Origin of the sequence: Bacillus sp. UNC125MFCrub1.1 (assembly GCF_000701305.1) — a bacterium.
Taxonomy (GTDB): Bacteria; Bacillota; Bacilli; order Bacillales; family Bacillaceae; genus Bacillus; species Bacillus altitudinis.
In genome coordinates this window covers 230687-288357 of the sequence record NZ_JNIG01000012.1, presented here as the reverse complement: position 1 = coordinate 288357, position 57671 = coordinate 230687, and the positions used below count along the sequence as shown (strand labels likewise).

The window sequence follows — 57671 nt, the reverse complement described above, 5'->3', positions numbered from 1 at the left end:
TCTTGATGTTTTCTACATGCATTTAGTTCTTCTTGAGTTTTTTTTACAATTTGATTAAAATTTGTATCACTTGATATATTTAATCTGAGGGGTAACATATTTACAAAATATCCTGTTGTCATATGGAATTTATTATTACTCCTTCCATATATAGGTGTACCTATTATTAAATCTTCTTGTGAATAATAGCGAGACAAGAATGCAGAGTAAAGCGAAAAGAGAACAGAATTCAAAGAGGCATTTTCTTTTTTTGAGAATTCAAAAATTTTTTCACTTATAAATTTATTGAATTTAAATCCAAATAATCCTCCATTATTTGTTGGTAATGAAGGCCGCATGTAATCAGGATTCATATCTAAAATTGGCAGGCTACCAGACAATTTATCATTCCAAAATTCTTTTGTTGCTTTTGAGTGTTTCTCTATGATCTCATTTTGCCAAGAAACAAATTCCGAATAATCACTTTGAATTAATGGGAGATCAAAACTCTTATTATTTAATAATCCATCATATATTCTTCCTATTTCATCTAGTAATATAGAGAAGGTCCATCCATCAAAGACAATATGATGAAACATTAAAAGAAAAATAAACTTATTATCATCAATTGAAATTAGCCTAAACTTTACAACAGGGCCCTCTTCTAAATTGAAAGGCTTATGTGATTCCTTTGATACGTAATATTTTATTTCATCTTCCGTCCATTTTTCTGCTTCTAAATGAAAAAAGTCCAAATCAGCCCCTTCTTGAATTATTTGCACAAACTCTTTCTCTTCCGTAGTGAATACAGTTCTAAAAGATTCGTGTCGTTGAATAATTTTTTTCAGAGTTGCTTTTAAAATCTCTATATTTACCGGGGAATTAATAAAGAATGCAAAGCGCTCATTATATAACGAACTTTTAGGATTAGATTGATAATGGAAAAAAAATGATTTTTGACCTTCAGATAAAGGAAATTTCTTACTATTTGTACTAGCAGACACTAAAAACAGCTCCTATCATCTAAACTATTAATTTTGAAATATATCTTTAAAAAGATATTTAAACTCTGCCTATCCTATCATTATTTAATTTATGATACTGGTGATTTCTTTATACTTATCATCAATAATGAATACATGATAGCTCTAAAAATACACCCCCAATATTATTAGAAAACCCTCTTCTCCATTTTCTGTACACAGATGATGATCAATATGCATATTCTGCCTATGAAATCATAAATAAATTAACTCCTTCCTCAATTTAACCTCCACTAATGGAATTTCAGTAAAAAGAATAGCTTTTTTCACGTTAAACTACTTTAACTTTTCCATCATTCTAGAATTTTCGAGTGCTAACTTATAGCCAGAGTCAACCTCATATTGGTAAATATGAAAATTACTTACATATCTCCTGCTTTATTCAAGATTTGAATACTGTCTGTAAACCTTATAGTAAAAGAATTTAATGTAACACTCAGACTGATCAAATAATAAATCTTATTAAACATTTGCCCTAATAACTTTCTTTGCCTTTCATTTCTTGGTAAAAATCCAAATACATAAAGAAGCATCATCTTAGAAATAGGCATTGAAAATATTTCAATGCTTTTATAGGATATATTATAAAATCTAATAAAAACATGTATTTTTTAAACACATATCAATATTCTCATCAACATATTAACATTTTTATTACTTTTACGCCATAAAATTACATATTCTTTTCTAAAAATTTCTTTTTTGATTGATCAAATCAAAACTTTCCATAAAGAGGTATTGTCTCAAAAACATGAAATATGCATATATAGTATCTGATGAAAAATATCTATAAAAACACTATAAGGAAAAAGAAGGTACTGTTCACAAAATATAATATGCTCGCTCACTCCTCATCTACAATATTGATACCCATTGTCTCTTTAGCCTATAATGAACTACAATACCTACTAAGAGTGATTTTATACTTAAAATTGCGAAGAAAACACATTCTATACAATTACGATCAAGAAGCGATAGAAACTGTAAAACGAACATTGGTAACTATAATACATGATTTAAGTCCAAATTTAGTAAACAAAAGAAATAACTATAATTGTTCATATATCCCCAAAAATAAAAAGCATTATCTAGCCATTTATCTAAAGTAGATGAATAGCATATCTCGAATCTTTGAAAGTTCTTCAATAGAAGCTGACTTCACAGAACGAAGACCGCCAAATGTTTGCAGAAGTCTTGCGGAAATTTGGAGAACTGATTCCTTTTTTGTGCCTTTCCTAAAAAGGATCGCAACAGACAAACTATTTGGACCATATTTCAAAAATCGTTCTCGCGGCTTTTCATCATGAGGACAATGCTTGAGTGACATGGGGAAATAGCTCATGATGCCTTGAGTACCTAGTAAACTTGCTCTTTACATTTCAAAAGAAAAAGACGCACATTGCATAAAAGCAATTGCGTCTTTTGATTATCTTAAAATACGATTTCTTATATCTGAAATAAAATAAAGAGAGCCAGTCACAAGAATCACCGCTGAAGGATCATCACTTTTTTTCTGAATGAACTCAAGCACTGTACGAGGGTCATCATCATACGACTTTGCGTCTAACTGACTGCATACATAAAGCTTTTCAGCTGATTCGGCTCTTGGAAAATCAAATGAAACAAAATGGATAGAAGAACTGACAGATTCAAGCTTTTGAATCATTTGCTTGTACGTCTTATCTTTTAAAGCACTAAAACATACATGCACCTGTTTATTAGAAAAATGAGCTTGTACAGTTTCAGTTAAACGGTCGATCCCTTCTTCATTATGAGCGCCGTCTAAATACACTGGAGGAAGATCTTTGACTTTTTCAAATCTCCCAGCCCAAACTGCCTGCCGAATGCCCTCATATATTTGCTCTTTTGTCACGCTAATATAGCCTTCTTGCTCCAGCCATTCAATGAGTAAAACAGCAAGGGAAGCATTTTGCCTTTGATGCGTTCCAATTAATCCTGTTTCAAGCTGAGGATACTGCCTTTTTGATGTGCGTAACGTGAAACGTTCACCTGTTTCTGTCGGCTGCTGCTCATCAAAGCTACAAGTATCATGTAATGAAATACATTCAACATTCTTTTCTTTGGCTGTGTTTTGAATGACAGCAAGAGCTTCAGGCTGGTGAACTGCCGTGATCATTGGAATACCCTCTTTGATAATGCCCGCTTTTTCAGCTGCAATTTGTTCAAGTGTGTCGCCTAAAATGGCCATATGATCGTGACCAATCGACGTAATTGCTGTTAAGATGGGCGCTGCCACATTTGTAGAATCAAGTCTTCCGCCAAGCCCTGTTTCCAAGAGGACAAAGTCTACTTGGTGCACATGGGCAAAATAAGCAAACGCACATGCTGTAATAATCTCAAACTCTGTTGCTGCACCAAGCTCTGTATCATCTAATTCATCAACTAAAGGCTTGATGTCGTTCACCAAACTCAGCCATTCTTCGTCCAAAATCGGCTCCCCATTAACACTAATTCGTTCATTGAACGTTAAAATAAATGGCGAGGTGAAGGTTCCAACTGAATAGCCCGCTGACTGTAAAATGGATCGCGTAAATGCAATCGTTGATCCTTTTCCATTTGTTCCAGCCACATGCACCGCTTTTATTTTTTGTTCAGGATGGTCTAGTCTGTCCATCAGCCATTTCATTCGTTCAAGTCCCGGTTTGACACCGAAAGCGAGTCTGCTATGAATCCATTCAATGGCTTCATGATAGGTTGTAAACAATGTCATCTCTCATTTCATACGGAATTTTCAAAAAAGACGACTCCATTCCGTTAGGAGCCGTCTTTTCAACATTATGCTTTCAGCTCTTCAATACGCTTTTGAACAGCTTCGCGTTTTGCGACATAATCACGTTCTTTCGCACGCTCTTCTTCTACGACACTTTCAGGCGCTTTTTTCATAAAGCCTTCATTGCCAAGCTTTTTCTGAACTCGTTCCACTTCTTTTGTCAGTTTATCAAGCTCTTTTTGCAGACGGGCAATTTCTTCGTCTAAGTTTATTAAGCCTTCAAGCGGCAGAATGAGTTCTGCTCCAGAAATAACTGCTGTCATCGCTTTATCACTAGCAGGAACATCCGTGCCAATTTCAAGCACACTTGGATTCGTAAAGCGTTCAATATATGAACGGTTCTTCTCTAAACGTTCCTGTACATCAGATGTGGATGCTTTGATATATAGCTCCACTTGTTTGCTCATTGGTGTGTTGACTTCACTGCGAATGTTACGAACAGAACGAATCAGTTCAACAAGCAGCTTCATGTCAGCAGAAGCCTGTTCATTTGAAAGCTCCGGCTTCACTTCAGGCCATGCCGCTACAGTAATGGACTCACCTTCATGAGGTAGATGTTGCCAGATTTCTTCTGTTAAGAACGGCATAAATGGATGAAGAAGTCTCATCGTTTGATCTAATACATACGCAAGGATCGAACGAGTCGTTTTCTTCGCTGCTTCATCTTCTCCGTAAAGCGGAAGCTTCGCCATCTCAATATACCAATCACAGAAATCATCCCAAATGAAGTTGTATAAATGTCTGCCCACTTCACCGAATTCATACTTGTCAGCAAGCTGTGTGACACTTTCAATTGTTTCATTTAAGCGTGTTAAAATCCATTGATCAGCAACTGATTTTTCTCCTGTCAAATCAAGCTCATCATACGTTAAACCATCCATATTCATGAGAGCAAAACGGGATGCGTTCCAAATTTTGTTCGCAAAGTTCCAAGTGGATTCAACCTTTTCAAAGCTAAAACGTAAATCTTGACCTGGAGAGCTTCCAGTCGCTAAGAAATATCTCAGTGAATCCGCACCGTATTTGTCGATGACCTCCATTGGATCAATTCCGTTGCCAAGTGACTTACTCATTTTACGCCCTTGTTCATCGCGAATAAGACCGTGAATGAGGACGTCTTTAAATGGTTTTTCTCCTGTGAATTCAAGACCTTGGAAGATCATACGAGATACCCAGAAGAAGATGATGTCATAGCCTGTTACAAGCAGATTGGTTGGGTAGTAGCGCTTGAAGTCTTCACTTTCTGCATCTGGCCAGCCCATTGTAGAGAAAGGCCAAAGCGCTGAACTAAACCATGTATCAAGTACATCGTTATCTTGCTCCCAGTTTTCAATATCTTCTGGCGCATCAAGTCCCACGTATACTTCCTTCGTTTCTTTATGATACCAAGCCGGGATGCGGTGGCCCCACCATAGCTGACGAGAAATACACCAGTCACGGATATTTTCCATCCAGTGTAAATACGTCTTTTCAAATCGGTCTGGAACAAATTGAACTTGCTCATCACCTTTTTGCAGATTGATGGCTTCATCTGCGAGCGGCTGCATTTTCACAAACCATTGTGTTGATAAATATGGCTCCACTACAGCGCCACTACGTTCACTATGACCAACTGAATGCATGTGGTCCTCAATTTTGAACAAAATGCCTTCTTCTTGAAGATCTTTCACAAGCTGTTTACGACATTCGAAGCGGTCCATTCCTTTGTAATGAAGTGCGTTTCCATTCATTGTGCCATCTTCATTCATCACAAGAATGCGCTCTAGGTTATGACGGTTTCCAAGCTCGAAGTCATTCGGGTCATGAGCCGGCGTTATTTTTACAGCTCCTGATCCAAATTCCATATCGACATAGTCATCCCCGACGATTGGAATCTCTCGGCCTGTAATTGGTAAAACAACTGTTTTCCCAATCAAATGCTGATAGCGTTCATCTTCAGGATGTACAGCGACTGCCGTATCTCCCAGCATCGTTTCAGGTCTTGTTGTCGCAATTTCAATCGAACCGGATCCATCTGCAAGCGGATATCTCAAGTGATAAAACGCACCTTGCACATCCTTGTAGATGACTTCAATATCAGAAAGGGCCGTTTTTGTTGCTGGGTCCCAGTTAATGATGTATTCTCCGCGATAGATCAATCCTTTTTCATACAATTGAACAAACACTTGACGGACCGCTTTATTCAAGCCTTCATCTAATGTGAAACGCTCACGCGAATAGTCTAGACCTAGCCCCATTTTCGCCCACTGGCTACGAATAAAATCGGCATACTCTTCTTTCCACTTCCACGTTTCTTCTACAAATTTTTCACGTCCGAGATCATAGCGGCTCACACCTTCTTCGCGAAGCTTCGCCTCTACCTTGGCTTGTGTTGCAATACCCGCATGATCCATTCCTGGCAGCCATAAAACATCATAGCCCTGCATCCGTTTCATACGAGTCACGATGTCTTGAAGGGTTGAATCCCAAGCATGCCCTAAGTGTAATTTTCCTGTCACGTTTGGTGGAGGAATGACGACTGTATATGGATCTTTCGTTTTGTCATTTTGTGCTTCGAAGAATTTCCCTTCAAGCCAGTACGTATAGCGGTCTTTTTCAATCGCATTTGGATCGTACTTTGTTGGCATTTCTTGATTATTTGTTTCCATTTGTGTTACCTCCACATTTTTTCGGCTGATGAAACATAAAAAAAGCCTTCTCATCCTTATAAAAGGACGAAAAAGCTTTTTCGCGGTACCACCTTTTTTCACGAAACACTTAGACGTGTCCCGTACTCTCTAAAGGATAACGGGGATCTCCCGAATTTCTCTACTACATGTTTCAAGAAATTAAGCTCACAGGCGACCTTCCAAACAAGTGCATCCTAGAAAACCTTTCAGCTATTGGTTTCCCTCTCTTTAGGGTCTTGCTCGTACTCTTCCTGATCCACGCTTACGATATATCACGTTCATCAGCTTATACTCATCTTTTATTAATATTACTAAATGCCTTTTGTTTTCGTCAATCATCTTTTCCGCTTTTCTTCTTCTTTATACAAATTGGGCAGGCACCCTTTGCCTCTTTGCCCATATGATAATAACAAAATAAAGAAGGAGGGCGTTTTATTTTGAAAAAGATCAATCCTTACACACTCCCCCCATGGCTTAGACAAATTCGGGCAGTTGCCTCCCAAGTCGTTCTCCCGATTGCCATATTTCAAGGCTTTCGCACGATCATTTTTCCCACAACATTTGACGTCCTCATCTTAGGAATTCTTATATTTCTTGCCTGTGCCTTTCACCTTGATTGGTTTTAAGAGAGCTGAAAGCTGCAGGCTCACTCTTATGTATAGGTCCCTCGTTAGACATTTCATAGCGCAACAGCAAACAACCTCGTCACTCTTCTGATGACGAGGCATTTTGTTCTTCTTCAAGGCGTCTAGCCTGCTCAATTTCATGTATTTTCATGACGGTCGGCTCAGAATTTTTCATTTGCCAATACGCCCTTAACAGCTCCTGACAACTTTCCATCTCATCCTGTCCGCCTGCTTCATAGGCTTTCACCGTATCAAACAAACTCTGCGGATAAGCGAGGTAGCTCAAGAACAAATGAATCTCTTCCTCACGAAGTTTATTTCCCTTTTGATACGTATAAAACAAAGATGTGCATTCAGGACAAGGAGTAGGGTAGGTTTTGAATGTACGATAGTAAAAGGTCAAAAGGTCATAAATGGGGGCAGCCTTTTTGGACCGCTCAAAATTGGTGAAATGTCCTGTACCTACATCATTGTACAAAAAGTGATGGATCGACAATTGCCCATGGTTTAACACAATACGTGTCGTCTCTTGGTCTTTCATTTCCTCATGCCAATCCTCTAAACGTTCAAGTGCAAATTCACTTGCAGACATCGCTTCTGAAAAATACATAGCAGCAGCCAGCTCAAATGGCGACATATACCATGTTTGTTCTGCCCGCTCGATAAATCGTTCATACATGTCTTTCTCTGTTTCCCATTTGCTTTTCATTTGGGTGTAGTGAGCCTCTATTTCCTGCTCAGTAATGTCCATCATGACTTCTGTTCGTTTATGAAGTCTTGCAATCTCTTGAAATAAATATTCATGTTTATCGTCTTGCTCTTCTCTCTTTTCATTGGTCAGCCATGGCATGAGATAATACGTGTACTGGCTTTCTCGATGATTAGAGAAAAAGGAACCGCTCTTCGTGCGATAAATCGGCACAAACGAGCGATAGCCTTTTGATTCTAGTTCAAGCATTTGCTCTGTAAACTGCATGTGTCGATGGGGCTTTACCCGCTTTAGTGCAAATACGCCCTGCTTTGTATACACTCTAACGACAGCTGGACTGACAGGTTCGATATATTCAGCCTCAAGCCCGTATTCGTATAGGACAGATTGGATTTCATCCACGTTCTCTCACCACATTTTCTCGGTCCATCATCTCATACTATGCATTGCTTTTTTGATATTCAGGAATATAAAGAATCTGCCCTTCTTCAAGCTCTGCATCCACTGACAATGAATTCGTTCGAAGGAGCTGCTGTACATTCAACTGATATCGCTCACAAATACGATCGACCGTATCTTCTTGCTGAACTATACATATTTTCATGCGAGAAAAATCTTCCTCCTCCTGCTTAGCGAACAGCTTCGTTAAATAAAGAGAATTCTCACTGCCAGACGCTTCTCTCTGGTCATGTTCAAACTCCTCAGCTTCTTGAGCTGATTCATACACCTTTGGTGCTTCACGTTCATATAATCGTTCGAACTGATAGCTGTCATCCCGTTCTTCATGCGTCTGTTCCATCTGATAAGCAGGTGATTCAAAGGCTGGATAAGCTGGCGGCTCTTCTTCTTCCTTGCTCTCTGCTTCAGGGTCTTTCCTCACTTCCACCTCAAAGAACGTCTCATCCCGCTCCTCTTCTTCTAACAGCTTAGGCGGGTCAAAGAATGGCGGCTCTTGTACTTGAGCTTCTGGGAAGGAACGATACCCAAGCGCCACGGCTTCTTCTTCCTCATTTTCCTCCTCTTCTTCTGTTTCTTCCACCATCACCGTCTCGATGTCTATTTCATCCTCTTCTTGTTCAGTTCGCACTTCATGTTGCAAAGCGGCCTGCTGTTCTGCATTTTCTTCATGCTCTTCACGTGGCAGCATTTCATGCTCTTCATATTCAGGCTGCGCCTGATATTCATAGGTGACATCGCCATATTCCTCTTCAGCACGATGGACAAATTCATATGGCTCTTCTACAAGTGGTTCAGGCGTTCCTTCATCTAACAGACCTTCAATGGCCAAATCAGCCTGAATCGTGAGCAAACGGCTTTCTGTCAGCTGGTAATCAAATGCATCAATAAACACAAATACATCATTTAAATGACTAATTTTGTTCTTGGGGATCGTGATATCCACCGGAAATTGATGCAGCAGCTCCGCCGTTCCGTCCTCTCTTACCTTCACCTCATCAGCCTGCCTGTATGATGCATAGGAACTGGATTCACCCATTAGCTCCTCTTGATTTATGTTGTATTCTCCTGTTAGCTCGAGTGAACCTCTAATGGAAACATAATCATTCACTTCTTGAACGAGAATGTCAGGATCGAGAGAAATTGACAGTAGCTCACTGACTTCCTGTCCGTTTTTGAAATAAATGGACTCTTCTACCGAAAACTGTAATCGATTGTTTTGAGACAAGTCGGTGTCCTCCTTTCATCTAATCCTTCAAAATAAAATTAGATGTCAATACAGGTGTATGAAGAAGGCGGTGAAAATATGATTGGTTTTATGCAAAGCAAAAAGCCGATATGTCTCCATATCGGCTCAGCGTGTAGACAAACCCTCGCATTCGGTGTCAGTCCTGCGCGCTGGTGCTCACGAATGTCAAATTCGCTCCGCTCCAGTACTCGTCCTTCCTAGACTGCAAAGGTTTTCTTTCACGCTGAAAAAAAGACAAAGGGCTAAAATAAAGTTCATTTTAACCCTTTGTCAACGATCTAAGCCGATATGTCTCCATATCGGCTTTTGGTTACTGAGCTAATTTTTGAAATACCTTTTCAACTGTCTCAATCGTATACTCGATGTCTTCATCCGTATGAGCAGTTGATAGGAACAGCCCTTCGAATTGTGAAGGTGGAAGGAAGATGCCGTGATCAGCCATTTCCTTGTAGAATTCAGCGAATAAAGCGAGGTCAGCTGTTTTCGCTGTATCGTAATTGACGACTTGTTCGTTTGTAAAGAAGAATCCAATCATGGAACCTGCACGGTTAAATGTTAGTGGAATCCCATGTGCTTTCGCCGCTTTTGAAATGCCTTCTTCCAAACGATCTCCTTTGCGTCTAAACTCTTCATAAGACTCAGGTGTCAGCTGTTTTAATGTTTCAAGACCTGCTGTCATCGCAAGCGGGTTACCGGATAACGTTCCTGCTTGATATATCGGGCCGCTTGGCGCAATTTGTCTCATAATGTCCGCTCTACCGCCATAAGCACCAACTGGCAGGCCGCCTCCGATGACTTTACCAAGACATGTCAGATCAGGCGTAATGCCAAAATAGCCTTGGGCACAATGATAATCCACACGGAAGCCTGTCATGACCTCATCAAAAATGAGTAAAGAGCCATATTGCTCGGTGATGTCTCTCAATCCTTGCAAGAAACCTTCTTGCGGAGGGACAACCCCCATATTTCCTGCAACTGGTTCTACAATGACACCTGCAATGTCGTCTCCAAATTCTTCAAAAGCGACTTTGATGCTTTCTAAATCATTGTATGGAACGGTGATCGTATTGCTTGCTGTACCTTCAGGGACACCAGGGCTATCCGGAAGTCCAAGCGTTGCCACACCCGAACCAGCTTTAATAAGCAAAGAATCACCGTGGCCATGATAACAGCCTTCAAATTTCACAATTTTGTTTCTGCCTGTAAAACCACGTGCTAGACGAAGCGCACTCATCGTCGCCTCTGTTCCAGAGCTGACCATACGAATGACCTCAATAGAAGGAACTCGTTCTGATACAAGCTTAGCTAATTCATTTTCAACTAAAGTAGAAGCACCGAAGCTTGTACCATGTTCAGCTACTCGTTGAATACTTTCAACCACACGGTCATTTGTATGCCCTAAAATAAGCGGTCCCCATGATAAGACGTAATCAATATATTCATTTCCGTCAATATCGTATATTTTTGCGCCTTTGCCTCGTTCCATAAAAATCGGGTCTGTATTGACTGATTTAAATGCGCGCACAGGGCTGTTCACACCACCCGGCATTAACTGCTGCGCTTCTTTAAATGCTTGCTTTGACTTTTCATAGCTACGTCCCATTTCAATGTCCTCCTGTCTATCCGTTCTTTATTCTGAGAGCCATTTTGCTGCATCTTTTGCATGATACGTAATGATTAATTCTGCGCCTGCACGTTTCATGCTAGTCAGCATTTCAAGAACAAGCTCTTTTTCAGAAATCCAGCCATTTTGAGCTGCTGCTTTCACCATTGCATACTCTCCGCTCACATTGTACGCAACAACAGGAAGTGTAAATTCATTTTTCACATCACGCATGATATCTAAGTATGAAAGTGACGGCTTCACGATCAGGAAGTCAGCGCCTTCTTCTACATCAGACTGCGCTTCTCTCAGTGCTTCTAAGCGGTTTGCAGGGTCCATTTGATACGTTTTACGATCTCCAAACTGCGGTGTGCTATGCGCCGCATCACGAAACGGACCGTAAAAAGCACTTGCATATTTCACAGCATATGACATCACAGGCACATGAACAAAGCCGGCCTCATCGAGCGCCTCACGAATTGCGATAACAAAGCCATCCATCATATTTGATGGAGCAATGATATCTGCACCTGCACGAGCCTGACTGACAGCGGTTTTCGCTAAGAGCTGAAGAGATTCATCATTTAAAATTTCTCCATCTTCAACGATTCCGCAATGTCCGTGATCTGTATATTGGCATAAGCAAGTATCAGCAATGACCACAAGCTCTGGGAAATGCTTTTTGATTTCAAGCGTTGCTCTTTGAACAATCCCATGATCGTGATAAGCTTCACTGCCTACATGGTCTTTATGGTCTGGTACCCCAAAAACAATGATAGATTTAATCCCAAGGTCAACAAGCTCTTGGACTTCTTCTTTCACAAGATCAACTGAAATGTGATAGACACCCGGCATTGAAGGGACTTCTTTCCGGACATTCTCTCCCTCTACAAAAAAGATGGGATAAATGAAATCAGAGGGTCTTAAAAATGTTTCTCTCACCAATTCTCTCATTCCTGCGCTTGTACGTAATCTGCGGTGTCTGTTAAATTTCATCATTGGTTCAACTTCCTTTCAGATAAACGGCACATCAAATCAAGCATCCCGTCTATCGTATAAGTATCTGGGGTTTCAGAAGAAATCCCGTATTGAAGCAGTGCCTCTTGTGTAAGAGGACCGATGCTCACAAAACATGTGTCTGATGCAGCTAATCTATCGATATCAGCCTCCATAGCGTGCATAAAAGAATGAACAGTGGAGGAGCTTGTAAATGTAATAAAATCAAATGATTGCTCCATCATTGCCGACTTGAGTGCGATAATTCCGTCCTCATCCTTCACTGTTTCATATATAATCCACTCTTTTACGTCAATGCCAAGCGGAACGAGGGTATTCTTCACCACATCTCGTGACAGGTGACCTTTTGCTACAAAGACACATTCTTCTGGGTGTACATGTTCAATTAAAGCATCTGCCAGTTCTTCTGCTATAAAACGTTCTGGAACCACATCCACTTTTAAGCCGTGCTGCATCAGATAGGCAGATGTTTTTTCACCTACGGCCGCCACTTTCAAGTGGGATAAGCTTTGATGTAATTGATGCCTCTCTATATAACTGAGAAAAAAAGACGCACCATTTACACTCGTAAACACAAGCCAATGGCTTGCTTCTAAGTCTTCTAAAAATGCCTTCGCTTTTTCTTTTGTCAGCGTTGGTTCAAACCTGATAAGAGAGGTTAAAACAGCATGGCCGTTCAGCGCTTCAATTTTCTGCTGAAACGCACCCGCTTGACGTTCATTTCGAGTGACAAGCACCGTCTGTCCGTAAAGCGATTTGGCTATCGTCATTGGGAAGACAGATCCTTTTTCACCTTGTCGATCAAATCTTTTGCTCCCTTATCCGCCATTTGCTTCGCACATGCTGTTCCGATTGCCTCAGGGTCAGTACCTGTTACGGTTTCTCGAATAATCGTATGGCCGTCCGCAGATGCCACAAGACCTGTCAATTCAATTTCATCACGCTCATTCATCGTTGCGTAACCAGCGATCGGCACTTGACAGCTTCCATCCATTTGCTTAAGGAAGGCTCTTTCAGCAAGGACCGTTTTCTTTGTATACTCATTTGTGAATTGAGCTAACAGCTGCAAGAGCTCTTCGTCATCTCCCCGACATTCTATCGACAATGCGCCCTGCCCCACAGCAGGAAGGCAAGTATCAGGAGATAAAAATTCCGACACGACTTCTTGACTCCAGCCCATTCTAGACAATCCGGCAGCCGCTAGAATAATCGCATCATACTCTTCATTTTTCAGTTTTTCGAGTCTCGTATCAATGTTTCCACGGATCCATTTAATCTCAAGATCTGGTCTCTTCTGAAGAAGCTGGGCACTGCGCCGTAAGCTGCTCGTTCCCACAACCGCTCCCTTTGGTAGTTCATGAAGACGGAGATGATCCTTTGAAATCAACGCATCCCGCACATCTTCACGCTCAGGAATACAGCCGATGACTAAACCTTCCGGAAGAGAGGCCGGCATATCTTTCATGCTGTGTACTGCCATATCGATATCATGGTTCAGCATTGCTTGTTCAATCTCTTTAACAAACAGACCTTTTCCGCCAACCTTTGATAAGGTCACATCTAAAATTTGATCACCCTTTGTCACAATCTCTTTAATTTCAAAAGAATAAGAAGGGTTTAGTTCAGACAACTTTTGAATGACCCATTTTGTTTGTGTAATCGCAAGTTTGCTTCGTCTAGAACCTACTTTAATTGTACGCATTACGTCTTCCTCCCGACAATGCCCTTAAGACTCATCATTATTGAAACCAATGAAAGGTTGATAAGCTACCAAGCAGAAAATAATTGATCATCAGCACAAGAAATGAAGCGACATTCCATCGCGCCACGATTTTGCCCTGCATATTTCTCACCAGTCTAATGTATAAGTAAAAGCCGTATAAAAACAGCATAATAAACGAACCGAGCACCTTTGCATCTGTCCAGTACAACGTATCATACGAGATATATGCCCATATAATGCCAAGAATTAAACTAAGCAAGAGCATCGGCACGCCAATAATATTTAAGACATACGCCATGTGATCAAGCTTTGATAAGTCTTCAATTCTCAAAAGCCATTTTCCCCACTTTTTCTTTTTCAGCAAACGATATTGAAATAGATAGAGGAGTGAAAAAGCAAATGAAAGTGAAAAAGCGCCGTATGATAAAATGGCCATCGTAATATGAATGACGAGCAGCTCACTCGTCAGCTTTCCCGTCAGTTCGGCAGAATGAAGATCGGATGGTGTAAAGGTGTGAATCGCCATCATGGAAAAACCAATCACATTTGTAAAAAACACAATAAATTCAACACGTAATACTTTTGTCAAAACAAGTGACAATGTCACAAGCACCCACGTATAAAAATATAACCCCTCTGCTACATTCAACACAGGGAATCGGTCTGTTTCCATCATAATATAAAACATGTAGACTGTTTGCAGCAGCCAGACAATAGAAAGCAACCAGAAAGCCATTTTTCCAGCCTTCCGGTTGTGTTGAAGAAAATCTATGAAATAGAACAAGACACTGAGTGCATAGATCAAGATCGTCGCTTCACCTAGTCTCGCTACAATGGATTCCATCATCGCCTAATCACTCACTGGCAACTGTAGCAAGGCCTTGTGCCATATTTGTTTTAAACAGCTGAAATGCCCCTTGCTCCACCTGCATCGGCTCTGCCTTTTGCTCTTCATCTTCAACCTGTAAATCAAAGATTTCTTTAAAGAGTAAAAGTTTTTCCTCTGCATTCGGCTCCCCGGCAATTTCTTTGGCCTTTAAGATAGGATCTTTCAGCATTTGATTGATGATGCTTTTCGTATGTTTATTTAACAGCTTCATTTCACGATTTGTGAGGTTTGGAAGCTTTCGTTCGATGCTTTGCATCGTATCCGCTTGAATCGAGAGTGCTTTTTCTCTTAAAGCAGAAATCACAGGAACCACTCCGAGCGTATTAAGCCATTGCTTAAATTCCACAATTTCAGCTTCGATGAGAAGCTCCACCTCTTCAGCTACTGCACGTCGCTCTTTCAGGTTGGCTGCCACAATACCCTCAAGATCATCAATGTCATACAAAAAAGCACCTTCTACTTCAGAAATAGCTGGATCTAAATCACGTGGTACTGCAATATCCACCATGAATAGAGGTCTGCCTTTTCTCTGTTTGTTCGCTTTTTCGACCATTTCTTTTGTGATCACAAATTGTTTAGCCCCAGTAGAGCTAATTAAAATATCCGCTTCAGATAAAGTTTTTTCTAATTGATTCAAGCTCTTAGGCTCTCCTGAAAAACGGCCGGCCAGTTCTTTGGCCTTTTCGAACGTTCGATTGATGACTGTTACCTGGCCAATTCCTTGACCTTGAAGGTTTTGAGCCGCCAGCTCGCCCATTTTACCCGCACCAAGAATAAGGACATGTTTATCAGAAAGACGTCCAAAGATTTTTTTGGCAAGTTCCACTGCCGCATAGCTGACAGATACAGCATTAGACGCAATATCTGTTTCCGCATGAGAGCGTTTCGCAACTGTTACCGCCTGCTTAAACAAATAATTGAAAACGGTACCAATGGTCTTCTCCTCTTGAGCGACTTTAAAGCTTGAGCGCACTTGACCGAGTATTTGTGTTTCACCAATGACCATAGAATCAAGTCCACAGGCAACTCGGAATAAATGCTCAACCGCTCCATCATTTTCATAAAACTTCAAATATGGAGAGACATCTTCTTTTTCTAAACCGAACCAATCTGCTAAAAATCTTTTTATATAAAACCGACCAGTATGAAGCTGATCTACAACTGCGTAGATCTCTGTTCGATTACATGTTGAGATGACGATATTCTCTAGAATGCTTTTTTCTTCTTTAAGCTTGGACATCGCTGTTCCGAGCTCGCTCGGTTCAAAGCTCAGCTGTTCCCGTATCTCAACAGGGGCTGTTTTATAATCTAAACCCACAACAAGAATATGCATAACTTCAGCTTGCACCCCCAACGCCCTGTCTAATTTATAATAATTACAATATAGAATTTATTATTTATAATGATTATAACATATATTCATTTTTAACTGGATAAAAATTGTGAACAGATTTCAAAAATGTTGTGATATAGTAGAAAAATGTTCGACATCGAATGCCATATCATCACTTCAAGCAATTTACCAGATTTGGCGCGTGCGGACAAATGATCTGCTTATAAGAAGGTGACATCTTTGAAGAAGAAATCTATTTTGCTGCCGCTCACTTTGCTGGCTGTAGCACTATATGCCATTCTCTCAGGAGATCAATTTGACATTTGGAAAGATCAGGAGAAATGGTATACACTTGTACTGCTTTTTGGCCTTGCTTTCTTATATCAAGGAAAGAAGGAGCAGGAAACCTCTCATGTGTTTATCGGTATGCTCATGACAGGCCTTGCGCTACACTTTATCCTTCAGCCGAAATTAGAACACTGGCCAGATACATTTACGATGATTGTGTTCATCATCGGCCTCGCACTTTTGATGAAATCATCACAGAAAAAGGAATATCGAATAGAAAGTGTTGTTCTCATTGCACTCGGTCTATTCCTTTATTTCTTTCAACAAATTACGAAGCAACTTAGCACACTTTCGATCCCTACTTCCGGTTTTGAATTGTACTGGCCATATGTATTGATTGCCGTCAGTCTCCTCTTATTATTTTTAAAAAGGAAATAACTTATACAATAAAAAGGCATCTGCATATAGCAGATGCCTTTTTTTAGCTGTTAATCTTCGCAAGGATCGCATTCCATGCTTCATCTTTTCCCTTTTTTGTTTCAGAAGAGAAAAGGATTAATTCATCTGATGGGTCGATGTCGAGTGTCTGTTTGACGACTTTCGCATGCTTTTCCCATTTACCTTTCGGAATTTTATCGGCCTTTGTCGCAATAATGATCACAGGAACTCCATAATATTTAAGGAATTCATACATGTTCACATCATCTGCGGATGGCTTATGACGCAGATCCACAATTTGGACGACTGCTTTTAACTCTTCACGCATTGTAATATACGTTTCGATCATTCTCCCCCATGCTTCGCGCTCTGTTTTTGATACTTTTGCAAAGCCATAACCTGGGACGTCCACAAAATGGAGCATATCATTAATAATGTAAAAATTAAGCGTCTGGGTCTTTCCTGGTTTAGAAGACGTACGCGCTAAATTTTTCCGATTAATCAATGAGTTAATGAACGAGGACTTTCCAACATTTGATCGTCCAGCAAGTGCGATCTCAGGCAGCCCCCCGCTCGGGTACTGCTCTGGTTTCACCGCACTAATGACGATATCTGATTTTGTTACTTTCATCTTCCCTCTCCTACTAACGCTTTCTCAAGCACCTCATCTAAATGTGAAACCGGAATAAAAGTTAATCCTTCTCTCACACTTTCAGGAATATCATCAATATCCTTCTCATTGTCCTTTGGAAGAATAATCGTTTTCAGTCCTGCACGATGTGCGCCTAATGCTTTTTCTTTTAATCCGCCAATCGGAAGCACTCTTCCTCTTAACGTAATTTCTCCTGTCATACCAACCTCTTTTGAAACAGGACGTCCTGTGAGTGCTGATACAAGAGCCGTCGCAATGGTAATACCAGCTGATGGCCCGTCCTTTGGAACCGCACCCTCTGGAACATGGATATGAATATCGTGCTTTTCATTAAATTGAGGATCAATGTTCAGTTCATCTGCTTTTGAACGAATATAACTGAATGCCGCCTGCGCAGATTCTCTCATGACATCACCGAGCTTACCTGTTAGCAAAAGCTTGCCTTTACCAGGCGAGAGTGAGACCTCGATGGACAAGGTGTCTCCGCCAACTGTGGTATATGCAAGGCCTGTGACAACGCCGACCTGATCTGTCGTTTCCGCCTGACCATAACGGTAAAGTCTTTTTCCGAGGAATTCAGATAAGTTCTTTTCCGTCACTGTGATGCGTTTGCGGTCTTCAGCCACAATTGCTCTTGCCGCTTTTCGGCAAATCGCCGCAAGCTGACGCTCTAACCCGCGGACTCCTGCTTCTCTCGTGTAATAGCGAATCATATCGTAAATCGCTGCTTCACGAAGCTGCAAGTTCCCTTTCTTTAATCCGTGCTCCTTTAGCTGCTTCGGCAGAAGGTGATCTTTCACAATTTCTGCTTTTTCAACTTCCGTATACCCTGCAATCGTGATAATCTCCATTCTATCACGAAGTGGACCTGGAATGGTTGCTAAATTGTTTGCAGTTGCGATAAATAAGACTTGAGACAAATCAAATGTCTCTTCAATATAATGATCGCTAAAGTTATGATTTTGCTCTGGATCTAACACTTCAAGCATCGCAGAAGACGGATCTCCCCTAAAGTCAGAAGACATTTTATCAATTTCATCTAAAAGAAAGACCGGATTCATTGTGCCCGCCTTGCTCATCCCGCGAATGATACGGCCAGGCATTGCACCTACATAGGTTCTTCGATGACCACGGATCTCAGATTCATCACGTACACCGCCAAGAGAGATACGGATAAACTTTCGATCGAGTGATTTGGCAATGGATTTAGCAAGTGACGTCTTCCCTACCCCAGGAGGTCCTGCCAAGCAAAGAATCGGTCCCTTTAATGAATTTGTTAGTTTTTGAACAGCAAGATATTCGAGTACCCGCTCTTTTACTTTTTCAAGCCCGTGGTGCTCGTCATCTAAAATTTCGCTTGCAAGCTTTAAATCTAGACGATCTTCTGTATAAGTGCCCCACGGCAGATTGATCAGCCAATCAATATAATTGCGAATGACAGAACTCTCAGCAGAGCTTGAAGGGATTTTTTCATAACGGTTCAGTTCTTTTAAAGCCGTTTCACGAACGGAATCTGGCATGCCGGACTCTTCAATTTTAGCCATAAGCGTACTGACTTCGCCTGTTTTCCCCTCTTTGTCTCCAAGCTCTTTTTGAATAGCTTTCATTTGTTCGCGCAAATAATATTCTTTTTGCGTTCGCTCCATTGAACGTTTGACACGCTGGCCAATTTTCTTTTCAATCTCTAGCACTTCTTTTTCATTGTGAATGAGACTGATGACCCGATTCAACCGTTTTTTGACATCGACTGTTTCCAGCACTTCTTGCTTGTCTTTTAATTTCAAAGGAAGGTGGGAAGCGACGATATCCGCCATTCTTCCAGGTTCTTCAATATCCGTCACCGTTGCATATGTTTCAGCTGAGATTTTTTTTGAAATTTTTATGTACTGATCAAAGTGATCTAACAAAGTGCGCATGAGTGCTTCTGCTTCTGCGTCCTTTAATTCTTCTTCTGTCAACTCTTTAATATCGACTGACGTATAGTCTTCTAGCTCCATGTAGGATTCGATCTGCGCTCGATTTAAGCCTTCGACGAGCACACGGATCGTTCCATTTGGCAGCTTCAGCATTTGTTTAATTTTTGTGTAGGTGCCGACTTTGAAAATTTCCTCTTCACCTGGTTCATCTATTGAAATTTCCCGCTGTGTTGCTAGAAAAATCATATGATCGTTCATCATGGCCTGTTCTAATGCTTGAACAGACTTTTCGCGCCCAACGTCCAAATGCAAGACCATTGTTGGATAAACAAGCAAGCCTCGCAGTGGAAGGAGCGGAACATTCTTTTTGATTTCATCTGCCATGTTGATAGACACCTCCGTCACTAGTATGAATCATTATAATATACCTGTTTCAGTCTTGTACAATGTAAAAGACTTGAGAAATGATGATCTTACCGTAGTATACCCTTTCTTTTTATCTTGAAAAAGAAAAAAAGATCTATTTCACTAAAAAATCCCCATATGAGATGGGGATTAAACAGATTTCCTTTTCATTTCTTCTTCTAGTCCATCTTTCTTCTCATCTGGCGGATTGACCAAACACTGATCCAGCACTTCTTGGAAATGCTTCACAGGCACAATCGTCACCCCTTCAATCTCTTTTAAGATCGACTGCTGGTTGTCATAAGGGATGATCACTGTTTTGACACCCGCTTGTTTGGCTGCCTTGATTTTTGGTATGACACCGCCAATCGGCTTCACCTGACCTTGTAATCCAATCTCACCGGTCATCGCCGTTAAATGATCAATCGGGATTTGATGAATGGCTGAGAAAATGGCTGTGGCCATCGCAATTCCAGCAGACGGCCCATCAATCGGGGCACCAGCCGGAAAATTAATGTGGATATCATATTCATTTGTTCGTATGCCTAAGTTTCGAAGCACGGTTAAGACATTTTCAACTGAGCCCTTCGCCATACTTTTCCGTCTGATCGATTTAGACTGATTGCCGATGCTTTCTTCTTCCGCAATACCTGTAATATTGATACTGCCTTTTTCAAGCGCTTTACAAATGTTCACTTCAATTTCAAGCAGAGCCCCGCTGTTCGGTCCATACACGGCAAGACCATTTACTACTCCTACCTTTGGCTTTTCCGGTACTTTTTGTTCATATCTTGGTGTCAGCTGGCTTGAATGAATGACCCATTCTACATCGGCGATCGTAATATCTTTTCGGTTTTCAGTGACAGCCATACCTGCGGCGATCTGTACCATGTTGACCGCTTCACGTCCATTTTTCACATAAGATGTTAACAGGTTCAGTCCTTCGTCACTTAATTCCTTCTGTATTTTCTCGACTGCTTTAGCTGCAACAATTTTCAGCTCATGCTGATCCAAATCCTTGAAGAAAATCTCCAAACATCTTGATCGAATAGCCGGCGGAATTTCGTCTGGTGTTCTTGTCGTGGCGCCAATCAGTCGAAAATCAGCGGGTAACCCATTTTGAAAAATATCATGGATGTGATTCGGGATTTGCGTATTTTCTTCACTGTAATAAGCACTGTCTAAAAACACTTTTCGATCTTCTAGCACTTTGAGCATTTTGTTCATTTGAATCGGATGCAGTTCTCCAATTTCATCGATAAAGAGAACGCCGCCATGAGCATGTGTGACGGCTCCTTGTTTCGGCTGCGGAATGCCTGCCTGTCCCATGGCCCCTGCTCCTTGATAAATGGGATCATGTACGGAACCAATCAAGGGGTCTGCGATGCCTCGTTCATCAAATCTTGCCGTTGTGGCATCAAGCTCAACAAATACTGCATCTTTTTTAAATGGTGAATCAGCGTGACGCTTCGCCTCTTCCATCACTAGACGAGCAGCAGCTGTTTTTCCAACACCAGGCGGCCCGTAGACGATGACATGTTGCGGATTCGGTCCACACAGGGCAGCTTTAAGTGCACGTATACCATCTTCCTGCCCTACAATATCTTGAAACCCCTTTGGCCGGACTCTCTCTGATAAAGGTTCACTCAGTTTAATGGATCGCATCTTTCTGAGTGCTTCCATTTCTTTTTTTGATTCTTTATCGATCGTCACCTTTTGTGTGCGCTGATTTTTCAGTAAGTTCCAAAAGTACAACCCGATGACGATACCAAAGAACAGTTGTATGAATAATACGATTCCTGTCCAGCTCAATCGGTGCTCCCTCCTTCATCTATCGTTATGTATTGGTTTCTGTCTGCTAGTATTTCCTAGAGCTGGACGGAATAAACACAACTTCCACGATAAATAAAAAACTCCTGAATCAAACGATTCAGGAGTCATCAAACGGGCTTATGCCGATGTTTTTGTATCTTTATTCACGACTGTACCGTCTTTTAAGACAAGACGAGGCGGCTCACCATCAGCAACCGTTTCACCAGTAATGACACATTTCTCAATATCATCACGAGATGGAAGATCAAACATCACATCAAGCATGATGCCTTCAATGATGGAGCGAAGACCACGAGCTCCTGTTTTACGCTCAATTGCTTTTTTCGCAATTTCGCTAAGAGCATCTTCTTCAAACTCAAGCTCAACATCATCAAGCTCAAGCATTTTTGTATATTGCTTAACGAGCGCATTTTTAGGCTTCGTCAAGATTTCTACAAGTGCTTTTTCATCTAACGGCTCTAGGCTTGCAATAACCGGAAGACGACCGATGAATTCTGGGATTAAACCGAAGCGAAGTAAGTCTTCTGGCAGAACTTTTGATAGAAGGACTTCTTTTTCAAGATCTTCAATTTTATTTTCCGCACCGAATCCAATGACTTTTTGACCTAGGCGGCGTTTGATGATTTGCTCAATGCCGTCAAAGGCTCCACCACAAATGAAGAGGATATTTGTTGTATCAATTTGAATGAATTCTTGATGAGGATGCTTACGTCCACCTTGAGGCGGTACACTAGCGACTGTTCCTTCAAGAATTTTCAAAAGGGCTTGCTGTACACCTTCCCCAGATACATCACGAGTGATAGAAGGGTTTTCTGATTTTCTTGCTACTTTATCGATCTCATCGATGTAGATAATGCCTTTTTCAGCTTTTTCTACATCATAATCTGCTGCTTGGATCAGCTTTAGTAAAATATTCTCTACGTCTTCCCCAACGTAACCTGCTTCTGTTAAAGACGTCGCATCTGCAATCGCAAATGGAACATTTAAAATACGTGCAAGCGTTTGAGCAAGTAATGTTTTACCGCTTCCTGTAGGTCCAATCATAGAAATGTTACTTTTCGAAAGCTCAACATCATCAATCTTACTGTTGGAATTAATCCGCTTGTAATGGTTATAAACCGCTACAGCTAAGGATTTCTTCGCATTCTCTTGTCCGATGACATATTCATCAAGAATTTCCCGGATTTCATGAGGTTTCGGAACATCCTTGAATTCAACTTCTTCCTCAGTACCGAGCTCTTCTTCAACTATTTCCGTGCAAAGCTCGATACATTCATCACATATATATACGCCAGGTCCTGCGACCAGTTTACGCACTTGATCTTGCGTTTTTCCGCAAAACGAGCATTTTAATTGACCTTTTTCCTCGTTGAATTTAAACATTCTTTCACCCCTTATTCTTCTTCACTTGCCTGTAGCTAACAGTCAGCTACCCTTCTGGGTCCAGTATGTATGCATTTTACCATACTTTCCTAAAAGACGGTAATGATGTGTTTGTAACACTGCACATTGAGATATGTATGACAGAAAGATGCGACTTACACTATCGTTTCCAAAAGAAGCGATGATAAGTCAAAAATTGTACAAAACAAGGCACGAGTCACTCGCGCCCTGTTTTATTATTATGCACCATATTAACGGTTTTCTACAAGAAAATCAATTGCTTTACGAACTTTTAAATCTTCTTTCATTGCTTCAGTAGAACCGATCGCTTGTTTGATATTTTCAACTGGCATGTTGTATGCTTCAGCCATTTTTGAAAGTTCTTCTTCCACTTCTTCATCAGACACTTGTAGGTCTTCTGCAGCAGCAATTGCTTCAAGAGTAAGATTAGATTTTACGCGTTTAGCAGCATCTTCTTTCATTTGCTCTTTTAGCGCATCTTCATCTTGTCCAGAGAACTGGAAGTAAAGCTCAAGGTTCATCCCTTGCATTTGAAGACGTTGTTCGAATTCTTTCATCATGCGGTCTAGCTCAGTGTCAACCATCGCTTGAGGAACGTCAACTTCCGCATTTTCAGAAGCTTTTGCTACTAGTTCTTCACGAAGTTTGCCTTCTGCTTCGTTTTCTTTTGCTTCTTCAAGACGTTTCTTCGTTTTTTCAGTTAATTCAGCAATCGTTTCTACTTCTTCATCAACATCTTTAGCGAACTCATCGTCAAGTGCTGGAAGTTCTTTTGCTTTGATTTCATGAATTTTCACTTTGAATACAGCTGGTTTACCTGCAAGGTCTTCAGCATGATATTCTTCTGGGAATGTCACTTCAACGTCTTTTTCTGCACCTGCTTCAAGACCAACCAATTGCTCTTCGAAACCAGGGATGAATGAACCAGAACCTACTTCAAGAGAGTAGTTCTCAGCTTTTCCGCCTTCGAATGCTTCTCCATCAACGAATCCTTCGAAATCTAGAACAACTGTATCGCCGTTTTCGATTGCGCCTTCTTCTTTGACAACAAGCTCAGCTTGACGGTTTTGCATAGCTTTTAACTCTTCTTGGACATCTTCATCAGATACAGATGTGTCGTCTTTTTCTACGTTAAGACCTTTGTAGTCACCAAGTTTTACTTCTGGCTTCACTGTTACTTTTGCAGTGAAGATTAAGCTTTCGCCTTTTTCGATTTTCTCAACATCGATTTCAGGGCGGTCAACCGGCTCGATACCAGCTTCGTCGATTGCTTTCGGATATTCAACTGGAAGAAGAATATCTAGTGCATCTTGATAAAGAGATTCTACTCCAAAACGCTGCTCGAAAAGACCACGTGGTACTTTCCCTTTACGGAATCCAGGGATTGATACTTGCTTAACTACTTTCTTAAATGCATCATCAAGTGCTTTGTTAAATGTTTCAGCGTCAACTTCTACTGTTAAGACACCTTCGTTACCTTCTTGTTTTTCCCATTTTACTGACATGTGTGTTTCCCTCCAAAAATCTATTCAGATTGTGCGTTGTTACATTCTAAAGCATCATAAAGACTTCGTCCAATCAAAAACCACGCACTCCGCTAAAGAAGCGGTCTTATGTATACAACATTTGACTTGATTATACATAACGTCTTTCAACCGTTGGAATCTTACAACCGCACGATATATGCACAAATACAACCATTATATTATAACATAACAAGTCCGTCTTTCAACTAAATCGACAAATTACAAATAAGAAATTTCTTCAATATCTTTCAGCATTGTACAAGCTTCTCTCAGCTCTCGTTCGTTAAAATCATACAATAAATGCAATTCTTCGAGGTCAATCTCGATTCCATGCATTTCATAGCCGACTTTATGAAGTGCCGCAGCCCAAAGATTCGGATCCGTATATTTAGGAAGAAATGGATATAGCACAAATAAGTGCCGGCGCCATAACTCTTCAACCCCTTGGTAAAGGGTTGGGTTCTCATTGCCGAGAGTGTCATCGAGCTTTCGAAGGACTTGCTGAAGCAGTGGCATTTGCTCTGGCTTGACAGCCCCAGAAGGAACAAGCGTTAAAGAATCACCGAACTTCGTCACATGAACCGGCTTTGCCACATCATGATCTGACAGAAGTTGCAGGATCAATGATTTGACCAAAGGGTTTCCATCAGGCTTTTGTAGGATCGTATTTAATAGACCCATATGCGGCGTGATGTTTCGGTCTTTCAGCGAATGGATGAACTGCACCTGCTCTTCTGGCCGCTCGAGCATTTCATCTATATTGATTTCTCCGCTGCCTTCCTCGTCTTCATCTAAAATCTCTTCTGGTGATTCAATCATCTTTCTGCTAAATTCAAGCAGTTTATAAAAATGCTCCGCGCTTTCTGCTGGAAGGTGATTTTCTTCAAGGACAGCCTCAATTGTTTGTTTGACTTCCTCGTACTCTTTCAGCTGAATTAAGATGGTCATATATACTTGAAGCACAGTGAAATAGTGGCCATATCCTTCATGTAGCATCTTTTCACAGACTCGCTTTGCATCCTGCAGCTCACCAAGCTCTAGAAAACAAATCGCCATACCGAGATGAATATCGGATTCTTCATCGTCATCATACGATTTCGCTTCTGAAAATAAGTGAAGCGCCTCTTGATACTGTTTATCTTTTAATGCTGCCATTCCTTTTTCAATCAGTCTTTCTTTCAGACCAGGAAACAAAATGACATTATCTTTCTTCTTGTCATGTTTCATGCTTACGTTCCTTTCGGGCGCATATTTTTTATCAGTTTACCAACGAAGGTTAGTAAACACAAGTAACGAGAGGTTTTCATGCAAAAAAGAAGCCGTCACACCACGGGGACGGCTTCTCGTTGTTTATGCACGCAGCCAGCTGCTACGTTTTTCTTCAAATGCTTGAATCTCATCTTCTAGTAACAATGTTAATGAAATCTCATCATAGCCATTCAGGAGCATTTCTCTCCAGTGTGGATCTACATCGAAAGGAGTAACATTCCCTTCATGGTCTTGAATCTGTTGTTTTTCCAGATCAACTGTCATCTCATATCCTTTGTTTTCATATGATGCAGCAAACGTTTTCCACACATCATAATCAAGGCGGATCGGAAGCATCCCGTTTTTAAAACAGTTTTGATGAAAAATATCGGCGAAAGATGGGGCAATGACAATTTTGAAACCATAATCATCAAGTGCCCAAGGCGCATGTTCCCTTGATGATCCGCAGCCAAAGTTTTCGCCTGCGATCAAAATAGAGGCTCCTTCATAAATCGGCTGATTGAGTTCAAAATCTGGATTCGGACTGCCATCTGCTAAATATCGCCAGTCGAAGAAGGCAAATCGGCCATATCCTGTTCGTTCGATTCTTTTCAAAAACTGTTTCGGAATGATTTGATCTGTATCTACATTTATACGGTTAAGCACAGCGGCTTTTCCTTTATGAGTGACTAAAGGCTCCATCTATGACACAACTCCTTACACGACTGTTTTCTCTTGATTAAACTTCCTGACATCGACAAATCGGCCATGTATGGCTGCCATCGCAGCCATTGCCGGGCTGACTAGATGCGTTCTTGCACCCTTCCCTTGACGTCCCTCAAAGTTACGGTTTGATGTAGATGCACAGCGTTCACCTTCTGGGACCACATCGTTATTCATACTGAGGCACATACTACAGCCAGATTCTCTCCATTCAAATCCTGCTTCTAGGAAAATTTCATGAAGACCTTCTTCTTCTGCTTGCAGTTTGACACTTTGTGAGCCAGGAACCACAATCGCTCTGACATGATCAGCTACTTTTTGTCCTTCAATCATAGAAGCGGCTTGGCGTAAATCAGTCATTCTTGAGTTCGTACATGAGCCAATAAACACATGCTCAATCGTAATATCTTCAATACGCTGATGCGGGTGAACCCCCATGTATTCATAAGCACGTTTTGCTTCTTTTTGGTCATCTTCTTGTGCAAAATCTTCAGGTCCTGGAATTGCCGCATCCACAGGGAGCACCATTCCTGGGTTAATTCCCCACGTGACCATTGGTGAAATATGATTTCCATCTAAAACAATGGTTTTATCATAGGTCGCACCCGGATCTGTTCTTAGTTCTTTCCATTCTTTGATCGCTGCTTCAAAATCTTCACCCTGCGGTGCGTATTTGCGTCCGCGGCAATATTCAAAGGTCACTTCATCAGGTGCGATCAATCCTGCTCTTGCGCCTGCTTCAATTGACATATTACAAACGGTCATCCGCTCATCCATTGACATGTTTCTGAATACTTCCCCAGTGTATTCAATGACATAACCTGAACCGAACTTCACGCCATGTGCACCAATGACTGCTAAAATGACATCTTTGGCTGTTACCCCTTTTTGAAGCGTTCCGTCTACTCTAATTTCTAGTGTCTTCGGACGCTGCTGCCAAAGTGTTTGTGTGGAAAGCACATGCTCAACCTCACTTGTGCCAATCCCAAAGGCAAGTGCACCAAATGCGCCATGAGTAGATGTATGACTATCTCCACACACGATTGTTTTCCCCGGAAGTGTTAAACCAAGCTCTGGTCCAACGACATGAACGATTCCTTGGTCTACACTGTGAAGGTCAGCTAGACGGACCCCAAATTCAGCACAGTTGCGCTCTAGAGCACTGACTTGCTTCTTCGCAATCTCATCTTTGATCACAAATCGATTCACAGTCGGAATGTTGTGATCCATCGTCGCAAATGTGTTTTGTGGTCTTCGCACCTTGCGCCCTTTTTGTCTTAATCCTTCAAATGCTTGAGGTGACGTCACCTCATGCACCAAGTGCAGATCAATATATAAAAGGTCTGGTTTTCCCTCGCCATTTTTGACAACATGCTGATCCCATATTTTTTCGATGATTGTTCGAGGCATAACCCTTTTTCCTCCCTCTACCTAATTCAACAAGATTTCTATTTATACAATGGTTTTCGCCCGTTGTTTGAGTGCATCTACAACGGCTTTCGTGATATCATCAGTCGTTTCATACGTTCCCTCTTTTGATGCTAGGTCCTTTGTTCGTTTGCCAGAGGCAAGGACGGCTTCCACAGCTGCTTCAATTGCGGCCGATTCTTCTTCTAAAGCAAAGGATGTTCTAAGCAAGCTGGCTGCTGACAATATAGTAGCCAGAGGGTTTGCGACATTTTGCCCCGCAATATCGGGTGCTGAACCATGAATCGGCTCATATAAATGAAGGCCGGTGCTTGATAAACTAGCAGATGGCAGCATGCCGAGTGAGCCAGTAATCATAGATGCTTCGTCACTTAAAATGTCACCAAACATATTCTCTGTCACGATGACATCAAATTGAGCGGGCTTATAAATCAGCTGCATCGCGGCATTATCGACGAGCATGTGCTCATATGCGACATCTGGATATTGTGATGCAACTTCTTCTACCGCATCCCGCCATAGTTTACTCGAAGCGAGAACATTTGCTTTATCCACAGACGTTACTTTTTTCCGTCTCGTTAACGCCATGTCGAACGCTTCTTTTAATACACGAACAATCTCTTCCTTTGTATAAAGAAGTGTATCAACCGCAGCTTCTTTTCCTTCATCATCCATGTAGCGCTCACTTGGTTCGCCAAAGTAGAGGCCTCCAGTTAATTCACGAACGATGACGAAATCTACTCCGCTAATGTGATCTTGTTTTAACGGTGAAGCCTCACTCAAGCTATCAAATACTTTGACAGGGCGGATGTTCGCAAATAAGTCCAGCTGCTTGCGAATGGAGAGCAAGCCTTTTTCTGGGCGAAGTTCTGGCGGGTTTTGATCCCACTTTGGTCCGCCAACGGCTCCTAATAAAATCGCATCTGCGCTTTTGCACACTTCTACTGTTTCTTTAGGGAGCGGATTGTTTTTTTCATCTATCGCTATACCGCCAATGAGAGCTGTTTCGAATTCAAATTCGTGTTGAAATTGAGCCGCTGTCTCTTTCAGGACAGCGACGGCTGATGTGACGACTTCCGGTCCGATTCCATCGCCGGGCAAAAGTGCAATTTTCTTTTTCATGAGTCCCTTCCTCCTTTCTTATGAGATGGCGTGATGTTTCTCAATTTCTATTAGGTTTGATTTAAAGATTAAATGTCTATTCACTGCATTGACGTAAGCTTTAGCCGATGCTTCCAGCACATCTTGTGCTACACCGCGTCCTGCTGTTTCTTTTCCTTCTATTGAAACAGTGACATATACTTCCGCTAGTGCGTCTCTGCCTTTTCCATTGGATTGAATACGATAATCTAGCAAATGAATTCTTTCCTCCATACAGCGCTCAAGCGTGTTGTACACAGCTTCTACACTGCCTGCACCTGTAGCTGCTTCTTGAATGACTTCCTGCGTTTCTTGATTTTTAAGAGAGACTGTTGCTGTCGGCATTTGCTCTGTCCCATAGTGAACTTGAAGACTTTCAAATTCATAGCCGATTTTCCGGTCTGCTACTTTTTCTTCTAATATAATAGAGATCAAATCATCATCTGTGATTTCTTTCTTCTTCTCTGTTAAGTTCTTAAATGTCTCGAAGAACTTATTGATTTCTTCTTCAGTCAATTTAAAGCCGAGTGTTTTTAAGCGGTCTTTAAACGCGTGTCTTCCGGAGTGTTTACCAAGGACAAGCACATCTGTTGTGACGCCTACAAGCTCTGGAGAGATAATTTCATAGGTTGTTTTTTCTTTGAGGAATCCATCTTGGTGAATACCTGATTCATGGGCAAATGCATTGTTTCCAACGACTGCTTTATTACGCGGTACAATCATACCTGAGTATTTGCTCACTACATCACTTGTGCGCTTAATTTCATTCAACTGAATGGTTGATTCGACTTGGTAAAAGTCTTTGCGAATATGAAGGGCAACTGCAATTTCTTCTAAAGCAGCATTTCCTGCGCGCTCTCCAATACCGTTGACAGCTGTTTCAATTTGATCTGCTCCGTTTTCAATGGCAGCAAGTGAGTTCGCTACAGCCATTCCTAAATCATCATGACAGTGTGCTGACAAGATGACTTGATCGATATTTGGAACGTGTTCCTTCATATATTTAAAGATATTTCCGTACTCTTTTGGTGCTAGGTATCCAACAGTGTCAGGTAAGTTAATGACACTTGCGCCTGCGTCGATCACTTTTTCTACAATTTCTGCTAGGAAAGAAAGATCTGTCCGGCATGCATCTTCTGCTGACCACTGAACAACTGGGAAGCGCTCTTTCGCATATTTCACCATTGAAACAGCTTGTTCAACCACTTCTTCACGTGTTTTCTTTAGTTTATGCTTGAGGTGAATGTCAGACGTCGCAATAAAGACGTGTATTCTTGGTTGAGCTCCATCTTTTAATGCGTCCCATGCAGCATCAATGTCACCTTTCACACATCGTGCAAGTCCTGCAACTGAACAGTTCTTAATCGTTCTTGCAATTTCTTGTACGCCTAAGAAATCCCCTCGGGATGAAGCGGGAAAACCCGCTTCAATAATATTAACCCCAAGGCGCTCAAGCTGCTTAGCAATGATTAGCTTTTCTTGTGCATTTAAGTTCACTCCTGGTGATTGCTCTCCATCTCGAAGTGTTGTGTCAAAAAAATTAATTTTTCGCACCGACGCTCACCGCTTCCTTTTTCTTTCCTTGTTTAACGAAAGGCATCATTTCACGAAGCTTTCTTCCGACGATTTCAATTTGGTGCTCATTTTCATTTGCATTGATTGCATTGAAACGTGGACGATTCACTTGGTTTTCAACAATCCATTCTTTCGCGAATGTTCCGTTTTGGATGTCAGTCAAGACTGCTTTCATTGATTCTTTTACTTTTGCATCCACAACGCGTGGTCCTGATACGAAGTCACCCCACTGCGCTGTATCAGAGATTGAATATCTCATACCTTCTAATCCTTCTTCATACATAAGGTCAACGATCAATTTCAGTTCATGCAGACACTCGAAGTATGCAAGCTCTGGCTGATAACCAGCTTCTGTTAATGTTTCAAAACCTGCTTTTACTAATGAAGTAAGACCTCCACAAAGAACTGCCTGCTCACCGAATAGATCCGTTTCTGTTTCTTCTTTAAATGTTGTTTCAAGAACGCCTGCTCTTGCTCCGCCGATTGCTTTTGCATAAGCAAGTGCTTTGTCTTTCGCTTGACCTGATACATCTTGATAAATAGCAAATAGTGCAGGTACACCAGCGCCTTGCTCATATGTTCTTCTTACAAGATGTCCTGGACCTTTTGGAGCCACAAGATACACATCTACGTCACTTGGAGGAACAATTTGATGGAAGTGAACGTTGAATCCGTGTGCGAATACAAGAGAGTTGCCAGCTTCTAATTGATCTTTGATTTCTTCGTCATATACTTTCTTTTGCTGCTCATCTGGAAGTAATACCATGACGACATCTGCTTGTGCTGCTGCTTCTTTTACTGTGAATACTTGATGACCGTCTTCTTGTGCTTTTGTATAAGATCCGCCTTTTCTTACGCCGACAATGACATCTACGCCGCTCTCTTTTAAGTTCAATGCATGTGCATGACCTTGTGATCCGTAACCAATGATAGCTACCTTTTGACCGTTTAATACGTTTTCTTGAATATCACCGTTATAATATACTTTTACCATTTGACTCTCTCCTTTTGTTTAGACAATTGAAATTGTTTTATTTGTTTGCGGCTTTTGCTGATTATCTCTCGCAAAGGCCGTGGTGCCAGTTCTGGCGACTTCTTTAATGCCGTATGGCTTAAGTAGTTCAATGAGTGCTTCAATTTTTGAAGACTCACCTGTCACCTGAATGACGACACTCTCTCTGCTCACATCTACAATAGAAGCTCTAAAAGGTTCAATGACCCCAGTGATCTCCATTCTAGATGCTGGTGCAGATACGACTTTTATCAAAGCCAGCTCTCGCTGAACGATTGATTGGTTTGTAATATCCGTTACTTTGAGGACATCGATTTGTTTGTTCAGCTGTTTTGTCAGCTGTTCGATGTCTTTCTCCTGGTCTACATGGACGACGAACGTGATGCGTGATACATCTTGAATCTCAGAATGGCCGACCGTAATGCTTTCAATGTTGTAGTGTCTTTTCGTAAAAAGGCCTGTGATTCTGTTCAGTACGCCTGATCGATTTAATACAGTCAACACAATAATTCTTTTCAAGGTTTCACCCCCACCATCTCATGAAGTCCTTTCCCCGGTGCTACCATCGGGAATACTTTCTCATCTCTCGCTACATTGACATCGATGAAAACAGGCTCTCTAGACGTTAATGCTTCTTCTAGCTTTTCTTGCGCCTCTTCGTCTGATGAGATTCTGATCCCTTTAATGCCATAAGCTTCAGATAATTTCACGAAGTCTGGCTGCTCTGAAAATTTAGAATGTGAGTAGCGTTCTTCGTAAAAAATTTCTTGCCATTGTCTTACCATTCCAAGACTGTGATTATTGAGAACAATCACTTTCACCGGAAGGTTCAGCTCACGGATAACGGCAAGTTCTTGCAGGGTCATTTGGAAACCTCCGTCTCCTAAAATCGCCACAACCGTTGCCTCTTGATCAGCTAGCTGCGCGCCAATCGCTGCCGGTAAACCAAATCCCATTGTGCCAAGCCCACCAGATGTCACCCATTTATCGGCATTTTCAAATGGATAGAACTGCGCAGCCCACATTTGATGCTGTCCAACATCAGTTGCCACAATGGCTTCACCTTTTGTAAATTGATGAATGTATTCGATCAGTTTTTGAGGCTTAAAGCCTTCAGCTTCGTTTTCGACATACCAGAGTGGATATTCTTCCTTCCACTGATTTAGCTGGCTCTTCCACTCATCTGATTCACCTTGTTTCCCGTCCTGTTTGATCAGTTCTTGAAGCACTAGCTTACTATCACCAACAACCGGGATATGAGTGTGAATGTTTTTACCAATTTCCGCTGGGTCGATGTCAATGTGAGCCACCTTCGCATGTTTTGCAAAATGATTGAGGTTGCCGGTTACCCTGTCATCAAATCTCGCTCCGATTGAAATGAGTAAGTCACATTGATGAAGTGCCATGTTCGCTGCATATGTGCCGTGCATACCCGCCATTCCTAGGAAAAGAGGATGCTTTGCCGGGAATCCGCCAAGTCCAAGCAATGTATGAGCGACAGGGATTTGCTGCTGCTCTACATATTGCCTTAATTCTTCCGACGCCTTGCCATGAAGAACGCCAGCTCCTGCTAGAATAACTGGTTTCTTTGCTCTGCTTACAGCTTCTACTAACTTGCGAATTTGCAAATAATTCGGCTCAATTTTCGGCTGATAACCAGGCAAATCAATTGGCTGATCGTATTCAAAAGTCCCTTCAATGCCAGCGACATCTTTTGGAATATCAATCAAGACTGGACCAGGTCTGCCGGTTGTTGCGATGTGAAATGCCTCTTTAATGACACCCGGTAACTCTTCTGGACGTCTCACTTGATAGCTGTGTTTTGTGATTGGCATTGTGATACCAAGTACATCTGCTTCTTGGAATGCATCTGATCCAATGACTGAGGTTGCCACCTGTCCAGTGAAGATAACCATAGGTAGTGAATCAATCATCGCATCTGCAATTCCTGTGACTAGGTTGGTTGCCCCCGGTCCTGATGTGGCAATAACAACGCCTGGTTTGCCAGATACTCTTGCGTATCCCTCCGCTGCGTGAATCGCTCCTTGCTCATGTCTTGGCAGGACATGAAATAAACCAGAATCGTAAATTTTATCGTAAATCGGTAAAACGGCTCCTCCAGGATAACCAAAAATGACTTCTACTTTTTCTCTTTTGAGTGCTTCAATTAACATGAGTGCACCGTTCATCGTTTGTGGTGCATTTGATTTTTCCGTCTCCATTTGTACATTTGTCCCCATTTGATTTCCTCCTCTTTGTCTTGCTTCAGTCAAGTCCTTTCACCCTTTTCCATTCAAGATAGAGATATGAGACCATATAAAAAAGCCTTCTCACCCCACAATGACACTACTTTTCACTAGGTCAAAGGGGCGAAAAAGCTTTGTTTTTCGCGGTACCACCCTTGTTCACGGCAAATCATGCTGCCGTCTCATGGACATCTTTCATCCATTTTGGTAACGAGTGATGCAATGTCACTCGGTCTGCCCTACTATCATTTCAAGCAGACACTCAGAGGTGAGTTCACTTTAGAAAGTAACACCGGTTTCCAGCTAGCACCGGCTCTCTGTAGATACTGACTCTAAAGCTACTAGTCCTCTTCAACGTTTATCGATATCTATTTAGCTTGCGTGAATGTTCTCATCGGTAAAGACTACTTTTTCCCCTTCTTCAACGACTCGCTTGCGGAATTGTTCAAGAAGTTTGTTTGTGTGGAACCCTGGCTTTCCTTCGCCAATGATACGGCCGTCAACTTTTACAACAGCGATGACTTCGGCAGCGGTTCCTGTCAGGAAGACTTCTTCAGCTGTATACACATCATGTCTTGTGAAAGGTTCTTCTTTCACTTCGTAGCCTAAGTCTTCTGCTATCTCCATGATGGCATTTCTTGTGATGCCTTCAAGAGCGCCGATATAACCTGGCGGTGTATAGAGCTTACCTTTTTTATAAATAAACACATTGTCTGCAGAACCTTCTGCCACGTACCCTTGATCGTTCAGCATCAGCGCTTCACTCACACCGGCCATATGGGCTTCGATTCGGACAAGAATGTTATTCAAATAGTTTAATGATTTCACTTTTGGACTTAGTACGTCAGGACGATTTCGCCTTGTCGGTACTGTCACAATATCAATACCTGTTTCATATAGGTGCTTTGGAAAGATGGCCAGAGGCTCTACAATGATCACTGTGTTGGCTCTCCCGCAGTTGTTTGGATCTAAGCCAAGATCACCGGCTCCTCTTGAGACAACAAGGCGGATATAGGCATCTTTTAGGCCGTTCCTTTCAACTGTATGAATCATTTTTTCAGTGAGCTCCTCAAGTGAATATGGAATGTTCAGCATAATGGATCTAGCGGAATCATACAGGCGGTCTAAATGTTCTTTCATTCGAAAGATATTTCCGTTATATACACGTATTCCTTCGAACACACCGTCACCATATAAGAAGCCATGATCATAAACTGAAATTTTCGCATCCTCTTTTTTCACGAGTTCATCGTTTAAAAAGATCCACTGTTCCTTTTGGTCTTCCATCTTCAGTGAGCACCCTCTCTTTCAAACAAAAAAGTAGTTGAATTTTCAGACACTTTATATTGAAGTGTCTCACGCTTACTCTGCGTGTCTGTTTGCTTTTGTTGAACCCATCTTACGCCGCTTTCCATACAGTGTCAACAGCATTTTTAAAATTATTAGACAATTTAGACTAATCAAAATAAAATGTATACGCTTACACCTTTGCTAGACAAGGAATGAAAAAACTTAAAATTTTTTGTATTTTTTCTTCAATTTATTTACTCTACATGAACGGTTTTCTTTTGAACAAGCTTTTGTAATATTTTTTCACACGGTTTTTGAAGAATATTGTGAGATTTCATTGCGTTTGTTTTTTCCTTCAGCATGCCTTTCTAAAGCGTTTTCCTATGAATTTGTGATAGAATGAGAGCATCTAATAGAAGGAGGGCAATACATGGCTAACATCAGAGGTTATATCGGAACGTATACAAAGGGAGACAGCAAAGGAATCTATTCTTTTACTTTAAATACGGACAAGCAGCAGATTGAACAAGTAGAAGTGGCTGCAGAACTTGAAAATCCTACATATTTAACTGTCTCAGATTCTCAAAAGTTTGTGTATGCTGTTGTGAAAGAAGGAGCACAGGGCGGTCTTGCTGCGTATCAAATTGATGCCGACACCGGCGCACTTCGTTTCATCAACCAAGAGCTTGCCGATGGGGCTTCTCCTTGTCACGTCAGCGTGGACAGCCAAACGAAAACAGCGTTTACAGCAAACTATCATAAAGGAACAGCAGAGATGTACGAAATTGATGCTGAAAACGGCTCAGTGATCCGCACGCTGTCACAGGCGCAGCATGAAGGCACTGGACCAAACGAAGACCGTCAAGAAAAACCGCACACTCACTTTATGGGTTTGACGCCTGATGAACAATTTGCGGTGGCTGTTGACCTTGGCACAGACGGTATTTATACGTATAAGAAAGAAAACGGCAAACTTGAGCTTGCCCATACATTTGAAACAAAACCAGGCAGCGGCCCTCGTCATATCACATTCCACCCAACGAAACCTGTGGCCTATGTCATGACAGAGCTCAGCTCAGAGGTCATTGTACTCCGTTACTTTGAAGATGGTCATTTCGAAGAGATCCAAACGATCGCAACCATTCCTAATGACTTCACAGAGAATAATCAAGGCAGTGCCATTCATGTGTCTTCTGACGGTCACTTTGTGTATGCAGGAAATCGTGGACATGACAGCATTGCCATTTTCAAAGCAGATGATGACGGCAAACTAAGCCTCGTTGAAATTGCTTCATCTGAAGGAAATTGGCCTAGAGACTTTGTCCTTGATCCAACAGAAGAATTTCTCGTCGGCTCAAACCAAGAATCTAGCAACCTTGTGTTATACAAACGTGACAAAAAAACGGGACGACTCACTGTCTTACAATCAGACATCACCGTTCCGCATCCGGTTTGCGTGAAATTTTTAGGATAATGAAAAAAGCCTCCGTTTAGGAGGCAATAGATTGTTGACAAAGGGCTAAAATGAACTTTATTTTAGCCCCTTGTCTTTTTTTCAGCGTAGTTGAAAACCCTTGAAGTTTAGGAAGAACGAGCACCGAAGCGCAGGACTGACAAAGAATGCGAGGGTTTGTCTACACGCTGAAGCCTCCGTTTAAGAGGCTTTTCTTTAAGCAGACGGCATACCGCCATCTTCAAGCTTTTGATCAATGAAAGACGTATCGCTTTTTTCACCGAACCATTTTCCCAGCCTGTCTTTCGCTTTTCCTTTGACATCGTCATCAATGTACATTGCCACTTGAAGCAGAGCAAATGTGATGGCGCCTAGATCATCTGTGTAGCCGATCCCCACCAATGTATCAGGGATCAGATCAATCGGAAGGATAAAGTACCCTAGCGCCCCAATGATGAGGGTTTTCGCTTTAACCGGTACTTCGGGTTTTTGCAATGTATAATAAAGTAATAACACAGCATAGACAAGAGAAACTCCAGCTTTTTGTGCCGTCTTTTTTAACTTTTCCCAAAAGGCATGATCATTAAAATGCTTCTTTGAACGCTTTAATAGTTCTTTTTTCTCAGAACGATTCATCGTATCGCCTCCATATTCAGCATAGCCCTTCCACCCTATTTATACAAGAAATCCACTCATTCGACAAACAAAAAGCAGCAGAAAGCTGCTGCAATCTACTGCTCTTTGTAAAACTTTTCGATCGCCTTATCGATGTATACCCATCCTTTATACGACACATGAATCGTATCCTTAAAGAAATATGGGTCATACTCATGCGAAGTCAAATCTGCGACTTCATACCCATTATCTCGAATTTGACGATTGATTTTTTGATAATAATCTGTACGTCCCTCTTTCGGAAAACCAGTGTAATCATACCATTTTCCGTTGACGGGAATCGTCACGAATAAAGGCTTCGCCCCTGCCTGTTTTAAAATATCCAGCATGATCTGGAAATCTTTATATTCAGGTGATGCTGCATAAGAATTGTCACGACGAGAATCCTTCATCTTTTTCATGATCGGCTTCAGCTTTCGATCAAACAATCTCTGATCAATATAAAACGGGTTGTCCCCTGCTTTTTCAGATCCTAGGACGCTCGCTTCTTTTTCAAGCTCAGTCCATGTTTTCCCTTTCACTGAAGGAGACGGACGAAGCTTGCGCTCATGCCCAGACCCGAACGTATAGTACATGTCTTTCTTTTGAAGCATGCCATAATACATTTTTGCAATTGGAGAAATCGCGCCATAAGCGAATTTGTTCCCAGAAAGCTCTGCTTTAAAAAGTTCTGTGATGACCATGTCGTTCTTTACTGCCTTAAACTTCATGATTCTTTTGATGAGCTTTTTTTTCACAGCTGGATCAATTTCTTTATTATAAGCAAGATCAAGCGCCTGAAGCGCTGAATAGTTAGGAGCAAAGTGATTCTCGTCTGATCCCCCTTTGACAAACCACTGCGGGGACACGATAAACACAAGCTTTTTCCCTTTTAATTCATCCATATGCGCTGCAAAGTTCATGGCATGAATTAATGATTGCGATCCACCTTTTCCAACAAGATAAGGTGTAAACCCTTGAGGATTTTCATGAAAGAAATTCGAAGGGTGATATGGATCAAAACGTGAAAGTTCAGAAGATCCATAGATCGGCAAATAAGTTGGATCTTTTAGCATTTCATCTTGTAAATAAAGCCCTTGAAACATCCCTGGATCTAATTCTGTGGCTGACTTTTGTAATTTGTCTTTTGGGATCAGATGTGAGAGCCATGCATTTGGTACAAGAAGAACACCAATGAATAGAACAGCCGCTAAAATAAGCGGCCCAAAAAAACGCTTTTTCATTACTTCATCTCTGCCAGCTGCTCAGCAATGTGATTCGGTGTATCCCACACATCACGATCAAACTCTGTAATCGGAACAGTAATTCCAAGTTGACTTTCAATTGCCATAAGTAGTTCTACTGTACCAAATGAATCTAGAAGACCTTCGTCAAAAATTGCAATCTCTGGATTTTCTTTCACAACGTCGTCCTGACAAACCTCTGCAATAATACCGTATACTTGATTTTTAAATTCCATAATTTTCTACTCCCTTAATCATTAATGATGAAATGGTTTTCCTGAAAAAATATAAAATCCGAAACAAATCACATGGAATGTAATAATGATCGACACAACCATTGTGACCTTATTATCCGGCCACCACTTGTGCTTTTTATTCCACTTCTCAAATAAATTGTAACCGGACATCACAACTGCATGGTATAGTCCGTAAATAATGTATTGAAGGGCGAGACCATGCCAAGCACCCATCAATAGAAAGAGGACAAAGTACCCAATATTTGATACAGCCATCCGGTTCTTGATCCACTTCTTCTTTGTCATAAAGAACACAAATCTCATAAACACATAATCTCTGAACCAAAAGGATAGCGACATGTGCCAGCGATTCCAGAAGTCTTTAATATTACGGCTGATAAACGGTTTATTAAAGTTTTCTGGTGATTTAATGCCCATGATATAACTCACACCTACAGCAAATGCTGTATATCCAGCAAAGTCAAAGAACAAATACATACTGTACGCATACATATACGTTAACTGTTGAACAAAGTGACTGCTGCTAATGTGATGAATATTCATGAGAATATACGTGTGAATGAGATAACCAATAATGAACTTATATAAGAACCCAATAAAAATTTTATGAATCCCTGCATATAGAAGGTCACTGTACGCTTCTTTTTCAGGCGGTGTATCCATATCCTTTTCAAACCGGCGGTAACGATCGATTGGACCTGATGAAATCGTCGGGAAAAAGACGATGAAATAAACCAAACGGTGAATCGGGATTTTCTTTTTAATCAAGCCGTCTCTTGTCTCGATAATTAACTGAACACCTTTAAATGTTAAGTACGAGATCCCCAAAAAGCTCAGCCAGTTCATTGGCGGCGGTTGATGCGGCTGATGAGTTAAAAAGAACGGTAAAATCTTTGATAGCACAAGCGGCAAAATCGATGCCACCACTGCCATATAGAAGACAGACGCACGGTTCGCCTTCAGCCGGTACGCAAGGTATAGGCGGATGATCAAGACTTGCCACACTGTAAACAGGAACAGCAGCAAAGCGCCATGTGCATCCTTTGAGAAAATAAGCGCAAGTGCCACAACCGTTGCAAACATGTTGTAGCCCTGCATTCTTTTGCCGCGAAGACCAAGAATCATCGTCGGCAAAAGAAGAATACCAATTAGAATGAAGAAAAAGAATGAACTAAACGGAATCATAGAAGAACCTCTTTCGCGATTCTTTTACGGTCAACCTTCCCGTTTGGCGTCATGTACAGCTGCTCAAGATAAACAAACTTTCTTGGAATCATGTACGCAGGCAGTGAATCCGCCATTTCTTTCTTAATCGCACTTGTCAGCTGATATTCTTTTTCAAAGGAATGCTCAGTTGGGACAATGGCTGCAATTAAGTACTCCACATACCCGTTTGGCTGGAATGGCACAATCACACAAGCATTGACATACGTTGTCTCGCTTACATGATATTCAATTTCTTCAAGCTCCATTCGGTATCCATGTAGCTTAATTTGATAGTCCAGACGACCGTGGCACGTAATCAAACCATCCTGCGCCACACCTGCGTCACCTGTGCGGTAAGCAGGGCGTCCTTCGTATTCAAAGAACACTTTATCCGTTAAGGCTTGTTCACCTAAGTAGCCTCTCGTGACGCTTGGCCCCACGATGACAATTTCCCCTTTTTCCCCATCAGGGAGTGTCTTGCCTTCTTCATCTAATATGACGATTTCTGTATCCGGTTTGGCATAACCCACTGGTAAAGAATCGTGCTGATCAAGAATCTCCTGCGTGACTTCAATCGATGTAATCGCAACAGTTGCTTCAGTTGGACCATACGTATTAAAGACCTGCGCCTTAGGAAAACGCTCAAGAAGCGCACTTGCTACAGCTACAGGAAGCGCCTCACCGCAGAACAAGAAAACTTTCAACTCTGGTAATAGCTCCCCTGTAAAGGAAGGATCCATTAAGCACATTTGCACAAAGGAAGGTGTTGATGTCCACACTTCAACGTCAGATTGACCAAGTGCTGCAAACATATCCTTTGGCTTATTGACAAGATCTTTTACTAAACAGTAAAGCGTGCCGCCTGATTGAAGCGCTGGATAGAGATCCATCACTGATAAGTCAAAAGAAAATGGCGCTTGATTTAAGAACGTGCGCCCCTCACCAATTGGGAAGTCGCGGCACATCCACTCTGTAAAACTTTCTAAATTATTGGCTGTTACCTGAACGCCTTTCGGTTTTCCTGTACTGCCAGACGTATAAATAATGTAGAAAACATCATCTTGTTGAACCCACTGCGTGGATGGCGGTGCTTCTTTTTCAAGTGCTAAAAGCGATGCCGCACTCTTCACTTCAATGTGTTCTTCTACATCTAATACATTCTGCTCATTTGCACAAATCAATAGACTGGCTTTTGAGCTTTCAATGATTGAGACGATGCGCTCGACAGGTATTGAGATGTCGACCGGAATATAAGGTCTGCCTGATTTCACAGTACCTAAGAAAGAAATCAGCATCTCTGGCTCCATATGACCGTATACAATGACAGGTGCACTGTCAGTTGCGACTGTATCGATCGCACCAGCCATTTGGTCTGATAGACGCCAAAGTTCATCATATGTGATCGAAGCATGTTGAGAAACAAATGCTGGCTGTGTCGGTTTCGTTTGTTGGTATTCATGAATCGTGTGTAATAGTTTCATAGTTTAATCTCCAATTAAAAATCGTTGTAAATGAATGATCCCGTATTTGCTGTATGGAATCCGTAAATAAAGAACAATAATAGCAAAATAAGTAAGTAAAAGCTTGTATATCCTATCCATTTTACAGACTTATTTTCTGATAGCTTTTTGAATAGCATATTGATAACCTCTTTTCTTTTGACACTTATAAAGACGCATGGATCATCAAAAGAGTTTCATATCAAAACATAAAAATTTTAAGAATTGATGAAAAAAAGATGTCCAAAGTATGAACGTGTCTTCGGGCAAAGCTGTCTTATTGTAACAAAGATTTAATGTAATTGAAATGAAATGGAAGCTTAAATTTGCCTTAAAATTGGTGAAAGCTGTCGAACAAACGCAAAAGCCACCTAGTTAGACTAGATGGCTTTGTTGTTATTTACTTTTTATATTTATTCACTTCGAACATGAGAATGTTGTTGAATACCACATAGTCCTTTTTACTTTCAAAAGGACCTTTGTTGTTGTCATGCTCGTCAATTTCATAAAACCCAGGACCTTCGCCAGCATCACGTTTTTTGTACCAGGATAGGAAGGCGTTGACTTCTTTCATGGAGAGGTCATACTCTTTTTGCAAACCATTGACCATTGTGATGATGAGAAGAGCATCGCCGTCTTCATCGGTTGCATCGTCTTTTGGTGGTGTGGTTGGTTCTGGGTCTTTGTCGCCTGGGGTTTCAGTGTCATTTGGAAATTTTAGGTCTTTCAAAGATAAAGAGATGACAGATTTGTAGTTTTTGTCTGCAGTCTCTGTATAATTCAAATTATAATCTCTACCACCTATAACGTATAATGTATCATCAATAACCACTGTTGAGGCACCTATACGCATATTATGATAAGGTACTGCTATATTGACTAATCCTTCATTTTCAGAATCATACACGAATAAATCTCTTGTTGCAGCAGCGGGAAAAACCATGTTATTTTTATAAGTAACGCCACTTAGATAGCCTTTAACAAATCCTTTTTTCTTGACAGACCAGACTTCCTTCGATGCATTATATTCAAAAACTTCACCCTTATCATTTTTCCCAAAGATATAAAATTTATCGTCTAAAACTAGGCCAATTGCACCTTTATTTTTAACATTTAGAGGAGCTTCTTCTTTCCATGTTTGACTGGATAGATCATAACTAAAAAACTCTTTACCCCCTAAGACATAAATTTTATTTCCAATAACACCCGATTGAACGTTATAAGAGCCTTTTGATTTGCTAACAAAGGGAATATCAGGTAGTGTTTCCCACTCATCTTTTTTTGTATCATACACTTCAAACTTATTATAAGTAACATCCGTATGTTTTCCAGCAAGTACATAAATCTTTGAACCTACTACTACTGATGCTGCTCCTCCTCTTCCAGTAGGTATATCTTTCTTTTTAGTCCACTTATCGACAGATGGATCATATTCTAACGTTTCATTAGACGCATTGAACCCACCAATTACATAAATTTTCCCCTCCACAGCATTAGCTACAGCTCCCACTCTTGCTGTGGGCAAATCAGCTAATTGATTCCATTCATCCTTCGCCGCATGTACAATTTGAAATGACTGCGTAAATGAAAGAATTACTAGTAACATCATAACGATCCATTTTTTCAAAAATAACACTCCCTTTTCATTATCTTACTTTCTCATTATCGGAGTGTTTTTTTATTTTTATAGAATAATTGATCTTTTTAAAGAGATATTAATAGAAAAAACCATCGGAAAAATGACTTACTAAAGGGTCGCTTAAAATAATAGTTTCAATCAAAAATTGCATGAGACTTTAATCAAAGAAAAATAAAAGAACCCATGATTCATGGGTTTCTCCTCAATCCATTATAAGAAAATCCGTCACAAGACAAGCAGGTTCCCCGTTTTTTTTTCTATCCCTCATAAGCCTGTAAATACAGTGCTGCTTCCACATCCATAAAACAGCCCATCCCCGTATTCACACCGTAGCCGAAGAACTCATCTTCTTTTAATTGTTTGGTTTCCTGCCCTGCTCGTGTGGCAAGCTCCCATTCTATTGCTTGCTCGTTTGTAAACTTGATCATTGCATAGGCGACGCGTTCGTCACTGCTTTCTAATTGCTTTACTACAAGTAGAATAGGATATTTCCCTAGAGCAACCTTCCTCGTAAAAGGTTGGCCTCCTTCTGAAAAAAAGGATCACAGGCAACGATATGACCGCTCGTGATCTCGATATGGCCTAACTGTTTAGCAAATAATTGATCACCTTCAGGGCTGCTTTTGTTCTCTCCATTTTCAAACATTAAGTTTGTTGATCGATGTTGTACAAGGGCTCATTCCTTTCATTGTTTTTATGGGGCGTTTGGGATTATGTATTTTTCTCTGCTTTGTCTTTTATTTCTGTTTTAGTTCTAGTCTCCCTTTTTATCTGTCAATAAAAAATCTGTAACAAGACAAGCTTCATCACAATTCTCATTTATAGGCTTACAATGCAATTAACCCTCAACCGAATGGTTTGAAGGTCATTTTTTCACCTTCATTTAAAAGTAAATCACTCGATTTGATTTTGTACATTCTCGAATTCCTCCATACTCAGCTCATTTTCTCCTTCTACTATCCACTTTAATTTTTTAGTTGTAAGAGAGCTGCTGTTTTTGTAAGCGTCAGTTTGTGAAATCTCTAAAGTTTCATGAAACAAAAAAGCCCCTTCATCAAACGAAGGGGCTGGCAGTTAATTATTTTTCAGTAAGAACTCACATACAGTTGGCTGAATATGCTGTCTTTGAAGGCTCATTAATAAGTATTTGGTTTTGATATCAGAAGAAAATATTTTCTCCTTATAATGATCAAATTCTTTTCTTGTCGGCACTTCATTTTTCATCACTTCTTCAACAGAAATCCCAACCGCTTTCAATTTTTCATTTGTGGATGTTTTCTTGATTTCTAGAGACTCTTCTTCTCCATTTAAACGATTAGAGAAAATCCCCAAAATTTCAACGACAGCATCTACTTGCTCTTTCCTCAAATTATGATCCAAAGCAAACATGAAAAATGGATGGTCATCTCCGTCAATGATTGTCTTAAGTAAATAATTTTGATACTTGAGGAGTTCTATCTCTCTTTCTAAATCCATCGTGTCACTCCTTTGTTAATTATGCAATAATCAACATAATTGCCCACGCAATTGTTCGAGCAGAAGATGCTGGTATTCCCAATTCAAAGATCATGAAATCAATTAACCTTGCTTCAATACTGTTTGTAACACTGTCAAGAAAATCGGCAATTTGTTTGGAGTACTTTTTAACGTAATCTGCATTTTTCTTGCTCAAAATTTCCAGAAGATCTCCTAGAAGTTTGCCGCCATTCCTTAATGCATAGACTAAACCGTCTTTTTTCAAACCTTTTGTACTTAGTGTAGGATCATTTACCACAGTATTATTAATTGTATTCGTTAGTTCATTTTGAACTGTAGCGTTTTGTAAAACGGTACTCTGCAATTCAACTTTAACTAGATTTTTTGCTTTTTTGTTCTCTGCTGCATACGTAGAAACTGGGGCTACAATTGAAAATAAAGTAGTCAACGCTAGTGTTCCTGCAATAAGTTGTTTTTTCATTTAAAATTCTCCTCAAAAGCAGATGCATCCGCAAGAGTTTATTGGCCTAGAAATATATTAACAAATACAGGAATTTTTTTATACACTTTATCTTATATTTGAATAAATTTGGTATTTTAGGTCTTATTTATTTAACAAAAAATAATCTTTATTACTCTTTTTGTAAAATTAATCACTCTATTATTCATACTGCTTTTCTCTCTCTCATACAGCTTCATGTGTCATCAGATTCATTTATAGAAAGTTTCTATTTCACTATTTATTTTTGGGACGGTGATGATATGACTAAGGAGTACAGGTAATGACGAACCATCTACACCCTAAAGATCTAATCTTTCCAAAAGAGCTAAGGGATAAGAATATAAGAGAAAAAGGTTAAATGAAAAAACCCCTTCCAATTGAGAGGTTATGTTATTAACTATCTCCTTTTATATATTTCTTAATGAATGTTTCGCTAATCATGGTTACGATATAGATCGCAACCGCTAAAATCAGCATCAACGGAAACGTGCTTAAACGATCATCTGCAACGTATACAATGATCCCCACAATAACAGCCACTACGATTGCCGTTAAAATATGCCCTAACCCCTTCGTATACCATAGACATGTTATTACACAAAAGGTTCAATTAAAATAATTTCCACAACAACAGATATACGCAAGTCTAAATTGGTTTTGATCACAAGCAGAAGTGGGTTTCCTTTGTTTCACTCTATAAGTGAATTGCTCCCCCTTTCTTCGTGCCTTCACAACCATCCTAAATATGAGAAAAGAGGATTGACATGGAACCTGATTCTTTATTCAAAACATTACTAAACTACAAAAATAGGGACCTTAAATTAGAATATGAAAATGGATTACAGCTAATTGGTAGAACTGATACATTTTTTGAAACCGATAACGGTCTAGAAGATGATGACATCAAGTATAAAGAATATTACGCTACAGTCTTTCAAGTAAATAAGATTTTATCTCCTCCCCTTAATAATGAAAAAGACAGTTTATATACTTGGTTAATTGAGGGAAACACTATGTTTGAGATTTCTCTTTATGAAGATACACCAAGTGCAGTTTATATAGCAGACGGTCAAAGAATATGGGAATTGGACAGTGAGAATAACTAAGAAAAGCCACTTCAAATTAGAAGGGCTTTTCATTTGTTTCTGTTTTAAATATATCTAGTCACTACCTTCAAATATAACTCTATTTTTCAATTTATACATTTTTGATTTTGATCCCTTTACGTTCATAGTCATTGAAGAAGCTGACCAAAAATCAACCACCATTTTGATAGCTTCTTTGATACAAAAACAGGGAACGGAATTACTTAAAAATAAATCGGCTGCCAATCCGCCCCCAAAAACCTAATTTGAAGCAATAATCGATCTTATGTTCCAAGAAAAAAAGTCTGAAATCCATTAATATATAGGATTTCAGACTTTTAATTTAGTACGTCCCAGGAGAGATTCGAACTCCCGACCGACGGCTTAGAAGGCCGTTGCTCTATCCAGCTGAGCTACTGGGACTTACTGTATTTTTCATTCCTTTAGTATAACGGTCACTTTTCGAACTTAGACTGATTGACTTATTTTCTATTATATTGGGTCATGATTTGCAATTCAACAATTTAATATGAATCACTACTTAATCACCATAAAGTAAAAAAGACCCCTAAAAGGAGGCCCCAAATTATAATACAGGCAGCAAAATTGTACTAAGCTTATCACCTTTCGGCTTTCTTCCATAAGAGAATTTGAATCTATTAGCAGTTATCAATGTGGCGTAAGCCAATTTCTTTTCTAAGGAAAAGTCCTTTTTTGGAATTAAGACAGTAACATTACTATTCGGCACAAAAGGTTCGATGGCAACATAGGAATAGGTATGACTTCCAGCCCCGTCAGTGGAAACATACAATGTACCTTCTGGGAAAAACTTATTTTTAGGAACAGTACGAATATCAACATATCCTGCATAGCTTGTAGATTGCCATTTAGATGGTCTTATATAAGGTATTAGAAATTCGTTTACCCTTTCAGGCTGAACAAGTACATTGCTTGAAGCTAGCCCATTAAACATGTGAAAGATGTCTTCTAACTTTTCAAAATCATTTTTATCTTGTTTTTTTAATACATTGCCAATTGAGCTTACTTTACCATTTATGCTTTCAAATTGTCGGATTCCAGTACTATCATCAATACTGTAATTTAATATTTCATGTGGAATTTCTGTAATATCTGGTATTAACAATTTTGGTAACGTTCTATTTACTTGTCTTCCATAGCTAAATTTAAATTTATTCATTGATAGTGCAGTACAGTAGTACAGTAACACAGGTTTTGACATAGTTATTTTCGGTTTTAAGTAAAATAAGTCTCGTCCAGAATAATACGGGCGTTCCTGTAAAAAGCTTGACATAACACTGCCTCCTCCTGCAACTGAGATAGTCATTGGAGGATTAGGGGTTACATTAATCCTTTCAACAAATGCTGTAACACCATTTTGCTTTTCGCTACGGCCAACATAAGGAATGGCATTTGGAGAATGGATAGATACTTCTTCTAGCTTATTTAAGTCTAAATTTACTCCATATTTCACTTCAAATAAATCTTCAACACTAACTAATTTCATAAGCCATTCTCCATCTTAAATGCTTGGTACTTTCGAACAGTTTTCTCAAAAGCCTTTATATCTAGTGAGCTATAATCAGTTTCTAAATATGCCTCTGCAATCCATTCATCTTCTGGAGTCACTTTCTTATTAATACTAAACTCGGCTATTTCTTTTCTGTTTATAAATGCATTTAACCATTGTCTTTCTAATCCTTTTTCGCCGTCCCACTGCCTATTCACATCTGCACGCCCGTATTTCTTAGTTTTTACAAACCCATCATTTCTCCAATAACCGAACCATGTTTCTTTATACTTAGAATGTGGGACATGAGCTGTGATTACCATGCCAACAGTTACTACTGATGTCTTACTATTAGCAAACAACTCTTCAGGTAAAGAAACAACCGCTTCAAGGGTATGATTTTTAAGTAAACGTTTTTTGTACTCGTAATTCGCACCTGATGTATCTGTAACTACACTAGCAGGAACCAGTGCAATAACAGTCCCTTTTTCTTTTACAGCATCTAAATTTGAAAAAATGAATTCAAATTCATAAATATCATCTTTATCCATCTTAAATGGTGGATTAAGAAGGCCAACATCAATTAAATTTTTACCCTTTAACTTACTAGGAACTACGTCAAAAGTATCACCCCAAATGATGTTACTTCGACCATCTGAATGTATAATCATATTTGAAACTAGCAATGCTAAATTACTGGATTCATATTCAATTCCATAAACTTGTTTCTCACGTATTTCCTCAATTTTTGTTTCGTCATCCCCTGCATCAATCATCATTTCACCTAGTGAAGCCACAAGGAATCCACCAGTACCTGCTGCATTATCAAGTACAGTAGTGTCTTTTCTAACATTAGCCATCTTGGCGAATAACTGCGCAATGTGCATTGGTGTAAGAACAATTCCTAAACCCTTATCTGTGTTTGCATAACGCAAAAATTCAATATAAAACTGACTTAACGTATCTATATATTTGTATTTATCTAAGAACGTATAAACGTTATCCTTAATTGATGTGATAACTTCCGTTAATGCCATTAACCCTTTTTTACTGTCAGAGAATGTCTTGTTTGTTTTGATAAAATCAAATGCCCCTAATACTACATCCGTATTTTTATCCTTTTTAGGATCTGCTCTTAATTCTGTAGAAATTGCGCCTAACAGAGACGTGATTAATGCATTAGCTGTTTTATGAGTATTATATGAAATCCTAAAAGCATCATTTTGTAATGCAACCAATATTCCAGAGATAAGTAAGGCTCTGTAGGATTCCTTGATTTTTTTCTTATGCAGATTGCTATTTAATAACTTTGCGTAAGTTAGTAGTTTTGAATAATCTCTATGAAACGCTTCGTCTGATTCCAATATCAATCTTAGGTAATTATCATAAGTTAAAAGATTTTCCGACTTCACTTCTTGAACTTCATCAGTACCTTTTAACTGCCAAAATGCACTAACTTCATAATTGTCTTCACTTCCACTCAAAGCGATAGATAGTACATCGAATTCCTTTGAAACAAAAGATGAGTACAGTAATACTCCATCAACTGCATAATCAGCATACCTTTCTCTAGTTACACTGCTATGAAATTTGGTGTCTGCCTTACATTCTACAAGGAAAATGATATCAGGATACCGATATGATCTGAGGATAAAATCTGGTATTCCCTGTTTTGTGCCTTTTTTACTAGCATTTATAAGCAACTTTTTTATTTTTTCATTAGCTGTCGCATCTTTAAATTCAACAATAATATCTTCGTTATCAAAATAACCTTTTTCTTGAAGCAAATCTTTAAAAAGCCATTCAGTTTCAGTCTCTGATATTTTTCTATTAGCCATAATTGCACTTCCTTAATTTTCACATTTGCATTTTTTGCTCTAAAAAATTTCAACAATAACAATTCTACTATAGAAAGTCTGTAAGTTGAATGCCTTTTCGACAAACATTGATATTTGTATTGCTCCTCAATTCTAGATGCGGCGGAGTATGCCATTTGAGGATAAAGCGCCCAAAAGCTAAAATAAGCCCTTTAACCCTTTGTATATATACATTCAAGGCTCAAAGGGAATTTTATTTGTATCAAGTTGGTGTAAGGATCAGAAAAAAGCGAAAATTACTCTTATAAATCCATACTCATACTTCTATATAAGACTATAAGCTTTATTTTGGCTTTCCCATACTTCATTTCTTGCAACTGGTACTTTGTATGTCTCTTCCATTTCGAATGCATAAAATGAAGAACATAATCGCTTATAGTACGGCTTCTATTGTGACTCACCTTCATTTGTCTTGTAATCATGTCCAATGTATCAGTAATCATCTTAGAATCATCATTTGCATTATGCTGTATTCTTTTTGATTTTGAAGCAGCTGGACCAGAAACATTTATATCATCCAATAGCCCTCTAACATCGATTCCAACATCAAACAATCCTGTTCTTTTAGTCAAAATAAAAACCTCCTATACCGAAATGTATAGCCAATAAACGATGTAATAATTTCTTACACGACCGTTATACTGACCGTTTCACTAAACGGTTTAGAAGGTTGAAATATAAGTATGGTAAGTACGTCCCAGGAGAGATTCGAACTCCCGACCGACGGCTTAGAAGGCCGTTGCTCTATCCTGCTGAGCTACTGGGACATGTTGTTATGTAGTGTGCTTTGGCGTATTACCTCAGCGACAAGATTTATTATATTACTATTGTTCTTTAAAGTCAACGGTTTTTCGAAAGTTTTTTCATAAGGGGCAAATGCTGCACCCTTATGAAATACCTTCCAATGTGACAGTGTTTTCGAGGTCTTGTATGACGTGACCTTCGTCCGTGAAAAACTGTACGTTTGCTTCGCTTCCATCTAGTGTCAGTATAGCATAGCTGCGCTCTTTGCGCACTCTTGGCAGGTGCACGCTGCCTGGGTTAATGAGGAGTTTTCCTCTTAGCAGTTCACTGCCAGGGATGTGCGAGTGGCCAAAGCAGATAATGTCTGCGCCTAGCTCTTCTGCACGGTAGTAGACTTGGAGCAAGGATTGTTTGATCCCATGCAGATGTCCGTGGGTGAGAAATAGTTTTCCGCCTCCATCCAGTGGGAGCAGGAGCTCTTCTTCAAAATCGCCCATAAAGTCACAATTTCCTTTGACGACTTTGTATCCTTCGAGTGCTGGGTGGTTCGTTTCGAGTTCTGAATCTCCGCAGTGAATCATCATGTCCACTTCAGCCGCATGCCGTTTGGCAATGGTTTGAAGTTCGTCTGTGAGTCCATGACTGTCACTAATGATGAGTATCTTCATGGCTTCATTCCCCCTTATTCATTTGCGTCTAGCAGTGATGAAAGCTTTTGAAGCGCAACCGCTCGATGGCTGATCTTGTTTTTCTCCTCTGGTGATAACTCGGCCATCGTCTGGTCTTTGTCTTTGACGATGAAAATCGGGTCGTATCCGAAGCCGTTTTCGCCGATCGGTTCTTCGGCGATGAAGCCTTCTACTGATCCTTCTACCGTTTGAGTCTCTTTGCCCGGTATACTGACAGCCAGGGCACATCTGAATCTAGCAGTGCGGTCTTCTTTTTCTATGCCTCGCAGCTCATTCAGCACCTTTTCCACGTTCTCGGCATCGTTTTTATGCTCACCCGCATACCTCGCTGAATAGACGCCAGGTTTTCCGCCAAGGTAATCAATCGACAGACCCGAGTCGTCTGCAATCACCATTTCACCTGCTTTGGCTTGAATGGCCTCGGCTTTGATGATCGCATTTTCTTCAAAGGTATGTCCTGTTTCTTCGATCTCTTCCGTAAATCCGATGTCCGCTAGTGTTTTGACCGTGAATCCTTTTGGCTCAAGAATGGCTTTGAATTCTTTCGCTTTGCCCGCATTGTGCGTTGCGATGATGGCAGTTTTCATCCTGATCAAACCCTTCTCTTTATTCGATAACTTCTCCTGTCACTGCTTTTTGCTTTTCAATTAATTCTTTGATGCCTTTTTCGGCTAAATCAAGCAGTCCGTTTAGTTGTTCTCTTGAGAATGTCGCTTCTTCGCCAGTGCCTTGAAGTTCAACAAAGCGCCCAGCACCTGTCATGATGACATTCATATCCACTTCAGCTGAAGAATCTTCTTCATAATTTAAATCTAACAGAAGTCCCTGTTTAGAATCAATTCCGACGGATATCGCAGCTAAATAATCAGTGATCGGATTTTCTTTCAAAACGCCTTCTGATTGAAGCTTTTGAATCGCTAGTGTCATGGCCACAAATGCACCTGTAATAGATGCTGTGCGTGTTCCGCCGTCTGCTTGAATGACATCACAATCAATCCAAATGGTGCGTTCACCAAGCTTTTCTAAGTCAACGACTGCGCGCAGAGCTCGTCCAATTAAACGCTGGATCTCCATTGTACGTCCTGTGACTTTTCCTTTAGATGATTCTCTTATCGTTCTTTGAGCCGTTGCTCTTGGAAGCATGCTATATTCTGCTGTAATCCAGCCTTTTCCTTCTCCTCTTAAAAAAGGAGGTACGCGGTCCTCGATAGATGCGTTACAAATCACCTTCGTATTGCCCGCTGAGATTAAGACAGAGCCTTCTGGGTGCGTAATGTAGCCTGCCTGTATTTCAATTTTTCTTAATTCGTCGTATTGTCTTTCATCTAATCTCATGTTTTACCTCCGTTACAATATACATTCCGCGCGGGTGTCAGCGGGGTTCTCCTATTAACTTTGACAACCTCGATCCGTTCTAATCGCTTGGAATAAAAAAGAGGCAGCGAATGTGCATGCCTCTTTTTCTCCATTATATCAATGTGTGACGTTAAAAACTACCTGTATTCACTTGTTCTGGTCTTGAAACTGGCTTTGTGAGTTCTGTTCCTTTTTCGTTCACAAGCTCTGCCTTTCCGTTTACCTTCACAGACACGCTTTTCACATCTGGCAGCTCTGTTAATGTCAGCACAATGCTATCAAGAACTTTTTGTGAAATGACCTTTTTCTTTTCATCTGCACTGCCAAAAATGGATTCATTGAAATCTAATGTCACATGACCGTCTTTTACTTTCGGGACATCATTGAGCTTCACATCTTGATCAAAGTCTGTCAGCAATTGGCTTGTTTTGCTTGGCCCAGAGACGAGCTCATCAATGGCTGCTGTAATTGGATCATCCTCGTCTTTTGGTGCTCTTTTGGTCACCGGGACATAGTACGTCTGTTTGTCAGATTCAGCTAAATAGTAGACGGTCACAGGTTTTGTCGATGTCATATCAGCCGCAGCCTCGTGCTGAATATTAATGCCGTCCTCTCTGCTTAAATCATCTGAAATCGGTGTTCCATTCACAGGCATCTCTTTTAATTCATGGCCATTCATCTTTAATTTGACTTTTGCTACTGAATCAAACTGCGTTAATGTCCAAGTGACTGATTGCAAAATGCGCTGTTCGTCTTCTTTTTTATAGTTTTTGAATTCATTTGAGAAATCCACAACCGCAGTGCCATCTTTAATATCGACAGATACGCTCGTGTCCGCCGGCAGCACGGCTCTGAATCCATTTGGCATCAGATTAGAAATCGGTCCCCCGTCTACGAGGTATTCAAGTGTTTGTTTCGCACTTCCTTCGTTTTTCGGCAGCGGAATGGATTGAGAGACAACATACCCATTTTTATCAATTAAATATAATTCTCTCATGACGGTATCTGCTTGCTTCTCTTCTTTTCCTTCTTTCACTGTTTGTTTCTCTTCTTTATTTTCTTTCACAAACGTGACATTTTGTGGTGGATCAATCTCTGTTTTCGCTTGGTCTGTTTGAAACAATCCGCATCCTGATAAAAGCATGGCTGACGCAATACACGTAACAGCTGCTGTAGTTCCTTTTTTCAGCATACTTCACCCTCCTCTAGTGGTTTGTACTAGTATGTATACGAGCTCCCTCAGAGGATTAGACCCTTTTCATAAAAAAATAACCCACTTCCATGAGAAGTAGGTTATTGCTGATATACGTGTTCAAGCGAAACTGTTTCGACCTTCCCTGGCAGGTAGCCGAACCAGTCTTGAGCGATGTTTTGAAAGTTTTGCTGCTGCCCTGTTGTATAAAAAGTATGAACAGGCTCTTCCTTCGAATCATTTAACAGCCCTTTATATGAAAGAATGGTGCTCGCTTCTCTCGCTGTCTCGTCTCCTGAAGAAATGATGTTGACGCCACTGCCCATAAAGCGCTGAATCGGTTCTTTTAAAATTGGATAGTGCGTGCAGCCAAGAATAAGCGTATCAATGCCTGTTTCTTTCATCGGTTCAAGAGAAGCTTTTACGACTTCATCTGCTGTATGATCTAAAAACGTACCACTTTCCACAAATGGCACAAGCAATGGACATGCCAGACTTTGAACAGTTAGTCCTGCTTTTAAAGAAAGCAGTGCTTCTTTATAGGCCTCACTTTTGATCGTATTGACTGTGCCGATGACGCCAATATGCTGATTGTTTGTCACCTTGATCGCTGTGCGGGCTCCGGGCTGGATTACGCCAATGACCGGGATATCAAGTGTTGCTTTAATTTCATCAAGTGCTATCGCCGTCGCAGTGTTACACGCAATGACTAGCATTTTAATATGGTGATGTCTTAATAGGTAGTGCGCCATTTCCCATGTATATTGAAGAACCTCTTCTTCTGCTCGAGGGCCGTATGGACATCGTTTTGTGTCGCCTACATAAATAATTTTTTCTTTTGGCAGTTGTCTCATGATTTCCTTCGCAACGGTTAAACCGCCTACGCCGGAATCAATCACGCCGATTGGTTGATCCAACAAAATCGCCTCATTTTCTTTTCATTTGCTGCTGTAGTTTCGTTAAAGATTGGTTGAAAACGATGGCTTCTTCTTCTGAGAAAGCCCCTAGAAGTTCACTGACGTATTCTTGGCGTTTGACAATCACTTCTTGAATGATCCGCTCACCTTCAGGCAATAAATGAATGCGAACCACGCGGCGGTCAGACGGATCTTTCACCCGTTCAACAAGTTCACTTTTTTCCATTCGATCAATTAAATCGGTTGTCGTGCTGCAAGCCAAATACATCTTTTGTGATAACTCACCTATTGTCATATCTCCGAATTCATAAAGCCACTGAAGCCCCACAAATTGAGGAGGTGTAATCGTATATTGATTCAGAATTTCTCTACCTTTTTGCTTAATGATTGCAGCAATATGGCGCAATGATTTTTCAATTTCTGCAACATGGCCTGACTCATTCGTTTCCATTTCATTGATACCTCACTATAGCATCTCACTTTGATTAAAACGTACATTCCTATTTTCCTCGTTTTTCAATGAAATTGCAAGAAGAGACTCATGGAAACGATATAGAAATAACCGGCTCCTCCCTGGTGCGGAAGGAAAACCGGCTGACGTTAGAGCTCTAGCTCACCCATACGCAGAAGCTCGACTACGGCCTGTGAACGACCTTTGACTCCTAGCTTTTGCATGGCATTCGAAATATGATTTCGAACAGTCTTTTCGCTAATAAAAAGCTCGCTTGCAATTTCTTTTGTTGTTTTATCTTGGACGAGCAATTCGAATACTTCTCTTTCTCTTTTGGTTAATAGCGGCTTGGATTGAAACTCTTTCTCCTTCAAGTATTGTAACCCTCCTTGCTAAGGTGAGAGCTCTAGTCTCTATAGAATGGGATTCTGTATAGTCGAGATATCATATGCCGGGTACTTGAGGTAGGTGACGTTAAAATCGAGAATTCCCGCAGATGAGCGTCCAATTTCCTCCCCTTCAAACCGCACAAAAAAGGACGAGTCCCCTATAGAGACATCGTCCTTGATCAAACAAGCTGTTAAAATATCGAAATGGCTCCTGTTAAAAGAGCAATTAGTGTTGTAAACAGGGCTGTTAATACGGTCCATAACAGTGCGTACTTTTGCAAATCACCAATATCTTTATTCAGCATACTCACAAGCAGTAATGTTGAAGCCACAAGCGGACTCAGTAAATGGACAGGCTGTCCGATAATAGAGGCGCGCGCAATTTCCACTGGATCAATTCCGTAAGCTGCGCCGGCCTCAGCTAAGATTGGCAGCACCCCGAAATAATACGCATCATTTGAAAGAACAAATGTAAATGGCATACTCGTCAAAGCGACAATGAGTGGAAAAAATGAGCTGTATGAATCTGGAATCATGTAAATGACCAAGTTAGCAATGGACTCCACCATTTTTGTTCCAGAAAAAATGCCTGTGAAAATTCCTGCTGCAAACACAAGGGTAATGACCGTTAAGGCATTTCCTGCATGCGATAAAATCCGCTCACGCTGATCTTCAACTTTTGGATAGTTGATCATAAGCGCAATGACAAAGCCAATGAGAAAGAGTACAGGAATCGGTACGATATCCAATACAAGTGTCACCATGACAGCAATCGTCAGGAAGAAGTTGACCCAAATCAGGTTTGGTCTCTTCATATCTGCAACGCCATCTTCAATTGATGCCGCCAATTCAGGAGAGATCGAGACCTCTTCTTTATACTGAATCTCGGCAACCCCAATGCGCTTCCGTTCTTTTTTTCCAAGAACATACGCTGTAAAAAGGATAAAAAGACCGCCCCCTATCATCGTCGGGAGTAATGGAATGAAGAATTCCGCTGCATCTAAACCAAGTGCAGCAATCGCACGAGTGGCTGGACCGCCCCAAGGCGTCATTCCACTCATAATGCCTAATGATAATAATGAAATCGTCCCTAAAATCAGTGGGTTCATCCCAATTCTTAAGAAAAGTGGCAGCATAGCTGATACGGTAATCATGTACGTTGTCGTTCCATCACCATCTAATGCAACAAGCATAGACAAAATCGCTACCCCAAAAGCAATTTTCACCGGATCGCCTTTCACAAGACGTAAAATCAGTTTGATCAATGGGTCAAACAATCCAGCATCCAGCATGACACCGAAGAATAAGATGGCAAATAACAATAAAGCAGCAGATGGTGCAACGGTCTTGAGTCCATCAAGCATCATGTCCCCTAATCCGCTGTAAAATCCACCGATTAATGCAAAGATGATTGGCACAACGGTTAGAGCCACCACCGGATGCATACGTTTTGTCATAATAAGAAATGTAAAAGTCACGACCATCAAGATCCCTAAAATAGCTAGCACTTCATATCCCTCCATCCTCTTCTTTACACGATCCACAAGCGCCCCTTTTGCACTTGCGGCCCGAAATGTTAGCGCTTTCTATTTCAAGGATATAATAGCTTTTTTTATAATGAAAATATCGATTTTTTCGTCTATTCAATAAATTTTTTTTATAATTAGCCTTGCTGACTTCTTAAAAACTCAATGAATGCTTTCACAACAGACAAATGAAGGGAATCCGGCTGGTACATGAGCCATGTATCTCTTAAAACAGGCTGTCCATCTTTATACGAAAGACCTTTTACAAATAGCTCATCACTTGGTCTGAGGCAAATTTCCGGGACAATGGCATAACCTAAACCATGCTTCACCATCTCTTTTGATGTATCTTGCCTGTCTGTCTCCATTGTCACAAGCGGAGGCATCGTGAACGTCTCCTGCCACCATCTGTTAATCAATCGTTTTAATGAACTATCCGTGTGATAGTCAATGAGCGGCAGTTTCGGAAGGTCCTTTAGCTGTATTTCTGATTTTGAAATGATACAAAGGCGTTCTTTATCAAGCAAAAATCGCTCTCCATTCCAGTCGTAATCTCCTCTTAAAATCCCTAAATGTACACTTGATGTCCCTAATAAATCCATGACTTTTGTGCTCCATCCTGTGTTCACCATAAATTGAACATGTGGATACTGCTTAGAAAACTCTCTTAAAATTTCCGGCAGTTTATATTGAGCAAAGTTACTCGACACCCCTAACCTGATCGTTCCTTTGACCTTTTTTTGCATATTGAGCATGCCATCTTTCGTTTGCTGGAG

General features: G+C 40.5%; 51 protein-coding genes, 2 tRNA genes, 2 pseudogenes and 2 other annotated features (2 of these 57 running past the window's edge). Of the genes and pseudogenes, 4 read left to right on the top strand and 51 right to left on the bottom strand.

Annotated elements, in window-relative coordinates; genetic code table 11:
• The 4 genes and pseudogenes from N521_RS10770 to N521_RS10755 all read right to left on the bottom strand — a co-directional run.
• Positions 1-983 carry part of the coding region annotated (locus N521_RS10770) for a non-ribosomal peptide synthetase (RefSeq protein ID WP_035391232.1) on the bottom strand (this coding region is incomplete at its 3' end). The annotated region extends 3632 nt beyond the left edge of the window, so 983 of the 4615 annotated nt are shown.
• Positions 984-2148: 1165 nt separating this feature from the next.
• A pseudogene (locus N521_RS10765) lies at positions 2149-2349 on the bottom strand (UPF0758 domain-containing protein); the annotation flags it as partial.
• 99 nt (positions 2350-2448) lie between these two features.
• The gene (locus N521_RS10760; RefSeq protein ID WP_285891539.1) at positions 2449-3747 is read right to left on the bottom strand and encodes a bifunctional folylpolyglutamate synthase/dihydrofolate synthase; all 1299 of its coding nucleotides are present in this window, start codon (positions 3745-3747) and stop codon (positions 2449-2451) included.
• A 71-nt stretch (positions 3748-3818) separates the two neighbouring features.
• Positions 3819-6461, bottom strand: coding sequence for a valine--tRNA ligase (locus N521_RS10755; protein WP_035391226.1), 2643 nt, complete (start codon positions 6459-6461; stop codon positions 3819-3821).
• Positions 6462-6520: 59 nt separating this feature from the next.
• Positions 6521-6750, bottom strand: a binding site (T-box leader).
• A gap of 169 nt (positions 6751-6919) precedes the next feature.
• On the opposite strand from N521_RS10755, the gene N521_RS10750 reads away from it, so the two are divergent.
• Positions 6920-7108 carry a hypothetical protein gene (locus N521_RS10750; protein ID WP_003216497.1) on the top strand — a complete coding sequence of 63 codons (189 nt, stop codon included), beginning with the start codon at positions 6920-6922 and terminating at the stop codon, positions 7106-7108.
• Between the two features lie 79 nt (positions 7109-7187).
• Here the strand turns inward: N521_RS10750 and ysxE are convergent, their stop codons facing one another.
• From ysxE to hemA, 8 genes are all read right to left on the bottom strand, one after another.
• The gene (gene ysxE, locus N521_RS10745) at positions 7188-8219 is read right to left on the bottom strand and encodes a spore coat protein YsxE (protein WP_035391224.1); all 1032 of its coding nucleotides are present in this window, start codon (positions 8217-8219) and stop codon (positions 7188-7190) included.
• Between the two features lie 37 nt (positions 8220-8256).
• A complete protein-coding gene (locus N521_RS10740; RefSeq protein WP_035391223.1) occupies positions 8257-9501 on the bottom strand; it encodes a LysM peptidoglycan-binding domain-containing protein in 1245 nt (414 codons plus the stop codon).
• A gap of 331 nt (positions 9502-9832) precedes the next feature.
• On the bottom strand, positions 9833-11125 hold the full coding sequence (hemL, locus tag N521_RS10735) for a glutamate-1-semialdehyde 2,1-aminomutase (protein ID WP_008342821.1): 1293 nt from the start codon (positions 11123-11125) through the stop codon (positions 9833-9835).
• A gap of 27 nt (positions 11126-11152) precedes the next feature.
• Positions 11153-12124 (bottom strand): porphobilinogen synthase, encoded by a 972-nt coding sequence (gene hemB, locus N521_RS10730; RefSeq protein WP_007501555.1) that lies wholly within the window; start codon positions 12122-12124, stop codon positions 11153-11155.
• Positions 12121-12912 (bottom strand): uroporphyrinogen-III synthase, encoded by a 792-nt coding sequence (locus N521_RS10725; protein WP_035391222.1) that lies wholly within the window; start codon positions 12910-12912, stop codon positions 12121-12123. The genes hemB and N521_RS10725 overlap by 4 nt, the downstream gene beginning before the upstream one ends.
• Positions 12909-13844 (bottom strand): hydroxymethylbilane synthase, encoded by a 936-nt coding sequence (hemC, locus tag N521_RS10720; protein ID WP_025207728.1) that lies wholly within the window; start codon positions 13842-13844, stop codon positions 12909-12911. Before hemC ends, N521_RS10725 begins: the two co-directional genes overlap by 4 nt.
• 37 nt (positions 13845-13881) lie before the next feature.
• A complete protein-coding gene (locus N521_RS10715) occupies positions 13882-14712 on the bottom strand; it encodes a cytochrome c biogenesis protein (protein WP_008342830.1) in 831 nt (276 codons plus the stop codon).
• Positions 14713-14719: 7 nt separating this feature from the next.
• Complete coding sequence (gene hemA, locus N521_RS10710) at positions 14720-16087, bottom strand: glutamyl-tRNA reductase (RefSeq protein ID WP_024718410.1); 1368 nt, start codon at positions 16085-16087, stop codon at positions 14720-14722.
• 240 nt (positions 16088-16327) lie between these two features.
• Between hemA and N521_RS10705 the strand changes: the two genes are divergently transcribed.
• Positions 16328-16813, top strand: a complete 486-nt coding sequence (locus tag N521_RS10705; RefSeq protein ID WP_017358144.1) for a hypothetical protein — start codon at positions 16328-16330, stop codon at positions 16811-16813.
• Positions 16814-16856: 43 nt separating this feature from the next.
• Here the strand turns inward: N521_RS10705 and yihA are convergent, their stop codons facing one another.
• The 14 genes from yihA to ilvE all read right to left on the bottom strand — a co-directional run bounded on the left by yihA (position 16857) and on the right by ilvE (position 35208).
• Positions 16857-17444 (bottom strand): ribosome biogenesis GTP-binding protein YihA/YsxC, encoded by a 588-nt coding sequence (yihA, locus tag N521_RS10700; protein ID WP_007501562.1) that lies wholly within the window; start codon positions 17442-17444, stop codon positions 16857-16859.
• On the bottom strand, positions 17441-19765 hold the full coding sequence (gene lon, locus N521_RS10695) for an endopeptidase La (protein ID WP_007501564.1): 2325 nt from the start codon (positions 19763-19765) through the stop codon (positions 17441-17443). Before lon ends, yihA begins: the two co-directional genes overlap by 4 nt.
• A gap of 171 nt (positions 19766-19936) precedes the next feature.
• On the bottom strand, positions 19937-21598 hold the full coding sequence (gene lonB, locus N521_RS10690) for an ATP-dependent protease LonB (protein ID WP_007501566.1): 1662 nt from the start codon (positions 21596-21598) through the stop codon (positions 19937-19939).
• 138 nt (positions 21599-21736) lie between these two features.
• Complete coding sequence (clpX, locus tag N521_RS10685) at positions 21737-23002, bottom strand: ATP-dependent protease ATP-binding subunit ClpX (RefSeq protein WP_017358145.1); 1266 nt, start codon at positions 23000-23002, stop codon at positions 21737-21739.
• 251 nt (positions 23003-23253) lie between these two features.
• A complete protein-coding gene (gene tig / locus N521_RS10680; RefSeq protein WP_017358146.1) occupies positions 23254-24528 on the bottom strand; it encodes a trigger factor in 1275 nt (424 codons plus the stop codon).
• 240 nt (positions 24529-24768) lie between these two features.
• Positions 24769-25776 carry a DNA damage checkpoint antagonist DdcA gene (ddcA, locus tag N521_RS10675; RefSeq protein WP_035391221.1) on the bottom strand — a complete coding sequence of 336 codons (1008 nt, stop codon included), beginning with the start codon at positions 25774-25776 and terminating at the stop codon, positions 24769-24771.
• Positions 25777-25899: 123 nt separating this feature from the next.
• Positions 25900-26499 carry a 3-isopropylmalate dehydratase small subunit gene (gene leuD, locus N521_RS10670; protein ID WP_008342843.1) on the bottom strand — a complete coding sequence of 200 codons (600 nt, stop codon included), beginning with the start codon at positions 26497-26499 and terminating at the stop codon, positions 25900-25902.
• 15 nt (positions 26500-26514) lie between these two features.
• Positions 26515-27930, bottom strand: coding sequence for a 3-isopropylmalate dehydratase large subunit (leuC, locus tag N521_RS10665; protein ID WP_007501575.1), 1416 nt, complete (start codon positions 27928-27930; stop codon positions 26515-26517).
• Positions 27931-27972: 42 nt separating this feature from the next.
• On the bottom strand, positions 27973-29070 hold the full coding sequence (gene leuB / locus N521_RS10660; RefSeq protein WP_035391220.1) for a 3-isopropylmalate dehydrogenase: 1098 nt from the start codon (positions 29068-29070) through the stop codon (positions 27973-27975).
• An 18-nt stretch (positions 29071-29088) separates the two neighbouring features.
• The gene (locus N521_RS10655; protein WP_008342850.1) at positions 29089-30642 is read right to left on the bottom strand and encodes a 2-isopropylmalate synthase; all 1554 of its coding nucleotides are present in this window, start codon (positions 30640-30642) and stop codon (positions 29089-29091) included.
• Entirely contained in the window at positions 30629-31657 is a 1029-nt protein-coding gene (gene ilvC, locus N521_RS10650) for a ketol-acid reductoisomerase (RefSeq protein ID WP_007501581.1), read from the bottom strand. Before ilvC ends, N521_RS10655 begins: the two co-directional genes overlap by 14 nt.
• An 18-nt stretch (positions 31658-31675) precedes the next feature.
• Positions 31676-32194: an acetolactate synthase small subunit gene (gene ilvN / locus N521_RS10645; RefSeq protein ID WP_007501584.1), complete on the bottom strand. Its 519-nt coding sequence runs from the start codon at positions 32192-32194 to the stop codon at positions 31676-31678.
• Entirely contained in the window at positions 32191-33915 is a 1725-nt protein-coding gene (ilvB, locus tag N521_RS10640; RefSeq protein ID WP_008342854.1) for an acetolactate synthase large subunit, read from the bottom strand. Before ilvB ends, ilvN begins: the two co-directional genes overlap by 4 nt.
• Positions 33916-34037: 122 nt before the next feature.
• Positions 34038-34285, bottom strand: a binding site (T-box leader).
• 8 nt (positions 34286-34293) lie between these two features.
• On the bottom strand, positions 34294-35208 hold the full coding sequence (gene ilvE / locus N521_RS10635) for a branched-chain-amino-acid transaminase (protein ID WP_008342856.1): 915 nt from the start codon (positions 35206-35208) through the stop codon (positions 34294-34296).
• A 433-nt stretch (positions 35209-35641) separates the two neighbouring features.
• Here ilvE and N521_RS10630 point away from each other — a divergent pair, with 433 nt between their 5' ends.
• Entirely contained in the window at positions 35642-36685 is a 1044-nt protein-coding gene (locus N521_RS10630) for a lactonase family protein (RefSeq protein WP_035391218.1), read from the top strand.
• A gap of 195 nt (positions 36686-36880) precedes the next feature.
• Here the strand turns inward: N521_RS10630 and N521_RS10625 are convergent, their stop codons facing one another.
• The 11 genes and pseudogenes from N521_RS10625 to N521_RS19895 all read right to left on the bottom strand — a co-directional run bounded on the left by N521_RS10625 (position 36881) and on the right by N521_RS19895 (position 45669).
• Positions 36881-37300 (bottom strand): YkvA family protein, encoded by a 420-nt coding sequence (locus N521_RS10625; protein ID WP_008342863.1) that lies wholly within the window; start codon positions 37298-37300, stop codon positions 36881-36883.
• 95 nt (positions 37301-37395) lie between these two features.
• Positions 37396-38562, bottom strand: a complete 1167-nt coding sequence (dltD, locus tag N521_RS10620; RefSeq protein ID WP_035391215.1) for a D-alanyl-lipoteichoic acid biosynthesis protein DltD — start codon at positions 38560-38562, stop codon at positions 37396-37398.
• Complete coding sequence (gene dltC, locus N521_RS10615; protein WP_003216498.1) at positions 38562-38798, bottom strand: D-alanine--poly(phosphoribitol) ligase subunit 2; 237 nt, start codon at positions 38796-38798, stop codon at positions 38562-38564. Before dltC ends, dltD begins: the two co-directional genes overlap by 1 nt.
• A gap of 21 nt (positions 38799-38819) precedes the next feature.
• Positions 38820-40004 carry a D-alanyl-lipoteichoic acid biosynthesis protein DltB gene (dltB, locus tag N521_RS10610; protein ID WP_035391213.1) on the bottom strand — a complete coding sequence of 395 codons (1185 nt, stop codon included), beginning with the start codon at positions 40002-40004 and terminating at the stop codon, positions 38820-38822.
• On the bottom strand, positions 40001-41506 hold the full coding sequence (gene dltA / locus N521_RS10605; RefSeq protein WP_035391211.1) for a D-alanine--poly(phosphoribitol) ligase subunit DltA: 1506 nt from the start codon (positions 41504-41506) through the stop codon (positions 40001-40003). The genes dltB and dltA overlap by 4 nt, the downstream gene beginning before the upstream one ends.
• A 14-nt stretch (positions 41507-41520) precedes the next feature.
• Entirely contained in the window at positions 41521-41670 is a 150-nt protein-coding gene (locus tag N521_RS10600) for a teichoic acid D-Ala incorporation-associated protein DltX (RefSeq protein WP_024427820.1), read from the bottom strand.
• 254 nt (positions 41671-41924) lie between these two features.
• Positions 41925-43160 carry a Kelch repeat-containing protein gene (locus N521_RS10595; protein WP_420359194.1) on the bottom strand — a complete coding sequence of 412 codons (1236 nt, stop codon included), beginning with the start codon at positions 43158-43160 and terminating at the stop codon, positions 41925-41927.
• 260 nt (positions 43161-43420) lie between these two features.
• Positions 43421-43675 (bottom strand): annotated as a pseudogene (locus N521_RS19220) (DUF4241 domain-containing protein); the annotation flags it as partial.
• Positions 43676-44237: 562 nt separating this feature from the next.
• Entirely contained in the window at positions 44238-44639 is a 402-nt protein-coding gene (locus N521_RS10585) for a DUF1878 family protein (RefSeq protein ID WP_035391207.1), read from the bottom strand.
• A gap of 19 nt (positions 44640-44658) precedes the next feature.
• A complete protein-coding gene (locus N521_RS10580; RefSeq protein ID WP_035391205.1) occupies positions 44659-45120 on the bottom strand; it encodes a hypothetical protein in 462 nt (153 codons plus the stop codon).
• A gap of 414 nt (positions 45121-45534) precedes the next feature.
• Positions 45535-45669 (bottom strand): hypothetical protein, encoded by a 135-nt coding sequence (locus tag N521_RS19895; protein ID WP_269320979.1) that lies wholly within the window; start codon positions 45667-45669, stop codon positions 45535-45537.
• Positions 45670-45905: 236 nt separating this feature from the next.
• On the opposite strand from N521_RS19895, the gene N521_RS10570 reads away from it, so the two are divergent.
• Positions 45906-46247, top strand: coding sequence for a hypothetical protein (locus N521_RS10570; RefSeq protein ID WP_035391202.1), 342 nt, complete (start codon positions 45906-45908; stop codon positions 46245-46247).
• A gap of 328 nt (positions 46248-46575) precedes the next feature.
• Here N521_RS10570 and N521_RS10565 read toward each other — a convergent pair.
• The 14 genes from N521_RS10565 to N521_RS10500 all read right to left on the bottom strand — a co-directional run.
• Positions 46576-46649, bottom strand: a tRNA-Arg gene (locus tag N521_RS10565).
• Between the two features lie 163 nt (positions 46650-46812).
• Complete coding sequence (locus N521_RS10560) at positions 46813-47751, bottom strand: restriction endonuclease subunit S (RefSeq protein WP_051632381.1); 939 nt, start codon at positions 47749-47751, stop codon at positions 46813-46815.
• The gene (locus tag N521_RS10555) at positions 47748-49592 is read right to left on the bottom strand and encodes an HsdM family class I SAM-dependent methyltransferase (RefSeq protein WP_035391201.1); all 1845 of its coding nucleotides are present in this window, start codon (positions 49590-49592) and stop codon (positions 47748-47750) included. Before N521_RS10555 ends, N521_RS10560 begins: the two co-directional genes overlap by 4 nt.
• A gap of 281 nt (positions 49593-49873) precedes the next feature.
• On the bottom strand, positions 49874-50203 hold the full coding sequence (locus tag N521_RS10550) for a hypothetical protein (RefSeq protein WP_035391199.1): 330 nt from the start codon (positions 50201-50203) through the stop codon (positions 49874-49876).
• Between the two features lie 121 nt (positions 50204-50324).
• A tRNA-Arg gene (locus N521_RS10545) sits at positions 50325-50398 on the bottom strand.
• Between the two features lie 120 nt (positions 50399-50518).
• Positions 50519-51043: a YfcE family phosphodiesterase gene (locus N521_RS10540; RefSeq protein ID WP_008345914.1), complete on the bottom strand. Its 525-nt coding sequence runs from the start codon at positions 51041-51043 to the stop codon at positions 50519-50521.
• A 14-nt stretch (positions 51044-51057) separates the two neighbouring features.
• Positions 51058-51660, bottom strand: coding sequence for an XTP/dITP diphosphatase (locus tag N521_RS10535; protein ID WP_169791232.1), 603 nt, complete (start codon positions 51658-51660; stop codon positions 51058-51060).
• Between the two features lie 10 nt (positions 51661-51670).
• Complete coding sequence (rph, locus tag N521_RS10530) at positions 51671-52399, bottom strand: ribonuclease PH (RefSeq protein WP_007501599.1); 729 nt, start codon at positions 52397-52399, stop codon at positions 51671-51673.
• Positions 52400-52550: 151 nt separating this feature from the next.
• Entirely contained in the window at positions 52551-53612 is a 1062-nt protein-coding gene (locus tag N521_RS10525) for a GerMN domain-containing protein (protein ID WP_035391197.1), read from the bottom strand.
• Between the two features lie 101 nt (positions 53613-53713).
• Positions 53714-54532 carry a glutamate racemase gene (gene racE, locus N521_RS10520; RefSeq protein WP_155924094.1) on the bottom strand — a complete coding sequence of 273 codons (819 nt, stop codon included), beginning with the start codon at positions 54530-54532 and terminating at the stop codon, positions 53714-53716.
• A 7-nt stretch (positions 54533-54539) separates the two neighbouring features.
• Positions 54540-54980, bottom strand: a complete 441-nt coding sequence (locus N521_RS10515; RefSeq protein WP_007501606.1) for a MarR family winged helix-turn-helix transcriptional regulator — start codon at positions 54978-54980, stop codon at positions 54540-54542.
• Between the two features lie 149 nt (positions 54981-55129).
• The gene (gene gerE / locus N521_RS10510; RefSeq protein WP_003184172.1) at positions 55130-55354 is read right to left on the bottom strand and encodes a spore germination transcription factor GerE; all 225 of its coding nucleotides are present in this window, start codon (positions 55352-55354) and stop codon (positions 55130-55132) included.
• 206 nt (positions 55355-55560) lie between these two features.
• Complete coding sequence (locus N521_RS10505) at positions 55561-56877, bottom strand: CitMHS family transporter (RefSeq protein WP_017358236.1); 1317 nt, start codon at positions 56875-56877, stop codon at positions 55561-55563.
• Between the two features lie 155 nt (positions 56878-57032).
• On the bottom strand, positions 57033-57671 hold the 3' portion of the coding sequence (locus N521_RS10500; RefSeq protein WP_007501609.1) for a LysR family transcriptional regulator. It continues 222 nt past the right edge of the window; 639 of the gene's 861 nt are visible here — the last part of the coding sequence; the start codon falls outside the window, past its right edge — the gene reads right to left on this strand; its stop codon occupies positions 57033-57035.

Excerpts from the sequence above, each read along its gene's own strand:
- N521_RS10755 (WP_035391226.1), bottom strand. The coding sequence starts at position 6,461 with ATGGAAACAAATAATCAAGAAATGCCAACAAAGTACGATCCAAATGCG.
- hemL (WP_008342821.1), bottom strand. The coding sequence starts at position 11,125 with ATGGGACGTAGCTATGAAAAGTCAAAGCAAGCATTTAAAGAAGCGCAG.
- hemB (WP_007501555.1), bottom strand. The coding sequence starts at position 12,124 with ATGATGAAATTTAACAGACACCGCAGATTACGTACAAGCGCAGGAATG.
- N521_RS10725 (WP_035391222.1), bottom strand. The coding sequence starts at position 12,912 with ATGACGATAGCCAAATCGCTTTACGGACAGACGGTGCTTGTCACTCGA.
- hemC (WP_025207728.1), bottom strand. The coding sequence starts at position 13,844 with ATGCGTACAATTAAAGTAGGTTCTAGACGAAGCAAACTTGCGATTACA.
- N521_RS10715 (WP_008342830.1), bottom strand. The coding sequence starts at position 14,712 with ATGATGGAATCCATTGTAGCGAGACTAGGTGAAGCGACGATCTTGATC.
- hemA (WP_024718410.1), bottom strand. The coding sequence starts at position 16,087 with ATGCATATTCTTGTTGTGGGTTTAGATTATAAAACAGCCCCTGTTGAG.
- yihA (WP_007501562.1), bottom strand. The coding sequence starts at position 17,444 with ATGAAAGTAACAAAATCAGATATCGTCATTAGTGCGGTGAAACCAGAG.
- lon (WP_007501564.1), bottom strand. The coding sequence starts at position 19,765 with ATGGCAGATGAAATCAAAAAGAATGTTCCGCTCCTTCCACTGCGAGGC.
- clpX (WP_017358145.1), bottom strand. The coding sequence starts at position 23,002 with ATGTTTAAATTCAACGAGGAAAAAGGTCAATTAAAATGCTCGTTTTGC.
- tig (WP_017358146.1), bottom strand. The coding sequence starts at position 24,528 with ATGTCAGTAAAATGGGAAAAACAAGAAGGTAACGAAGGTGTCTTAACA.
- ddcA (WP_035391221.1), bottom strand. The coding sequence starts at position 25,776 with ATGAAACATGACAAGAAGAAAGATAATGTCATTTTGTTTCCTGGTCTG.
- leuD (WP_008342843.1), bottom strand. The coding sequence starts at position 26,499 with ATGGAGCCTTTAGTCACTCATAAAGGAAAAGCCGCTGTGCTTAACCGT.
- leuC (WP_007501575.1), bottom strand. The coding sequence starts at position 27,930 with ATGCCTCGAACAATCATCGAAAAAATATGGGATCAGCATGTTGTCAAA.
- leuB (WP_035391220.1), bottom strand. The coding sequence starts at position 29,070 with ATGAAAAAGAAAATTGCACTTTTGCCCGGCGATGGAATCGGACCGGAA.
- ilvC (WP_007501581.1), bottom strand. The coding sequence starts at position 31,657 with ATGGTAAAAGTATATTATAACGGTGATATTCAAGAAAACGTATTAAAC.
- ilvB (WP_008342854.1), bottom strand. The coding sequence starts at position 33,915 with ATGGGGACAAATGTACAAATGGAGACGGAAAAATCAAATGCACCACAA.
- ilvE (WP_008342856.1), bottom strand. The coding sequence starts at position 35,208 with ATGGAAGACCAAAAGGAACAGTGGATCTTTTTAAACGATGAACTCGTG.
- N521_RS10630 (WP_035391218.1), top strand. The coding sequence starts at position 35,642 with ATGGCTAACATCAGAGGTTATATCGGAACGTATACAAAGGGAGACAGC.
- N521_RS10625 (WP_008342863.1), bottom strand. The coding sequence starts at position 37,300 with ATGAATCGTTCTGAGAAAAAAGAACTATTAAAGCGTTCAAAGAAGCAT.
- dltD (WP_035391215.1), bottom strand. The coding sequence starts at position 38,562 with ATGAAAAAGCGTTTTTTTGGGCCGCTTATTTTAGCGGCTGTTCTATTC.
- dltC (WP_003216498.1), bottom strand. The coding sequence starts at position 38,798 with ATGGAATTTAAAAATCAAGTATACGGTATTATTGCAGAGGTTTGTCAG.
- dltB (WP_035391213.1), bottom strand. The coding sequence starts at position 40,004 with ATGATTCCGTTTAGTTCATTCTTTTTCTTCATTCTAATTGGTATTCTT.
- dltA (WP_035391211.1), bottom strand. The coding sequence starts at position 41,506 with ATGAAACTATTACACACGATTCATGAATACCAACAAACGAAACCGACA.
- N521_RS10585 (WP_035391207.1), bottom strand. The coding sequence starts at position 44,639 with ATGGATTTAGAAAGAGAGATAGAACTCCTCAAGTATCAAAATTATTTA.
- N521_RS10580 (WP_035391205.1), bottom strand. The coding sequence starts at position 45,120 with ATGAAAAAACAACTTATTGCAGGAACACTAGCGTTGACTACTTTATTT.
- N521_RS10570 (WP_035391202.1), top strand. The coding sequence starts at position 45,906 with ATGGAACCTGATTCTTTATTCAAAACATTACTAAACTACAAAAATAGG.
- N521_RS10560 (WP_051632381.1), bottom strand. The coding sequence starts at position 47,751 with ATGAAATTAGTTAGTGTTGAAGATTTATTTGAAGTGAAATATGGAGTA.
- N521_RS10555 (WP_035391201.1), bottom strand. The coding sequence starts at position 49,592 with ATGGCTAATAGAAAAATATCAGAGACTGAAACTGAATGGCTTTTTAAA.
- N521_RS10540 (WP_008345914.1), bottom strand. The coding sequence starts at position 51,043 with ATGAAGATACTCATCATTAGTGACAGTCATGGACTCACAGACGAACTT.
- rph (WP_007501599.1), bottom strand. The coding sequence starts at position 52,399 with ATGAGATTAGATGAAAGACAATACGACGAATTAAGAAAAATTGAAATA.
- N521_RS10525 (WP_035391197.1), bottom strand. The coding sequence starts at position 53,612 with ATGCTGAAAAAAGGAACTACAGCAGCTGTTACGTGTATTGCGTCAGCC.
- N521_RS10515 (WP_007501606.1), bottom strand. The coding sequence starts at position 54,980 with ATGGAAACGAATGAGTCAGGCCATGTTGCAGAAATTGAAAAATCATTG.